Consider the following 55,546-nt stretch of genomic DNA (forward strand, 5'->3'; position numbering starts at 1 on the left):
CGGTGGAAGCGGCCAAGCTTGACTGCCCGACGCTTGCCGTGCAGGTGCTGGCCGGCCTTGAGCAGCCCGAAGGCGATTGGCACAGTTTTTCTCAGATCGTCGCCGACGCGTCATCAGCCTTCCCCCGTCCGGCCGACGCGGCCTGCGGTGAAGACCCGGCGACCATATTTTTTTCTTCCGGCACCACAGGGCACCCGAAGATGGTGCTGCACAATTTTAACTACCCCTTCGGGCACATCATGACCGGCTCCTACTGGCACGACATTGAGCCCGGAAATTTGCACCTGACCCTGGCCGACACGGGCTGGGCCAAGTCCACCTGGGGCAAGTTCTATGGGCAGTGGCTGGCCGGAGGAGTGGTTTTCGTCTGGGATTTTCGGGGCAAGTTCGAGCCAGCCAGGCTGCTTCGGGTCATCGCCGACCACAAAGTTACCAATTTCTGCGCGCCGCCCACGGTCTATCGGTTCCTGATCCGCGAGGATCTGGACGCCTACGATCTTTCCGCGCTGCGTCATTGCACCACTGCGGGCGAACTTTTGAACGACAGCGTGTTCGAGACCTGGGTGGAGAAAATGGGCATGCCCATCTACGAAGGCTACGGACAGACCGAGACCACTCTGCAGATCGCCACCTTCCCGTTCATGAAGCCCAAGGCCGGATCCATCGGCAAGCCCTGCCCGGGCTGGGACATCCGGCTCCTGGACGAAAACGACGAGCCCTGCCCCCCCGGCGTTGAAGGGGAAATCTGCATCGGCATCGAGCCCACGCGGCCCGTGGGCCTCTTCTCCTGCTATCTGCAGGACGAGGCCAAGACCGCGAGCGTCATGAACGGAGGCTATTACCGCACCGGCGACAAGGCCTGGATGGACGAGGACGGCTACTTCTGGTTCCTCGGGCGCATCGATGACCTGATCAAGAGCTCGGGCTACCGCATCGGCCCTTTCGAGGTCGAAAGCGCGCTCATCACCCACCCCGCCGTGGTCGAAGCTGCCGTGACCGGCGTGCCCGACCCCGACCGTGGCCAGGCCGTCAAAGCCTCCGTGACCCTGGCCGCAGGCTACGAGCCCTCGCCGGAACTGACCAAGGAATTGCAGAACCACGTCAAGAAAGTGACTGCGCCCTACAAATACCCGCGCATCATCGACTACGTGAAGGAACTGCCCAAGACCATCAGCGGCAAGATCAAGCGCGCCGAGATCCGGGCCCGGGACGAGGCATAAAGAAAGGGGAGAAGGGAAAAGCGGGGCCCTGCCCCGCACCCCGCAAGGGGCGCGCCCCTTGACCCGGGTAGGGGGGATCGTTTTGAGGCCATGCGTGATGCGTGGCCTTTTTTTATTCGGAGGGGCTGGCAGGATGTTTTTGCGTTGCGAGGGCGTTTACGGAAGTGCCGTTACGGAAGTGTCGTAATCGGTGGACTTGGCCTCGTGAGGAGGGCGTCGATCTGGAGGCTGACTGGCCTTTATTTTGCTCAGGGGACAGCATGGCGTTATTTTCAGTCAAATTTCAGTCCGGACGATTTCGGGTGTGGCCATGAAAACGTGGATTTTCTATCCGCCGCTCAAGGCCATGTCCGGAGGGTGCATGGTGCTTTTGCAGATCGCCCGGCAGTTGCACGTCCTGGGCAGGCTGGGCGGTATTCTGTACTGGGACGAACCGCCGGGCGGGGCCGAGTGCGCGGGGTTGCCCTGGGTGCGGGCCAGCACGGCGGACATGGCGACCGGGGACACCTACGTGGTTCCCGAAGGCTGGCCCAATGCCCTGGTGCCGGGTCTGAAGCGCGGCTGCCGGACCCTGGTCTACTGCCAGAACTGGTCCTATCTATTTCATGGCCTGGAGGCGGGCGTGCACTGGCGGGATCTGCCCGTGGAGTTTCTGGCCGTGTCCGATCCCGTGGCCTGGCACATGGAGCAGGTGCTGGGCAGGAGGCCGCAGGTCATCCGCCCGGCTCTGGACATGGCGCTTTTTCATCCTCCGGCGTCAAAACCCGGCGGGTTGATGCGTATCGGCTTCATGCCCCGCAAGAACAAGGCCCTGGCCGAGCAGATCCGGCGCATCTTCGAGGAGCGCAACCCGCGCGTAAAGGTGGAATGGGTACCCATCCACGGTCTGGACCGGCCCGGGGTGGCCGGGGTGCTGCGTTCCTGTCACGTTTTCCTGGTCACGGGTTTTCCCGAAGGCTGCCCGCTCCCGCCCCTTGAAGCCATGGCCTGCGGCTGTCTGTGCGTGGGTTTTACCGGCTTTGGCGGGTGGGATTATATGCGGCAGATAGAGCCGGATGGATATGCGCCGCATGGCTATGCGCCGCGCGATGTGCCGTGGGGCGGCAACGGCTGGTGGTCGGCGGACGGTGACGTGCTGGGCGCGGCGCTGGGCCTTGAGCGGGCGGTGCAAGCCTTGTCCCTGAATCTGGACATTCCCGCCCGAATGGCCCGGACGGTCGGCGCCTATGGCAGTGACGCCCAAAAATGCGAGATAGTGGCCGCGTTGTCGGAGTCTGCAAATAACGGGCATACAATCCGATGAACCGATCTGTCCGCAAGCAGCCCAGAATTCTGCTCATTTCGGCAAAGCATTATCTCATGGCCGAACTGATCTGTGGCTGTCAGGCCCGGGGTCTTGAGCATGCCCATCGCATGGCAACGATCTGCGCGAACATGAATCGCCTGTTCGGGACTCCGGCATGAATCTTTACACCGTGATTCTGCACTATGGGCCTGCTGCGCGCACGAAACAGCTGCACTGGCAATTGATGGAGAGCGACCCCGCGCGGCGGGACAGGATTCTGGTTTTCGACAACGCCAGCCCCGAACCGTATGAAAACGCCTGGCTGCGGGCCGAGGAAAATCTGTACTGGGCCGGGGCGTTGGAGCGGGTCATGGGGCTTTTGGCGGCCAAGGGCGCTTCCCATGTCTGGTTTCTGAACAACGATGCGACCTTTGTTTCAAAGCCTCCGCTCATCGAGCGAACGTGTCTGCGCCTGGCCCGGGCAGAGCGTCTGGTCGGGCCGATAGGCGTGTATTCCCCGGCAGTGACGGCCAATCCGTACCATCCGCAGATGGTGGAACGGCCTGGAGGGCAGTTCAGGCAGGTGCGTTACGTGGACGGGATCGCGCCGCTGGTCAGCGTCGAATTCTGGAAACGGGCAGGGGGCGTTGATTTCGCGGGCAACCCGTACGGCTACGGTGTGGATGTCTGGTTTTCAAGCCGGACGCAGGAGACTGGATTTGCCTGCGTGGTAGATCATCAGGTCGTCATCCGGCACAAGTATCATTCCACCGCCCGCGAGGTGGAGGGGTTCATGGCCCGGGCGGCCGAGGCGGAGGCGGGGTATCTCGCGGAAAGATTTGGTTCGGATTACCGTGAACACGTGAAATTGATGGCCGGAGATTTCCGGGAAATCGATTGAGGCAGGTCATTATGGGACAGTATAAAGTTGCGATCATCATTCCCGTGTTCAACCAGTGGGCGCTTACGGCGGGCTGCCTGCGCAGCCTGCGAGAGCACACGCCGGACGAGGATGTGCAGGTCATCGTGGTCGACAACGGTTCCACGGACGAGACTGCTGGGGCATGCGGGATGCTCGGACAAGAATTGTTTGGGGAGCGTTTTGAGCATTTGCGCCTAGATGAAAACATAAATTTCGGACCGGGTTGCAACCTGGGGGCGAGTCGGGCGGATGCGGATTTTCTGTTTTTTTTGAATAATGACACGCTGTTGACCACGGGATGGCTGCCGCCGTTGTTGCGGGCGTTCGAGGTCAGGCCGGAGCTTGGTGCGGTGGGGCCGTTATTGCTCTATCCGGACCAGGATCGTGTCCAGCATCTGGGCGTCACCTTCACACCCACCAATCACGTCACGCATTTGTATCACAATTTTCCAAGCACGCACCCGGTTGTTCGACGTGAACGGAATCTGCAGGCCATCACCGGCGCCGCCCTCATGATCCCTGCCGGAGTTTTTGGGCAAGCGGGAAGGTTTTGGGAAGAGTACCGCAACGGTTACGAAGATCTGGATTTGTGCTGGAAGATTCGTTCACTTGGGCTGACGTTGCGTTGCGAGCCAGAAAGTCGGGTATACCACCTTACCAGCCAGACTCCGGGGCGTTTTAACGCGGAGAGTCATAATTCACAGGTGCTTGCCCGCCGCTGCCACGGGGCGTTTTACCCGGACATGCATCTGTTTGCACATGCGGACGGATATGAACTCCGGCTCACCTCGACCCTTACAGCGAACATCGTGTGCGTTCGTTCCGAAGGCGAAACAAAAGATTTTGGGATGGAGCGCCTTTGGGCGGAAGTTATTGCGGAACCTTTGTGGGAGGCAGGGTACGAACGCCTGTTGGATTTTTTCTTTAAACAAGGGATGTGGGAAGCTGCCTTGGATGTTCTCCAGTTGCAGCAGAGCTATTTCTCGACGGAAAAAGTGGTCACGGGTTTGGCTCGGGTAGCTAGCAGACTGGGTGATGCGGAATTGTTGACAAACTGTCGCAACACCTTTGAACAATTGCGTGAGGAGGCGGCTTCCAAGGACATCCCGAGAAAATTTATGGCCCTACAGCGCTGGGCGGAGAAAACTCGTGACGAAGTGCTGCTGGAAGTTTGTAGACGATTGTCTGCTCATCACCAGGCCAGGGGTGTATAGATTCGCGTGTACTGTTATCGCTTCAGCAAACCCTTGTAGAGTTCCAGATAGCGGTGCACGCCCTTTGAAAGTCCGAAACGGGCAAAAGCGTCCTTACGGGCCGCTCGCCCCATGGCTTTTCTTTGGTCTGGGTTAGAGATCAGATATTCCAACGCTTCAAACCATTCTTTCGGGTCGTCGCCGACCAGCATCCCCGTTTTTCCATGCTCCACGCTTTCGCGGTAGGGCTCCAGGTCCGAGAAAATTCCTGTCCGGGCGTGGGCGGAGTATTCCAACCATTTGATATTGCTTTTGCAGCGGTTGAACGCGTTGTCTGCCAGGGGAGCAAGCCCGATGTCGAAATGGATTTTGCCAAGGGATTTAAGGAACGATGCGTAGCTGTCGTCGAATGGAATGACCCTGCCCAGTTTTGCTAGCCGCGTTCCGGCGCATCCCCAGAAAATAAATTCAGTCGCTTCCCCGAATTTTTCTTTGACCCGGAAGAGTGCGTCCTCGATGAACTTGAGGTCCTGGTCATGCGTTGGGCTGCCCATATACGCGATGACGGTTTTCATAGGGTCTGCTAAAGGAATGGCTGGCGTGACGGCCGCCTCGTCGATGAAGTTTGGAAGCGTTAACGTGTTCGGGTTGAATTCGAGAAGACGATCACGCAGGGCGTCAGTGCTCACCGTCACGACATCCACTTTGGGGATGAGTTGACGGATGAACGGAGCCGTCTTTTGAAAATTGTGGAAAAGGGGGTGTGTCGGTGGGACATCGAGCAGGAGATCATCAATCTCGAATACAACGGGCTTGCCAGAGGCAAGAATGATTTCGAGGAGCGGGGATGTTTCCTTGAGTGGAAAATAGCGTTGAACGACAATGAGGTCAGCCCATTCGGCAGGTTCCGCGTCAATCCGTGATTGTCCGTTGCAATCCTGAACAGCCCATCTGAAATCCAGATGCTCTCGAAGTTTTCGAAAAGGGGTCACAATTCGCAAATCAGCACAGGCGTAATGGGGGAGATCCAAGGAATAGACGGCGATTTTGATGCACTGGTTTGCGTTCATTTTTGGGATAAATCCGATGGAAGGTGAGGTGCCATCGTCGCGATCCGGGCTTTTTTCTGGAGCAGGCGCTTGGAGGGCGTTACCTGGATGATTGCGTCAAGGCATTGCTCCGCATCTGATATTCGACCCCATTTCACGTACAAGTCGGAAAGCTCTTCAGCGATGGAGAGTCTGCGAACGTCGTATGGATTGAAAGACAATGCCTGGTCAAAAAAATTTTCTGCGTCAGCATATTCGCCAGAAATTACCAAGGATCTGGCCTGGTCCCAGAAGTGGTTTGGATTCGAATCTTCGAGCCATTTCCCCCCTAGTTTTTTTTCGAACTCAAGGTGTCGCCGCAATCCGTCTTCAGCATAGATTTTGTCCAGATCGTGATCAATACTGGACAACCAGCGAGAGGCGAAAAGGCGGGCATTGTGCGCATGGTGATCGTGGCGGCCGGGAGTTTTGCTTTCGTGGTGGATGACGACGCTTTCAGGGGTGTACATCACCTTGTATCCCTTGCTTCTGGCTCGGAAACAGAAATCGAGATCTTCGAATCCGTTGATGAAGGATTCGTCAAATCCTCCGAGGGAAAGAAAGAGTTTTCGCGGAACCATCATGCATGCAGCGGTGACAGCCTTGAATTCACGTTGTTTATTGACAGCAGGATGAGAGGGGGCGAAGTTTCTGTAAATATGGTGAACTTTTATGGAGCTAAAAGCTACTCCTGAGTGTTGAACGGTGCTGTCAGGATAAAGAAGTTTGCAGCCGACAATCCCGATATTACGGTTAGAAGTTAGACATTTTGTCAAGCCATCGACCCAATTCGCGGTGACTTCAGTATCATTGTTAAGAAAGATGATGTGGTTTCCAAAAGATTGGCGCGCGCCTTGGTTACAAGCATAGGCAAAACCAAAATTTCGTTTATTTTTAATAACTTTGAGGTTTTGAAAATTTAGAACAGAAAGAAATTTTGCTGTTTCATCAGTTGAGTTGTTATCAATAACTAAAATTTCATGTTTATCAGGTAGATTTGATCTATTAAAAGATAGTATGCATTTTTTTGTATATGAATAATTATTGAATGCTGGGATGATGATAGAAAGATGCATTTTTTTAAATATTGAAATTTTCAAACATGTAGAAATATTGTTTTTTGCATTCTTCAACTATCTTTTCTGCTTTGTCTTTTTGTCCGAGATGAATAAGATTTTCGATAGCTTTAAGATTATGCTCCATCATTCTATAATCATTGAGATATTGGTGATAATATTTTTTCCGAATCGATAAGAATTCGGTGTGAGAGATATCCTGGCCTGAAAGAGATTTTTTGGACCACCAAAATAAGCCGGAAAAAAAAGGAATGTGGAGCATTTTCGAATGTCTACCAAGGCGGAGCCAGAATTCTTGATCTCCAAGGGCAACATAGTCTTCTGAGAAATATCCGACAGTGTCGTGAATTTTTCTTCTCCACATAGGATGTGGTCCGATGCAGTTGTCTTCAAGTAAAAATTTATATGAATATTCGTCCCACTTTTGAACCATGCCAGGAGTGTCAATGCCATGTTCGAAAGGAGTGTGCGGTAGGTGAGAGAGGTAGGTGTCTCCGTAAACCAAGTCGGCATCAGGGTTTTCGTCTAAAGCTTTGCTTAACGTTTCGTAGGCGGCAGGATTGAGGCGATCGTTAGTGCTGAAGGGCGTGACGTAGGGGGCGGTTGTTTTTTTGATTCCGATGTTCCATGCGGGGTAGATTCCGATGCGTTTATTAAGGCGGAGGTAGGATATGTTTTCATACTTTTTTTGATATGGGTGGACGATATCTTTTTCTTTTTGAGGCGATGCTGCATCGACAATAATAATTTCAAGATGCTTAAAGATGGTTTGTTTGATGAGTTCGTCTAAGCACTCTGCCATAAAATTAGCGGAGTTGTATGTTGAAATGATGACCGATATAATTTTTTTCATGATTTAGATCTATAAACTATATAGATTGTTTTATAGATTTTTTATTGTCTGAAAGTGTTTTGTACAAAATCTGATTATACAATTTTTGATATGAATTGGCCTGTAAAGGTAAGTTAAATGCTCTCAGTGCTGTCTCGCGAGACTTCAGCCTGATATTGCTCCCCATCTTTAGCTGCTCCATAAGCCATTGTATCCCCCTTGCCAGTTCCTTGTGGTTACCGACAGGAGCAAGGTATCCATTGTTCTTATGCTCAATCATGTCTGGTATCCCGCCCGAATTGAAGCCGACTACCGGAGTGCCGCAAGCCAGTGATTCTAGAACAACGTTGGGGAGGTTGTCTTCTAGTGATGGTATGACTGTGACGTCAACCATGCTGTAAATTAAAGCAAGTTCAGATTCTTTTTCAATGTAATCAAAAGAATAAGTACGAAAGTCTAAATTTTGTACGGCGTGGTGAGCATGTTGGCCAAAAGTTACAAGAGCAATATTATTATCGAGAGCAAGTGTTTTAAGGTATTCTAAGGCTCGGATTAGGTGGATAAAGCCTTTTCGTATATTGGTTACGGAGTCAGCGCCAAACAGTATAACAAATGCGTCGTTCGGGATCTGCAAAGAATTTCTGATTTGGGCCTGCGGGTAAGGCTTGAAGACATCCGTAGGTACGCCGTTGGGAATGATGTGAATAGGGAAAGAAGAGAGTAAAGAGCTGTTTTTTACGCAATTCGCCATCCATTGATTGAGGGCAACAACTGTGATGTCAAGTTGTTTGTAAACAGTCATTTTGGCTTTCCAGATCTGCCTGGATAGATCGTTATCCTGGATTGAGCCTAACTGCGGGCAACTTCCACATTGTTGTTTATATTTTTGGCACCCGGAAGCGTAATGGCATCCACCGGTTAAGGCGTTCATATCATGCAGAGTCCAGACAATTTTTTTGTCTTTGAGAAAATTAAGATTTTCAGCGAGGCCCAAAGTGCCTGATATCCAGTGCAGATTGATAATGTTAGCGTTTTTCACATCCGGGTTATTTTTGATGACAGTTGAGGCCCACGGAATTGAAAAAATCTCTAATCCCTGCGGTCTATGAGGATATTTGGATAAAATTTCATCGTTTTTAGCTTGGAAAACACGCCATTCTGGGGAAATAAATTTTTGATTGGATGTTAAATGAGGTGTGCGTGTTAGGAGCGAAGATCCTGGCCGCCATTTCGCCATGTTTTGAACTAAAAAGGTATTGTCAATATCTTGTGCGCGTAAACTTTCATGGAGTCGCAAGGCCGCAGTTCCGGCACCTCCGTAGTCTTGCATGCAAAATTGGGCAATATGGAGATGTTGAGTGGGTTGTTTTGTGTGGTTACAAGTTTTGAAATGATGAGATTTAAGTGTTGATATTTTCTCCGCAGCGCATGCTTGAATTTTAAAATCTTTATCCGTATGTTGTTTTATTAGGTCAAGGTCATTTAAATCTTTCTGTTCTCGTCTATTTGCTTTAAGTTTTTTAATCACATCGAGTGACGCGAATTTAATTCCTTCGAAGTAAAAGTGATTTTCTGGGTTAAAAATAATATCATCGAAAGAGTGCCCATAGTACTTTATTTCAGATAAATGGCTTTTAATTTTTTTTGTGTCTGTATATAGTACGGATTCGCGGTGTAAGTAGTCAATGTCGTTAGATTCTCTTATATTATATAGGGACAGAATAGAGCTGCCTGTAATGCATATTTCATCAGTATGTATGTCGTTTATGTGTGCCCATTTTTTAAAATAAATAAAATTACGATAAAAATTGGATGTGTATGAAAATTTTAAGTATTTAGACATGTTTAATGAATTATGATTTAGTAAGCTTGTTGATATTCGCCATGTTTCTGTATGTGAATCGGATGTGTGAACGGAGTGCTTTCCTATATTAAAAAAATCTCTTAACTCTTTTTTAATATATAATACTGTGTTTAAATCATTAGTTTCTATTAAAAAAAATCTTGTAAAATTTTTTTCTGTAAAACATTTTCTATATTGAATGTCTGCCCCTGCAAACTTGTTGTTTATATTGCCTATCCAATCCTCGTCTAAATAAGCTTGGATGATAAGGTTTCTGCCTTGAGATTTGTTAAGATCTATTTTTTTGTAATAAATTATATCAGCATATCGATTAATAATGTTCGCAGCTTCGCTTGTGTCAAAAGATTTAGTTGAAGGGTAAAGTATAATAGAATATACATTTTTTCTTTTTAATTTTAAATACTCAAGAGCCATATAATCAGAGAACCTTTGCTCTAACTTCCTTCCTTTGTGTGTGATGTGGTGGGCTTCTAAGGATTGGTAAGTATCGCAAGGTGTAAGGACATAGAAGGGGCATGCGCCTCCATGCAGTTCGTATTTATTATTTGTGAAATTCAAAGATGATTTATAAGTATATTCTGGAGCGTCGCTTTCGTTAATGTAGCTGTATCGAACCTTTTTGTTAAAATATATCGCTGAAGCTAGTCTATGTGATCCATCTATGACGTGATCCTTGTTATCAAGGAGTATCGGATATTTTTTAAAATCAAATTCATTGTCCGAGACAAGTTTTGATATGTCTATAAATGATTTTATATAGTCTTTAAGGCTATTTTTAATCGGTTTTATTTCTTTAATTCCATTCCAAGTAAATAGATGAGCTGCATAAAGTTTTTCGCCCCAAGTAGAATTTATTTTTTTATAATGAAAATATAAAAATGTTATTTTTGCTAAAATATCAAATCTGTCAAATTTAAAAATTTCTATTGCTTCGATAGGTGCTCTGGGGCGAATTAATTTTTTGTAAGAATTGATTTTATATCTAATAGAATCATTTGTTGTAATTGTTTTGGATTCAAAAGCTTTGTAATACGCATATGATTCTTCAAACCTATTTGTTTCTAGACATATATAAGAAATTAGTCTGAAAAAATTGGTGCTGAATGAATCGTATTTGTTTATATAGTTTAAAATAAATTCATACGCTTGATCGAATTTTTTCAGATTTATTAATTTGTATGTCAAAGATAAAGCTTTATTGTCATGCTCTATTGTGTTTTTTGGTTTTGATGAAAAAGATTTGCTGTGATTTGCGTCAGATATAAGTGGTTCGTGGTGTTTTTTTATCATATAGTTAGGATTAAAAGTTTGAGATGTTATTATTTGTTTTTTTTTATGTGAGATTTGAGCGGCTGTGAAGCTTTTCTGGTTGTTTTTACAATAAAGTTAAAATTATTCAATATGTATTGTGTTCTGATATTGTAATTTAGACTATAAAAGATTTGTCTTGGATAAATACTCAAGTCGGCCGTATCTCAGGTTTAATTTTTCTTAACGCTGAATCTGAGATTTTATTTGTGCAGAGTATCAAAATTCTTTTGGCGCGATTTTTTGGCATGTCATAGTCTATAATTTCGACATTTTTGAAGTACTTTGTTAGTTCATTTGTTAATATTGTTAGATTATAGTTTTCAGGTAAGGGATCTGGAATTGGTTTTAATTTCCCTAAACCCATAGGCATAAATTCAGTGATAAGTGAGTTACTTGTATGAGATGCAAGTTCTCTAGCGATGATAGGGAGTCTATACTCGTGAGTAAAGAACATATGATGTGTTAGTGCGAGTGCTAATGCTAGCTCTCCTCGTTTTTCGTGCCCATTTCCGACTTTGTCTACCATGATTTTGATTTTAATTCCTTTGTCTTTGTTTTGGATGTTTTTCAGAAATTTGCATGCTGCTGCGTCGTCTGGTTCGACGGATAAGACTTCGGCCCCATTAGTAGCCGCCATTATTGAAAAAACACCTGCATTTGAGCCAAGATCAATAACCGTTTTTGGATTTAGAATTTTTAAAAGACGAGAAATAACAAGCTTTCTCGGTTCATTTTTCCAGTTAATCGCTCTGCAATTATTAATATTAAAAGATTGAGAGATATTTTCGTCAGTATAGTATTCACTCCATGTAGTTTTTTTCCAATCAAATGTGAGTGTATTTGTAAAATTTTCGAGATGTTTTAATATATTTTCTCTTGTACCAGCGTACGCAATGTCTACTCCAGTAACTTTTTTCATAAGATTTATAGGTATTTTTCCGTCAAGAGCTTCTCTCATTAGTGGGTCAAATATTTCTCCTTGCGATCTCAATATTAAAGGGTACAGCATGCATTTGATAAATTCATTAAGGCCTATATACGGATAGTTGTTTGTTGGGATGAATGATCCGATGTCACACCATAGTGGTTTGCTATTTCTTTGGATAATAAAATTATTAGTGTGTCCGTCTATGCAACCGTACCCGTATTTTAATAGTGTTTGATTGAGTTTGATATACGCAAGGCAAGCTTCTTTAGATAGTGTTGTGGGCCAATATTTACTTTTTACATTATAGTTTTCAGTTTTTTGTCTGTATATTTCAATGAAACCATCAACTTTAATTTTTGATTTTGTTGTTTCAGGTATTAGATTTTCTGCATAAAGTGTTTCGAGTATTTTTTTATTTTTAAAATCTAATAAAATGTCTTTCGCACATGGCAAAAACGCTTTGTAAAATTTTTTTTTATATCTCCCTGTTCTGCAACTAGGATCAATAAATTTTATCCCTGGCCATTCAAGATCATTTATGTTTAACATGACATCGCCTTGTATATTTAAATATTTAATAAGTTAATTTAAATCAAAATATAGATTGAATATTTTTTGAGTACTTATTCGTAGTAATTTGCATTATAAATAATTTGTAATAATAATTTTCAATAGGTGCGAATGCGATAATTTGTAAAACATATTTAAAATTATGATACGAATTTATATTTATTTTAACATGAATGCATTCAGCATTTTGTTAAAATATTCTATCGTTTTCGCTAACCCTTCGTTTAAACGAACTTGCGGATCCCATCTATAACGTTCTTCAGCCAAAGTAATATTTGGCTTCCTTTGCTTCGGGTCGTCTGTAGGTAGCGGTTCAAACGAAATACATGACGAACTCCCTGTCATCTCAACAACCTGCTTCGCCAGTTCCAAAATCGTAAATTCCCCGGGATTTCCCATGTTCAGCGGTCCGCAAAATTCATGATCATTGCGCATGAACCGCAGCATCAGTTCCACCAGATCATCCACGTAACAAAACGACCGCGTCTGCGAGCCATCTCCGTAAATGGTGATGGGTTTGTCTTGCAGGGCCTGCATGATGAAATTTGAGACGACTCTTCCATCATTCGGATGCATTCGCGGGCCGTATGTGTTGAAAAGTCTTCCCACTTTGATGGGCAGGCCGTGTTGGCGGTGGTAGGCGAAGAATAGGGATTCAGCGCAGCGTTTGCCTTCGTCGTAGCAGGAGCGGTGGCCTATCGGGTTGACGTTGCCCCAGTAGGATTCCGGTTGCGGGTGGACGTCCGGATCGCCGTAGACTTCTGACGTCGAGGCCTGGAAGATCGGGATGCGCAGGCGTTTGGCCAGGCCTAGCATGTTGATGGCCCCGTGCACGCAGGTCTTGATGGTCTGCACCGGGTCGTGCTGGTAGTGAATGGGTGAGGCCGGGCAGGCCAGGTTGTAGATTTCGTCGACTTCCAGGTAGAGCGGAAAGGTCACGTCGTGGCGGATGAGCTCGAATCTGGGATTGGGCAGCAGGTGCTCGATGTTCTGGCGCGAGCTGGTGAAGAAGTTGTCCACGCAGATGACTTCGCAGCCTTCCAGCAGCAGACGTTCGCAGAGGTGTGATCCCAAAAAACCGGAACCGCCCGTGACAAGGACTCGTTTTCGTAAGTGCATATGTTTCCCGCCATCCTGGCAAGAGGTGTCAAAATCCTTTCAGCCCGAGGGCTTCCTGTAAACATTTAGCACTTGTCGTGCCAAGGGGTGGCGGCACAAAAGAAAGGTTTATATTTGCTGGAGATGCTGCGGTGGATTGTGGCAAATTTGGGAATTTTTACTCTTTCCCGAAATACTTTTCACGCATGATTGAAGCAAAATGTTTTGCGAGCTTTTCATATTCAGGAAGTCTGTTCCAGATTGATTCTGCCATCTCTTGGCGGTAGATATGGCTGAGTTGATTTCTGTCATTGATTGCCTGGATGAATAGTTCGTACATCGAATAATCACAGTAGCCAGCTTCCACGAATTCTTTTGCGACAGATTTTGGAGTCACGACATCAACGCCGTCTACATCGTAAAGAAACGCCTGGATTGTTTTCCACAGTAGTTCTATTGTAAATTCAAATTTTTGTATTTGGCCTGACTTGATATTGTCTGCAACAAGTTCTTGAAATAATGTTGGCTCGAGGGTCAGTGCATCGCTGAAGTTTGAGAGCGCGTCATCAAGGTTGTTCAATTTGCGCGCGAGCTTTGTTTCCATACGACAACCTCTTGCATGGCGATGTTCTTGAATTCTGGAGGTGCGGCGTCCATGTTCACGAGATCCACCCGGTGGGGAATGATGCTTTCTTCTAGCTCGGTCAGAAGGCGGTCACGGGTTTTGAGAAAGGTTTTCTCATCCAGTCCGCTGAAACCAATGTCGATGTCGGAACTGCGCCGCTCAGTCTTCCGTGCCCGAGAGCCAAACAAGAAAATGGTGCAATCGAGGTCCTTGGTGACCTTGAGCGCCAGCATTCGCATTTGGTTCAGGTAGTTATCCTGATATGAACGGGACGGATGCGTGGTCTTCATTCCTTCCCCTCATCCTCCCAACTGCTTGGTCGCGAACATTTTCATCTTCTTGGCTTCGACAAAATCCGCGTTGACGGCCAGGGCGCGGTCGGCGGCGGCGATGGCGTTTTTCCAGCGCTTCATGTCCAGGTAGACCCGGCCCAGGTTGAAGTAGATGATTTCGTCATGAGCCTGACGCTCCAGGGCCTGGATGTAGAATTTCTCGGCTTCTTCGAGTCTGCCGGATTTGCGCAGGGCCATGCCCAGCTTGTTGAAGATGTGGGCCGAGTCCGGGTTGTCCGCGTAGGCAGCCTTCAGGTATTCCAGCGCTTCGTCGTATTTTCCGAATTCAAGGAAGGTGTCCGCCACGGTGATTTTGAGTTCCGTGTCGGTTTTGGCCGCGTCGATGAGGCGTCCGCAGACCTGCTGGGCCTTGGCGATTTCGTCGGTTTGAAGAAGTTTTCTGGCCAGCTCCAGTTGCTTGAGCCGGTATTCCGCCAGTGCGGCCAGGTGCGAGTTGGCTTCGTCGGCAAGATTTTCCTGCAAAAAGGTCAAGAGAGCGTAGAGGCTGGCAAGAAGTTCCCGCTCTTCGCCGGGCTTGTAGCTGATCTGGAGAGGGTAGATTTTTTTGAGCTCGCGGTCGTTGGCGAGGTGGTAGGCGGCCTTGTCCAGGGACTCGGTGAAGGACTGCATTTCGTGCTTCATGAGTTGGCCCTTGAGGATGAACCCGACCGCTTCGTGCAGATTGGCCACGGCGGCAAGGAGCTTGCCCTGTTTGAGCAGCATGTTGACTTCTCCAAGCTGTTTCTTGGCCTTGAGAATCTCTGCCGACATGGGCGCTCCTTGCGCGACGTGCGCGATTTAGTTGTTTATTGGACCTGACCGGTTTCTACCATGCGCCTGAACCGGGCGAAAAAGTACTGGCTGTCGTGCGGTCCGGGACCGGCTTCAGGGTGATGCTGCACGCTGAAGATGGGTTTCGTCTTGTGGCGGAAACCCTCCAAGGTCTGATCATTCAGATTGAGGTGAGTCAGTTCCAGGAAGTCCAAGTTGGAAATGTCTACGCAAAAACCGTGGTTTTGTGAAGAAATTTCGATCTTTCGGGTAATGTCGTCACGTACCGGATGATTGATCCCGTGATGGCCGAATTTGAGTTTGAAACTGGTTCCGCCCAGGGCAATTCCGAGGAGCTGATGTCCAAGGCAGATGCCACCCACGGGATACAGCTCGCAGAGTTCCCTGATGATGGCGATGGCCTCGGTCAGCGTGGCCGGATCGCCGGGGCCGTTGGACAGGAAGATGCCGTTCGGCGCCAATTTCTTGACGAGGTGGACCGGGAAGGTCGGCGGCACGACCAGGATGGTCAGGTTTTCCGCCGCCAGCAGGCGCAGGATGTTCCATTTGATGCCGTAATCGTAAACGATCACGCGCAGGCTGCCTTCGGAATTCTCGGGCCAAAGCGGCAGGTCCCCGTCCATTGTCGCGGGCACGGGCCCTGTTCCATCCCAATAATATGGTTCCTTGGGAGCCACGAAATCGACCAGGTTTGCGCCTTCCATGGAGGGCAGGGCCGCCGCCTTGGCGACAAGCTCCTCCGGGGTCAGGTCGGCCGTGGAGATGATCCCGCGCATGGCGCCATGAATGCGCAGGTGGCGGGTCAGCGCGCGGGTGTCGATCCCTTCCAGGCCCATGATGCCGTGGCGTTTCAGATAGTCCGGAAGACTCTCCTTGGAGCGCCAGTTCGAGGGCTCCTTGCAGCATTCCTTGACGATGAGCGCCGGGCAATGGATGCGCGAGGATTCGACGTCCTCAAGGTTCACGCCGTAGTTGCCTATGAGCGGGTAGGTCATGCAGACCATTTGTCCGTAATAGGACGGATCGGTCAGGATTTCCTGATAGCCGGACATGCCGGTGTTGAAGATGACTTCGCCGCCGGCTTCGCCGGGGCCGGTGAAGGACTGACCCGCAAACCAGGTTCCGTCCTCAAGGGCCAGAATAGCTTTCATGTATGATGTTCTCCTCTCATGAGTGCAATGACTGTTGGCAGATCTTCTGGGCGGTCCACGCCGTGGCTTTTGTGCCGCGTCAGGGACACGTGGATGGGGATGCCAGCTTCGAGCAGCCGCAGCTGTTCCAGTTTTTCCAGTTTCTCCAAATGACTCTCGCCCAAAGCGCTGAATTTTTCAAGGATGTGCATGCGCAGTCCGTAGATGCCGATATGTCCTATATATTCCGGAGTGTTGTCGCGTCCAAAAGGGACCTTGGCCCGGGAGAAATAGAGCGCCCGGCCGTCCGCCGCGCGTACTATCTTGACCCGATCTGCGGATGCGGCCTCCTCGGGACTTATTATGTGCCCCAAGGTGGTGACCTGCGCGAGCGGGTCGTCGAAGGGTCGGATCAGTTCGGCCAGCATTTCAGGATTCAGGGCCGGCTCGTCGCCCTGGACATTGACGATGACGCTGTCCGGGGCCGCGTCAAGGAGGCGCGCGGCTTCAAGCACACGGTCCGTGCCGCTGGCGTGGTCCGGGCTGGTCATGAGCGCGGTCATGCCCAGTTCCAGGGCCGCGTTGAAAATGCGCTCGTCGTCCGTGGCCAGCGCCACGGTGTCTATCTGCGGACACAGGCTCGCGCGTTGCATGACGTGCCAGAACATCGGTTTGCCATGGATAATGGTCAGGGGTTTGCCCGGAAAGCGGGAGCTTTCGTACCTGGCCGGGATGATTGCGATAACCTCAGGCATGGGGACTCCGGTGAAGATAGGGGCGGATGAGTTCGATCGATGCGGCCGTTGCACCCTGTCTGGCGCGTACATAATTCAGGGCCGCCTCTCGCACTTCACTGCGCGGCGGGGCGGGGGTGAGCAGGAAGCGGGTGATTTCAGGGATGGATTCGGATTTGAAAACCAGGCTGCCGAATATTTCATCGCCCACCCAGTCGAAGTTGCGGGTGTGCGGACCGACGCACGGCAACACGCCCTGGGCCAGGGGTTCAAGGAAGTTCTGGCCCCCCAGCCGCGCCAGGCTGCCGCCCACGAAGGCGCGCCGCGCCAGGGCATAGGCCGGGTTCATTTCGCCGAATTTGTCCCAGAGCACAACGCTCCCCGGCTGCGCCTGGCCGTCCAGCGTGCTGCGCAGGGCGAAAGGTATTTCGCCTCGGGCGAGCAGCCCTTGCCATGCGGGGATGCGGTGCATGTGCCGGGGGAAGAGGCCGATGACGCACTGCTTATCGCCTTCGCGCAACTGCCGGATCAGCTCCAGCACCAGCGTTTCTTCCTGTTCGCGCACGGAGCCGAGCGCGATGAAATTGCGTTCCCGGGGGATGAGTCCGGCCAGGGGATTGCCTTCGCGGGCCATGAGCGGCGTGCTCATGGCCCGGTCGAACTTGATGTTGCCGGTGACAGCTGTGCATTGGGCCCCGAAGATCAGTCCGAAGCGTTGCGCGTCGGCCGGGGCCATGGCTCCGATGCGCTGCGGCGCCCAGCGGCGCAGCAGGGGTCCAAGGAACAGGTAGCCGGCCAGGGATTTGGCCGTCATGCGCGCGTTGACCACCACCACGGGCACGCCCCTGGCCGCGCAGGCCATGAGCAGGCCAGGCCAGATTTCCGTTTCGAGGAGCACCACCACCCGTGGCCGTGCCCTGTCCAGCATTCGGCCCATGAGCAGCGGCAGGTCGAGGGGCAGCATGCGGGTTTGCAGGTCCGGCGAGTCCATCCTGCCGAGGACTTCAAGCCCCTGGCTGGTGCAGGTCGTGGCCAGGACCGGGACGCCCCGCAGGTGCTCAAGAAGGCCGGCTACCAGGGCGCATTCCCCGGCCGAGGCCCCTTGTATCCAGATTTCGCAGGGGGCGGGGGCGCCGATTCCAAGCCGCTGCTTCCAGCCCTGGCGCATTCTGGCCGAGAGAAAGGTGAGCGGCCCGGCCAGGCACCAGAGCAGGGTGTAGAGCGTCCCGAAGAGCAGGCCTGACGCCTGGGCAAGGCGCGGCTTCACGGTTTTTTGCGCAGTCCGAGTTCGATGAGCCGGGTCAGAAGCTGCTCGAACGACAGGCCCACGGCCAGGGCTTCCTGAGGCAGGAGGCTGGTGGCGGTCATGCCGGGCAGGGTGTTGACCTCAAGCAGGTACGGCGTCCCGTCCGTCGCGACCATGAAATCCGAGCGGCTGTAATCGGCCAGCCCGAGGGCGTCGTGGGCGGCGCGGGCCATGGACTGCAGCTTCTCGGTCAGTTCGGCCGAAATCGGTGCCGGGCAGATCTCTTCCGTGGCCCCGGCCACGTACTTGCTTTCGTAGTCGAAGAATTCTCCGCTTTTGGGGCGGATGAGAATGGGCGGCAGGACGCAGCCTTCGAGCACTCCGCAGGTCAGCTCCTGACCCTTGACGAGCTCCTCGGCCAAAAGATCCTGTCCGGCGATTTCAGGCTGGGCAAGATAGCACTCGAGTTCTTCCTCGGTCCCGACAATGCCGACGCCAAGGCTTGAACCGCCGGTGTTCGGCTTGACCACCAGCGGGAAGGGCAGCAGGGGGCGCCACTCGGTCACATGGCTGGCCGGCACGAACTCCCAGGCCGGGGTGGACAATCCGGCGGCTTCGAAGATCTGCTTGGACACGGCCTTGTTCAGGGCCAGGAGCGATGCTCGGGAGTCCGAGCCCTGGTAGGGCATGCCGATGCGCTCCAGCAGGCACTGGATCAGGCCGTCTTCGCCGGGGGAGCCGTGCAGGTTGATGAAGGCAAATTCATGGCCTGATGCCGCTTCGTAGAGATCACGCAGGTCGCGGACCGGGTCGAAGAGGGTGACGTGGTGACCCATCGCCAGGAGGCCTTTTTCGATCTGTCTGGCGCCGCTTAGGGCTACTTCTCGTTCACCGGACCAGCCCCCGGCGATCAAAAGGATATTCATGAATATTTTCTCCCAAAAAGGTGCTGAATAATTGTTCGAGTTCGCGCCCCTGATTGAAGGCGCGGGTGATCCATTCCCGGCTGCGTTCGGTGTGTCCGTAACGGTCGAAGAGGTCCGCGAAGCGCTCCTCCAGACCGACGATGGCGTCGTGCTTGACCCGTTTGTCCGCGTAAATGATGGCCAGGGGCAGAAAGTGCCTTTCAAGGTCGAGGGCTCCCGGCCAGTGGACATGGTGCATGACCCCCTGGGCGATGCGCGGATTGCGGATCAGATCCATGACCCAGGCCGCGCCGATCTGGCTGTGATTGCCGCCGTGCTCGATGGAGTAGGTCTTGCCCAGATCGTGCAGAAGGCCTGCCGCACGCACCGATTGCACGAAGTCGTCTTGGCCGAGTCCGTCCGGATTGCCAAGCCCCTTTCTCACCGCGAATTCGGCCAGGGTCGTGGCCACGTCCGCCACCAGGGTGCTGTGGACTTTTATGTGTTCCAGCATGGCATACGTGTCCCACCATCCCCGGCAGTCCTCGTCGCTTGGGATGCGTCCCCGCGATGCGGAGGGGATGAGGGTCAAGGGGATCTCAAGTTGATTCATTTTAAGGCCTTTGGGACCTGTCGGCGCGGGAAGAGTTCATTGACACAAAACACCCAGGGATTTAGCAACAGCGTTGACAAAAAGCAAAGCGGGAGATGTGTGCCATGTGCCTAGCGATTCCAATGGAAGTGCTCAAGATTGAGGGACAAAGTGCCGAAGTTCAGGTTGGCGGGACGAGGCATGTGGTTCGTCTGGATGTGATTTCCGAATTTCCGGAAGTGGGCGACTACGTCATCGTCCATGCCGGCTTCGCCCTGACCCGCCTGGATCGGGAGGAAGCCATCGCCACCCTGAAACTTTTCGAGGAAGGGCTGAACATTGAACTTGTTTGACAATTTCAAGGATCCCCAGCTGTGCAAGACTCTGCTGGCTCGAATCCACGCCGAACTGGACGGGGAACTCAGGTTCATGGAGGTGTGCGGAACGCATACGGTTTCCATTTTTCGCAGCGGGGTGCGCTCCCTGCTCTCCGAAAAGGTTGTGCACCTCTCGGGCCCCGGCTGTCCGGTTTGCGTGACCCATGACAGCGAAGTGGCGGCCTTCCTCGAACTGGCAGGCAAGAACGCCATCATCACCACTTTCGGCGACCTGATGCGCGTGCCCGGCCCGGACAAGAAGACGCTGAAGAGCGTCCAGGCCGAAGGGGCCCGCGTCAAGGTCGTCTACTCTCCGTTTGACGCCCTGAAGATCGCCCAGGACAATCCGAACGACAAGGTCGTCTTTCTGGGCGTGGGCTTTGAGACCACGGCTCCGGCCATCGCCGCCACGGTCAAGGTGGCCCGTGAGCAGGGCATCTCCAATTTTTCCGTGCTCTGTTTCCACAAGCTCGTCCCCCCGGCCCTGGACGCCCTGGTCGGGGACCCGGAGCTTCAGGTGCAGGCCTTTTTGCTGCCGGGACACGTTTCGGCCATCATCGGCGTGGAGCCCTACCGTTTCCTCGCCGGGAAACATGGCTTGCCAGCCGTGGTGGCGGGGTTCGAACCCGTTGACATTCTGCAGGCGCTCTACATGTTTGTGACCATGCGCAACGAGGGCAAGATCGAGGTCGTCAACGCCTACACCCGCGTTGTCTCCGACGAGGGCAACCCCAAGGCCATGTCCGTCATGAACGAGATTTTTTCGCCCTGCGATGCCCTGTGGCGGGGCATCGGCCTCATCCCCGGCAGCGGGCTCGAGATTCGTGACGAATTCGCGGGCTATGACGCCATGCGCGTTTTCGACATGCAGTTGCACGACGTCCCGGAAATCAAGGGCTGTCGTTGCGGCGACGTGCTCAAGGGCAAGATGTCTCCGGACAAGTGTCCTCTTTTCGGCAAGGCCTGCACTCCGGCCTCGCCGGTGGGTCCGTGCATGGTCTCCACCGAAGGGTCTTGTGCCGCCTATTACAAATACAGAATCTAGAAGACTGTCGAAAATTGATTCTGGACTGCGTTGTTCGCCGTTTTTTGAGGGCTTATGGAGTCGGCTACACATCGCCCTCCAAAAACGGTCACCGCAAAAAAAGTCGCGAAAGAATCTGAGTGTCGTTCCCGCGAAGGCGGGAATCCATTCTTAAGTAGTTAAAAGATGGATCCCCTTCTTCAAGGGGATGACTCGGCGAGAAGCAGAAAAGTACTCCCGCCAGTGCCTCAAGGCTCGTTGTCGGCATGGCCCTCGGCCTCGTCGGCTGTCTGACTGAGTCAGGCATCGTTTGTTGAATCGTTGTCCGGCGTGCTGCCCGGTTTTTTCGTCCGGCACACAACGATTCAACTCTTCGAGGCCAATGAAGGAGTTCCGGCGGGGACGAGGGCCATGCCGACAACGAGCCGCGTACCGTGTGTCTCATGCCGCGTGCCGTATGCCGCGTGTCTCCTGCCCATAAATTTTGAATCTTCAGTTGTTTTTTTTATTCGGATCAGTGGTTGAAAACGCGTCATGCAAGGGGGAAGCGAGTGGAAAGGGTTCTTCTTGATTACGGCAGTGGCGGCAAGGCTTCGCACCGGCTCATCGGTGAGCTTTTTCTCAAATATCTGGGCAACGAGATTCTTGACCGTCTCGATGACGCGGCCTTTCTGCATGTCAGTAGCCCCATCTCCATGAGCACCGACACGTTCACCGTGGACCCCATCTTTTTCCCCGGCGGCGACATCGGATCCCTGGCCGTGCACGGCACTGTCAATGACGTGGCCATGCTCGGCGCGCGTCCGAAATACATGACCTGCGGATTCATCATCGAAGAAGGGCTGCCCATGGCCGATCTGGAACGCATTGTCGAGTCCATGGGAAATGCCGCCCGCGAGGCTGGAGTCCTGGTGGTTTCGGGCGACACCAAGGTCGTGCCCAAGGGCACGGTGGACAAAATTTTCATCAACACCACGGGCATCGGCGAAATCTTCGTGGCCGAGGCCCCGAACGGGCACCGGGCAGCGCCCGGAGATGCGATCCTGATCAGCGGTTTCATGGGCGACCATGGCCTCGCGATCCTGTCCAAACGCGAGGGACTGACCTTCGAGGCCCCCGTGCTTTCGGACTGCGCCTCGCTCAATCACCTCATCGTGCGTCTGCTTGAGGCCATCCCCGAGGTGCATGTGCTGCGCGACCCCACCCGAGGCGGTCTGGCCACGACCCTCAACGAAATTGCCGGACAGTCGGGCGTGGAGTGCCGGATTTTCGAGTCGCAGATCCCGGTTCGTCCGGAGGTCAGCGGTGGGTGCTCCTTTTTGGGCCTTGATCCGCTGTATCTGGCCAATGAGGGCAAGTTTATCTGCATCCTGCCCCAGGAACACGCCGAGGCGGCCCTGGCCATCATGCGCTCCGACCCGCTCGGCGCGGACGCGGTGCAGATCGGCAACGTCCGGGGCGAACACCCCGGCAAGGTCGTGCTGGAAACGCCCCTCGGCGGAACCCGGCTCATGGATATGCTCGAAGGCGAACAGCTGCCGCGCATCTGCTGATATGAACGCTTTCCCGGCCTACGTGGCCATCGACTTCGAAACGGCGGATTCGCGTCGCGACAGCGCCTGCGCCGTGGGCCTGACCAAGGTCCGCGGCGGCGAGATCGTGGACAGGCTCTACGGCCTGATCCGCCCGCCGCGTTCGCGCTTTTCGCCGTTTTGCGTGAACGTGCACGGCATTCACTGGTCCGACGTCAAGGACGCTCCGCCTTTCCGGGAATTCTGGATCGAGCACGCCCAGTTTCTGGAGGATGCGGATTTTCTGGCCGCGCACAACGCCAGCTTCGATCGCTCGGTGCTCGGCGCGTGTTGCACCATGGCCGGTTTGCCCGCCCCAACCCTGCCTTTTGTTTGTACCGTGGATCTGGCCCGCAACCAGTGGAACCTGCGCCCGACCAAATTGCCGGACGTGTGCCGCTATTTGGGGCTTAATCTCAATCATCATCATGCCGGGTCCGACGCCGAGGCCTGCGCCCGCATCGTCATGGCTGCCGTGGCGCAGAATCCCCGCTGTCTGGCTTCTTTCGGATTATAGGAGAACACATGTCTTTGTCCCAGGCCCAGATGCGGGCCCATATCTTCCTGATCATCCTCGATAAATTTTCCGGCAGCGCCGAGCGACGTCAGGAAGCCCTGGCCGAATACTTCATGGTGACCATGCCCAATGTCCCGGAGGACGCAGCGCGCCGTCTGGCGGAACTGATCCCGGATCTCATGCCCGAACTGTATTCCAAATGGATCGGCGAGTTTGCCGAGCGCCTTTTCGAGACGGTGCCTGACGAACAGTTGCAGCACCTGTGCGACGGCACTGTGGAAAACAACGCGGCCCTGGGCCTGGTTTTTCTCATGTTCATGGAATCGGAGCGCATGGAGACGCAGACCGAGGACGATCTGCGGGAATACGCACGCAAGCATTCCGGCGCGGACGACATGGGCGATCTGGTGGCGGAATATTTGCGCGGAAAAGTCGCGGCCCTGCGGGCGGATGTAGGCGGGAAGAAAGTACAATAGAAGGCTGATGGATGTTGGCTGGTCGGAGGGCGGTGCGTGGCGGTTGGCCCGCACAGGGGCCGCCGAAACTCCTTCGCGGGCCTCGTAGAGTTGAATCATCGCTGCTGTCGGACACACACCGATTTTCAAGCGGTCTGCGCTGATTCAACAAACGATGCCTGGCTCAGTCAGACAGTCGGCGCCCCCTGTGCGGGCCAACCGCCACACCCCGCGCTGAATGCCTGATTAGGAGTGTTCTTCAATAGCTGTGTAGGCGTCCGGGATAAGTCAACGCCTTGCTCCCTGCCTCGATGTCATTCCCGCGAAGGCGGGAATCCATGTATTTGGTTGCACGGGAAGCAAGATGGATTTCCGCCTTCGCAGGAATGACGCGTAGATTCGCGGTTCTCTCTTCACCGTCAGCGTCAACCGCGAATGAATGCCTTTCGGCCGCGCCTCTCCGCGCAACAATACGGAAAGAAACACCAGCCCGAAATCAAAAAGCCCGCCCAGGCGAACCTGGACGGGCTTCTTTCATTCAAAGAGCCAAGATTTAGGCGAAAGCCTTTTCGAACTTGGGCACTACGTCCTTTTTGCGGGACATGACCTTGGGCAGCCATGCCTTTCCGTCCACAGGCTTGACGCCGAAGGCCTTCTCGACCACGGCGGCGTCGTCGGAGGCGATCAGGATCTCGGAGCCTTCCTTCATGATGTCGGTCAGCAGCAGGAATATGGAGTGGTTGCCCTTCTCGGCCTTCAGTGCGGCGATGTCGGCGGCCAGGTCACCCTTGACGGCGTCGAGGATGGACAGGTCGACCACTTCCAGCTGGCCGATGCCAACCTTGGTGCCGTTCATGTTGAAGTCCTTGTAGTCGCGCAGAACCAGCTCGCGGGCCGGGGTGCCTTCAACGGCGGACTTGACCTTGAACATTTCCATGCCCAGGGCGGCCAGGTCGGCGATACCGGCGATCTTGCCCAGTTCGGCGGCAGCTTCCTTGTCGGCCGGGGTGCAGGTCGGGGACTTGAAGATGACGGTGTCGCTCAGGATGGCGCAGAGCATGATGCCGGCGATGTTCTTGGGAACTTCGATGCCGTGGAACTTGTACATGGCGGTCAGGACGGTGGCGGTACAGCCAACGGGCCAGATCCAGCATTCCAGGGGGCTGGAGGTGGTCAGATCACCCAGCTTGTGGTGATCGACGATGCCCAGGACTTCAGCCTGCTTGATGTCGTCAGGCAGCTGAGCCAGGTCGGAGGTGTCGACCAGAAAAACTTTTTCACCGGCATATTCGGTCTTCACGGCAGGAGCGGCAACGCCGAACTTGTCGAGGATGAACTTGGTCTCGGGGGCCAGTTCGCCCTGGGCGGTCGGGGTGCAGGCTACGCCGAGCTTGCTCTTCAGGTCGGCCAGCGCGATGGCGCTGCAAACGGTATCGGAATCGGGATTCTTGTGACCAAAAACATAAACGGACATGGTATTCCTCCTACAAGGGTTTATTGGCGAACAAAGACATTGTGCGAAATATCACAATTATTCGCGGCTGCCAAGAGAGAACATTGGAGGTCACAGGCCAAGGATGACGCCAAGGATCACGCTGACGGCGACCAAAGCGTAGGCCTTGCGTATACGCAGGGCGAGAATGGCACCGGCGCAGGCAGCGATCCAGAGCATGGTCCAGGTCGGTTGCGGGCCGCCTGAAATCCAGGGTTGAAGTGCTTTCAAACCGACCAGAAGGGGCACCAGGCAGAGCGCGAGGACCGAAAAATTGAGCAGCAGGATTTCGACCAGGGCCCTGCCGGTAAGCCGGTGCGGTGCGAAGGCGTTTATGTTGCCCTTGCGGTTCCAGGTCAAAAGTTGGTTGTAGCCGGCATTCTGCCGTGTGCGGTAGAGTTGTTCGATCCACGCTCCAAGGTAGGCCAGGGGCAGGGTCGCGATGACGACAAGCACGGTGGTGCGCATGTCGGCATCCGGCAGGCAGGCCAGAATGGTCAGGGTGCCGATCAGGGAGAGAAGGGCCTGGGGCGGGATGTAGGTTCCGGCTGGAAACAGATCGAGCCAGAGCAGCTCGAAAAAAATGCCCGCGCTCAAGGCCGGCTGGAGTTTGAAGGTCAGTCCCGCCCAGAGCAGGGCGGCGAAAAGCGGACGATGAACAAAGCCGAGGTCAATGGCGACCCGGGTCAGGGACAGGAGGGCAAAAAAAAACTTCCTCCGGCCAGCAGGATGAGATCGTGAGTGTCGATCATGCCGATTTGATTCGAGAAGTATTCATCACAGGTTAATCTTGGTCGTTGCCGAAGGCACGCAGCGGAAATCGATCTCCACGCCGTGCTCCTTGAAATATTTCAGACAGGAGCGGTCTTCCGCTCCCAGGGCGATGTGTTCGCACACCTGCTCCTTGCCCGGTCCGTAATGCAGATTGCCGATGTTGACCAGGGAAAAGGACAGCCCGGCCATGTGCGCGGCCTTGGCATCGGCGCAGTCGGAAAAGAGGATCAGGACATGCTGATCCGGATCGTTCTTGCGTACGTTGCGCAGCATCGAAGCGACCTCCGAGACTTGGCAGCACAAAAAGGAGATGCCGCTTGGCACTGCCAGGCTCATGATTTCCTGCCGCAATTCGTCGGCGGCGAGGTCGTCGTTGGCGACCAGCAGGGTCTTGGCCCTGATGTGCGGAAGCCAGGCCTCGATGATCTGGCCATGCACAAGGCGGTTGTCGATGCGGAACCAGATCACGGCTAAGCCTCGGTGATTTTGCGGGTCAATACTTCGCCGGCGACAACGATGCCTTGAATGGCCGCGTTCTTGGCGTCCTGGGCGAGTTTGGACAGATCCTGGGTGCGCATGCCCAGAACCCTGAGCAGCATGGGCAGGTTCGCCCCGGACAGGACGTCGACCTTGCCCGGCTGAAGCAGAGACAGGCTGATGTTGGACGGCGTGCCGCCGAACATGTCGGTCAGGATGATGACGCCGTCACCCGTTTCCATCTGCTTGACGGTGTACTTGAGGTCCGAAAGCAGGGCGCTCATTTCCACGGTTCCTTCCACGGCTATGTGGGCACACTGTTCCTGCGGCCCTAAAATCGTCTGGGCCGCTTCAAGCAGATATTTGCCAAACTGGCCATGGGTCACCACGATCACTCCAACCATTACTCCTCCAGATTATCCAAGACTGAAATGCCGATGTTCGACAGATACGTTGAAGCCCTGTTCGCCCAGATGTGCCAGAACGGCCTCGGTCACGGCCACGGACCTGTGGCGGCCGCCCGTGCATCCGAAAGCCATGGTCAGGCGGTAACGCCCTTCCAGCGCATAAAGCGGCAGGGTGAAATCAAGAAATTCCAAAAGCCGACGCAGGTATTCGCGCCCGGGGTTGCTGTCCAGCACGTACCGGGCGATGGCTTCGTCTTTTCCGGACATGGGGCGCAGGGCCTCGTCGAAATAGGGGTTGGGCAGGAAGCGCAGGTCCGTAACCATGTCCGCCTCGGCCGGGGCCCCGTACTTGAAGCCAAAAGAGATGAGATGCACGCGCATGCCCTGGCTGCGGGAAGAGAGACTCTCCCACTTGTCCTGAATGACCCTTCTTAGATCGTGCACCGAATAATGCGACGTGTCGATGACCAGATCAGCCTGGGCGCGGATGGGTTCCAGTATTTCCCGTTCCCGCTCCAGCGCCCCCTCCAGCCCCAAGTTGCCCGAGGCCAGGGGATGCGGACGGCGGGTGGTGGCGTATCTGCGCAGCAGGATCTGGTTGGAGGAATCCGTGAAGAGAATGGTCGGCCGCACGGAAAACTTCTGGACATCAAGCAGCACTTCCTTCCACTGACCCACAAAGTCGGGTTGGCGCAGATCCATGCCCATGGCCAGCCCGGGGTAGTCCTTGGCGGAGGAGTTGAAGAACAGTTCGATGAGCGCCGGAGCCATGCGCGCCGGAAGTCCGTCCACGCAGAAAAAGCCCATGTCTTCAAAGACCTTGAGCGCCGTGCTTTTGCCTGAACCGGACATGCCGGAGACAATGACCACGTTTTTCTGTTCAGGTTGAGGCTGCATGGGGATACTCCGAATGCGTTCGTGCTAGACGGTCTGCAGCAGATGCCACAGTCCTTCCTGACCGGGGGAATTGGCAAAGGCCTGGCGGAACGATCCGTCTTTGAGCAGGCGGGAAACCGTGGCCAGGAGTTTCAAATGCAGGCCAACCACGTTTGAAGGAGCCAGCACCGTGAAAAAGATGCTGGCCGGCTTGTGGTCCAGGCTGGCAAAATCCACGCCTTCGTGGCTGCGGCCGACAATGACCAGAACCTGATCGATGCTGTCCAGCTTGCCATGAGGGATGGCGATGCCGTCTCCGATGCCGGTGGTCCCGAGCATTTCCCGGTCCATGAGGACCTGGGTCACGCGCTTGGGGTCAAGATCGGGGTATTTGGTCGACAGCGTCGAAACGAGTTCGGCCAGGACCTCGGTTTTGGTCCTGGCCGAGAGGTCGGAGATGATCAAATCCTTGTCCAGGTATTCAGCAAGCTTCATTCCCTATACCCCGGGGTCGATCAAACCGAAATCGCCGGTTTTGCGTCGGTAAATGACATTGATCCTTTCGCTTTCGGCGTTGAGGAATACGAGGAATTCGTTGTCCGAGCTTTCAAGCTGCAGCGCTGCTTCTTCAACGATCATGGGCTTGGGCGAGAAGTCATCGGTTTTTTGGATGACGGGCTTGCGCCTGGTGTCCGCGTCGTCGTCAAAACTCGCGGCGTCCATGCGGGGGCTGTCGCTGCCGCCCTTGCGTCGGCTCTTGTCCTTATCGCGGGTCTTGCGCATCTGGGCTTCAAGCTTGTCCCAGACGAGGTCGACGGTGGAGTACATGTCCTCGCTGTCTTCGCGGGCGGAGATATGCACGTTCTTTCCAGTCAGCACTATATCGGCGACATGCCGGAATTTCTCCACTTCGAGATTGACCTGCAGCTCAGCGTCGGGGGTGCCGGCCATGAATTTGGCGAGCTTGCCGAAGCGGTCCTTGGCGTATTTGCGCAGATGGTCGGAAGGATCGAAGTTTTTGAAATTGAAGGTAATCCTCATGGAAGCCTCCTCGATTGTTGAGGGTCAGCCCTTTTTGCCGTCCGAAAGGGGCGGCCCAAAGGGCGGGATATCAAAAAACCTGTTTTCGCTTTGATGAGGAATCGATCCCCAGCACCGCGCGATATTTGGCCACTGTTCGCCGGGCGATGTTCACATCCAGCCGTTCCTTCAGCACCGAAGCGATTTTTTCATCGCTGTAGGGGTGCTTCGGGTCTTCCTCGCTGACCATTTTCTTTATGATGGCCTTGACCGATTCGGATCCGACCTGGGTTCCATCATCCATTTCCAGCGCGGAATTGAAGAAAAATTTCAGTTCCATGATGCCGTGCGGGGTGGCCACGTATTTGTTCGTGGTGATCCGGCTGACCGTGGACTCGTGCATTTCGATGTCATCGGCTACATCCTTGAGGATGAGCGGTTTGAGCTTGGTCACCCCGTGTTCAAAAAAGCCCCGCTGAAACCTGACAATGCTTTCAACCACTTTATATAATGTTCTTTGCCTTTGGTGCAAGCTCTTCATGAGCCACATGGCGGAGCGCATCTTGTCGTGCAGATATTCACGGTCCGGGCCTTTGACGGCCAGGTGCATGTCGTCCATGTAGTACGGGCTGAGCTGCAACTTGGGCAGGCCGTCGTCGTTCATGACGATGACGAAATCCCCTTCGTATTCGTACACGAAAACATCCGGGCTGACATATATGGTGCTCTCGCTGCCGTAACTGGCGCCCGGCATGGGGTCCAGGGACTGGATTATGTCCAGATAGGCCTTGAGATCCTCCATCTGGATCTTGAACTTGCGCAGGAGCGGTTTGTAGCGGCGCTTTTCGATGTCTTCGAGATGTTCCCCCACCAGGGAGATCAGGATGGGATCGTCCTGGCCCAGCATTTCCAGCTGGATGAGCAGGCATTCCCGAGGAGAGCGCGCGGCCACGCCCACGGGATCGAAGCGCTGCAGACGATGCAGCATGGACTCCACCAGGGCCAGGGGAGAGAGCGTCTCGGAGGCGATGTCCTCGGCGGTGCTCATCAGGTAGCCCTGGGAATCGAGGTTGCCGATGATGGCCTCGCCGATCATCTCCTCTTCTTCGGTGATGTTGGACAGACAGAGCTGCCACAGCAGATGACCATCCAGGGAAGGCTTGCCCGAGAGCCTGGCCTCGTAGGACATCATCTCCTCAAGGGCCTCGGTCTCCTTGAACTGCACTTGCTTGGCGGTGCTTGAAAAATCGCCGAGGTAGTTTTCCCAGTCCGCGTTGCGCATCAGCTCCGCGTCTTCGTAGGAAGTTTCCGGGCGTGTTTCTGCCGGAGCCTGGATTTCGTGCTCTTCTGAAATTTCCTTGACCCCCTCCTCAAGCATGGGGTTCTCAAGCAACTCCTGCTGAACGGCTTCGAGAAGCTCGAATCTGGAGAGCTGAAGCAGCTTGATGGCCTGCTGCAGCTGCGGTGTCATGACCAGCTGCTGCGTCAGCTTGAGGTTTTGTCGGAGTTCAAGGCCCATAATTGATTTGGTTTCACCGTGTCAGAGGATTGCAGGCTAAAAAACTACCCAGTAACGAATCTGCCATAAAGCTTAGGTCCTGGCAATCCTTGGAAAATCGTGTCCGCTAGAGGCTGAATCCTTCACCGAGGTAAACCTTGCGCGCACCCGGGTCGGCGACGATCTCTTCCGGGCTGCCGTTCAGGATGATGCGGCCGTCGTGGACAAGGTACGCACGGTCGCAGATCTGGAGCGTTTCGCGAACATTGTGGTCGGAGATGAGCACGCCGATGTTCTTGTCGCGAAGGTCCCGGATGATGGCCTGGATGTCGTCCACGGCCAGGGGATCGATGCCGGCGAAGGGTTCGTCCAGGAGGATGAATTTTGGATTCTGGATCAGGGCGCGGGCAATTTCCAGCCTGCGGCGTTCTCCGCCGGACAGAAAGGCGGCCAGCTGTCCTTCAAGGCGGGTGATCCCCAGTTCATCGAGCAGCCTGTCCGCCGTGTGCTTTTGCTCGTCGCGTGAGAATCCCGAATATTCGAGAATCAGTTGCAGGTTCTGACGCACGGTCAGTTTGCGAAAGATTGAGCTTTCCTGCGGCAGGTAGCTCATGCCCGCGCGGGCCCTTTTGTGCAGGGGCCAGCGGGTTATGTCCTGGCCGTCCAGGAGGACCTGTCCCCGCGTGGGCCGCACGATGCCCGCGAGCATGTAGAAGGTGGTCGTCTTGCCTGCCCCGTTGGGCCCCAGGACGCCAACCACTTCGCCCTGGCTCACGTCAAGCTCGATGTCGTGCACGACATCCCTGGCTCCGTAACGCTTGGCCAGATTCTGACCGGTCAGGGTGGTCACTGCCCAAGCCCCTGGTTGCCGGCGGGAGTGTTGAAGATGGCCTCGACCCGTCCCTTGCCGCCCAGGACCTCGCTGCGGTTTTCCTTGATGTAGAGCTTTATGACCTCGCCTTGGATCTTGTTGGCGCCTTCCATGAGCATGGGGCTGTCTTCCATGGTCAGTAGGTCCTTGTCGGCTTCGTAGGTGGCCTTTCCGCAGGTGCCGGTGCGGCCCTTGTCCGCTTTTATGCGCACGTTGCCCTTGGCGATGATTTTCTTGATGGCTCCCTGCTCGTCAGGCACGCTCTGGGTGGCGTTCTTGGCGCCATCCTTTTTTTCCAGCAGCACGGTCAGCGTGTCGGACCAGAGCTGGATGTCCTGACGAATGACATACACGGAGCCGGTGAAAATCACTTGGTCCCCTTTCTGGGTGTAGGTCATGGTGTCGGAAGTGATCTTGACCGGGACGGTCTCGGCCGCCCAGAGAGGCGTCGCACAGGCGAGGAAGAGAAGAATTATGAGTGAACGCATTTGGTAACCCGCTTGTCAGTTCATGATGACCTGGACGTTGCCTTGGGCCAGGAAGTCCCCTGTGTCCAGAAAATATGTCAGGGTGTCCGAGCGGCCCTGCATGGATTCGCCAGTCAGTTCAACCGTGCCGCCGAGCACGAGTGTGCGGTTTTGTCCTGTGTAGTCAAGGGTCTCGGAGCGCATCTCGTATTGGCCCTGGGTGCCGTTGACCCCATCCCACATTCTGGCCCGGTCCTCTTTTTGCCAGACCTGCCCCCTGGGCGCCCGAACTTCGATGGGTTCCCCGCCTTCTTCGCCCCAATAGACGATGATCGGGGCGGCGAGCGTCAGTTCATCGCCGTTTTCGGAGTAGTCGGCGCCGGTGGCGCTCAGGTTCCAGAGCTTCTTGCCGTCCTTGCCCTGGCTCAGGTTTACGCCTTTGAGGCTCAGGTCCACATCCAGATTCCGGATCGACGGATTGTCCAGACGCTCGGGCCAGAGCAGGCGTTTGCCGAGCATCGCGATTCCGGCCAGAACGACAAGGGCCAAAAGCCCGACCAACAGTCGCTTCATTCCCGGACCCAGTCCTGCCAAAGGGCTTCGAGTTTGCCCTGGGCGCGCAGGATGAAATCTATGGCTTCGCGCACGGCACCCTGGCCTCCCATGGATCTGGTGGTCCAGGCCGCGAGTTTCAATATCTCGGGGCGGGCGTTGGGGACGGCGATGGGCAGCCCGACCAGGGACATAGGCGCCGCATCGACCCAGTCGTCACCGACATAGGCCATCTGCGCCAAGGGGATGCCCGTCTCTTCGGAAATCCGGCGCAGGATCGGGGCCTTGCGGTGATGGCCGGGATAGTAATGGCTGATGCCAAGCTCCGTGACCCGCCTGCGCACTGCCGGGGAATCAAGGCCGGTGATGACCGCGAATTCGATGCCGGCCTGCGGGGCCATCTTGATGGCCAGTCCGTCCTGGACGTTGAAGCGTTTCATCACGCAGCCTGATTCGTCATAATAGAGGCCGCCGTCGGTGAGCACCCCGTCCACGTCCAGGATGATCAGACGCACGTCCCGGGCGAGGAGTTCAGCATTCATTTGGGATGCTCCAGATGGCCGCCAGCTCCGAGAGAAGGGTGCGTGCCTTGGCCAGGGGCCAGGAATTGGGGCCGTCGCAGAGGGCCTTGTCCGGGTCCGGATGGATCTCCATGAAGAGGCCCTGGCAGCCGCAGGCCACGGCAGCCCGGGCCAGCGGCGGCACGAACTCGCGCTGGCCGCCGGAGGACGTGCCCTGTCCGCCGGGCAGTTGCACGGAGTGGGTGGCGTCGAAGATCACGGGGCAGCCGAACTGCTTCATGATGACCAGGGAGCGAAAATCCACGACCAGATTGTTGTAGCCGAACATGGATCCGCGCTCGGTCAGCCAGATGCGCTCGAATCCTTCGGAGCGGATTTTTTCCACCGGTCCCTGCATGTCCCAGGGTGCCATGAACTGTCCTTTCTTGATGTTCACGATGCGCTCGGTGCGCGCGGCGGCGAGCAGCAGATCGGTCTGGCGGCAAAGGAAGGCAGGAATCTGAAGCACGTCGGCCACCTCGGCCACCAGGGATGCCTGGCGCGGCTCGTGGATGTCCGTGATCACGGGCAGCCCGGTGCGGCTCTTGATCTGGGCCAGCCAATCGAGCCCCATGTCCAGCCCTGGTCCGCGGAAGCTCGCTCCGGCCGTGCGGTTGGCCTTGTCATAGGAACTCTTGAAGATGAGCGGCAGATTCAGATCGCGCGCGATGGCCTGCAATTCGACGGCCACGGTCATGGCCATGTCCAGGCTTTCGAGCACGCAGGGTCCGGCGATGAGAAAGGGGCGGCCGGCGACCAGGGTGGAGCAGTCAATCATGTTGTTACTCGGCTTTCTTGTTGGCCACGGCCGCGCGAATGAATTCGCGGAACAGCGGATGTGGCTGCATGGGGGTGGAGGTGAATTCCGGATGGAACTGGCAACCCAGGAACCACGGATGATCCTTGATTTCCACTATTTCAACCAGGCTCTTGTCCGGGGACAGGCCGCTGATGGTCAGCCCTGCTTCCTCGAAACGGCTCTGGTAGGCGCTGTTGAATTCGTAGCGGTGGCGATGACGTTCCGAAACCTCGACCGCGCCGTAGGCTTCAAAGGCGCGGGTGTCTTTCTCGATCACGCAGGGGTAGGCGCCAAGACGCATGGTTCCGCCTTTTTCACTCGTCATGTCGCGGCGTTGCACGCACTTCTTGCGGAAATCGAACCACTCCTTCATCAGATAGATGACCGGATCCGGAGTGGTCAGGTCGAACTCCTCGGAGTTGGCCTTGGTCAGGCCCATGACGCTTCTGGCGTACTCGATGACCGCGCACTGCATGCCAAGGCAGATGCCGAAGAAGGGGGTCCTGTTTTCGCGGGCATGGGTGATGGCCGCGATCTTGCCTTCTACGCCGCGGATGCCGAAGCCGCCGGGAACGAGGATGCCGTCGGCCTCGGCGAGGGTCTCGGCCACGTTTTCGGCGGTGATTTCCTCGGAATTGACGTACAGGAAGCGGATGGCCGCGTTGTTGGCCACGCCGCCATGGGTCAGGGCCTCATGCAGGCTCTTGTAGGCTTCCTTCAAGTCCACGTACTTGCCGACGATGGCAATGGTGACCTCTGACGTTGGATGGTGCAGGTTGTAGACGAGATTCTTCCATTCCTGCAGGTCCGGATTCTTGGCGGCCAGTCGCAGGAGAATGGCGATTTTCTGGTCAACACCTTCATTATAAAGGGTCAGGGGCAGTTCGTAGATGTGGTTTACGTCTATGGCGGTGAAGACCGCGTCCTGGTCCACGTTGCAGAACAATGAAATTTTGCGTTTGATGTCGTCGCCAAGGTCCACTTCGGAGCGGCAGAGGATGATGTCCGGCTGGATGCCAAGGCTGCGCAGTTCCTTGACGGAATGCTGGGTGGGCTTGGTTTTGAGCTCGCCGGCGGTCTTGATGTAGGGCACCAGCGTGAGGTGGATGTAGAGGACGTTGTCCTTGCCGAGGTCGGCCCGCAACTGGCGGATGGCTTCCAGGAAGGGCAGGCCCTCGATGTCGCCCACGGTGCCGCCAATCTCGACCAGGGTCACGTCCAGGTCGTCGCTGGCCAGGCTCAGGATGGACGACTTGATCTCGTCGGTGATGTGCGGGATGACTTGGACCGTGCCGCCCAGGTAGTCGCCGCGACGTTCCTTGGTGATGACGGTATTGTAGATGCGCCCGGACGTGTAGTTGTTGCGCTGACTCAAGTGGGTGCCGAGGTAGCGCTCGTAGTGCCCAAGGTCCAGATCCGTTTCGGCTCCGTCGTCGGTGACGTAGACTTCGCCGTGCTGGAAGGGGTTCATGGTGCCCGGGTCGACGTTGATGTACGGGTCAAGCTTCTGGATGGATACCCGAAGCCCCCGCGCTTTTAGAAGAGCCGCGATGGATGCGGCGGCCAGTCCTTTACCCAGAGAGGACAATACCCCGCCGGTCACAAAAATGAATTTGGTGTTCATCGCTGCCTCGCTCACCTGAATATTTCTTCGGTCTGAATCCGCGCTTGGCGCGGCCAGACATGGTCCACAAAACAAATGGGCCACCTGTCGGCAGCCCGAAAATTGACATCCGTATGTCCGCTGGAACATTTGGCAGCGGACTTCCTGCTTGTCAAGCGGCCCCTGGTGTCCTGCAAACACCTTGGGTTCAATAGCAGAAAGAACGCCGAGTGCAAACAGTCGGAAAGGGCGATTTTCAGGCTTGCGCCTGTTTTGCTTGGACTGTAATGGGCTTGGGTACTTAATCAAACAGCTCGGCTACGGCCGATTTTGGAGGGGTGATGGCTCAGGTCAAAACATTGGTAATTACCGGCTACGGTACGAATTGCGAGCGGGAATGCGCCTTTGCGGCGGATCAGGCTGGTTCGGACCAGACCACCATCGCTTATTTTTCCGATCTGACGGCGGACAAGATCACCTTGACCGACTACAATTTTCTGATCCTGCCCGGAGGTTTTCTCGACGGCGACGATCTCGGCTCGGCCCAGGCCGCAGCGTTGCGCTGGCGGCACATGCTGACCAAGAGCGGCAAGTCCCTCATGGAGGAGCTTAAGCGCTTCCTTGACGCGGGCGGCCTCATCCTTGGCATCTGCAACGGCTTTCAGTTGCTGGTCAAGCTGGGTCTTCTTCCCGCTCTTGATGGCGCCTACTTCACCCGCCAGGTCTCGCTCAGCCACAACGATTCGGCCAAGTACGAGGACCGCTGGGTGACGCTGAAGATCAACGCGGAGTCTCCCTGCGTTTTCACCAAGGGGCTCGATTATCTTTACGTCCCCGTCCGTCACGGCGAGGGCAAGCTCGTTCCTGGTGACGACACGACCCTCTCCCGCCTGCAGGAGCAGAATCTCATCGCCCTGCAATACGTGGATCCGCAGACCCGGGAAGTGACCCAGGAGTATCCGGCCAATCCCAATGGCTCGCCGCTTGGCATCGCCGGACTGACCGATCCTTCCGGCCGAATCCTCGGGCTCATGCCTCACCCCGAGGCCTACAATCATCCCACCAACCATCCGCGCTGGACCAGGGGTGAGACTTCCACTCTGGGCACGGAACTGCTCAAGGGCGGGATCGAATATCTGAAGGCCAGATAGGACGGTTTGAAAACGTGTCCAAAGAGGATGCAAAGATCATTGACAGCGCCCCCATGACTTTCTACTGTGCGCCTTCCCCGACGCCGGGCCCGGATGACCTGCTGGCCTGGGAGCCCTACATGCACGAGGCGCTGAAGCTTGCGCATCTGGCGGAAGGGCGGGGTGACGTGCCCGTGGGCGCGGTGGTCATCGATGGCAGCGGCCAGATTCTGGGCCGGGGCGAGAACAGAACGATATTTGAAAACGATCCCACGGCCCACGCCGAAATCCTGGCCTTGCGAGAGGCCTGCGCCAAGGTGGGGAATCATCGTCTGACCGACGCCGTGCTGGTGGTGACCCTTGAACCCTGCATCATGTGCCTGGGAGCGGTCATCCAGGCCCGCCTGGCCGGAGTGGTCTACGCCGCCGCAGACCCCAAGGCCGGATGTCTGGTCAGCCGCATGGACGGCACGGCGCTGCCCTGGAGCAACCACCATTTCTGGTCTCTGGGCGGGGTTCTGGAACAGGAATGCAGCGCAAAACTGAGCGGCTTTTTCAAACAGCGCCGCCAGGAAAAGAAAATTTCAAAAAACCTCGCGGAGAGGTAGCGAAGTCCGGCCGTAACGCGCTCGACTCGAAATCGAGTTACCGGCTAATCCCCGGTACGTGGGTTCGAATCCCACCCTCTCCGCCATTTCATACTCCAGCACAAACCCCGGTTTTCCTAAATCCAAGGAAAACCGGGGTTTATTCGTTTTGAGAGACGCTTAAGGACTATTGCTTGACCATGGGCTGATCGCAGCACACGAGTTCTCCCGCACCGCCTTCCTGCACGAGCACGACGGCACCACACGCTTCACATTTGTAAACTTCACCTTTTTCCGAAGACATAGAATTCTCCTTGTTGAATGTTGTGGTGGATTATGATTTTTCACAAGGGGCATGCCGGTTGGGCGTTGCGAACGCTTATGAGTGAGCGGCTTGAATCAGTGATGAATACGAAGAGGGGGAGCGAACGCCGTGGCTCAGCAACCGGGGACCAATCCTGCATCTGTGATGATTCTACGGAATGTTGCGAATTGGTAAGACCATAACAGTGTGTTGGTTTTTGTGCAATAGCTCGGCCTTGAATGTGCGGGCGTTCTATCTTTTGTGCTTTTTCCCTGTACTTGCGGGGGCTAAGGCCAGATTCGTCCTGCCTTTCGACCCTGCTTTAATCGGTGCCCAGAACGGGGAATTTGCCCTGTGTTGGCGCTTCGTAAAAAAGTTGATCGGCCCTGGGCTTTGCAGCACAGGACCGATTAGATGAGGAAATGAGCCGGTCATCCGGCCAAGGCCTGAAGGGGTAGGCCGTTAGTAGGTCTGCTGGCCGGAGTTCGGGTTGACGCGGATTTCCACGCGGCGGTTCATCTGGCGGCCTCCGGGATTGTCGTTAGAGGCAACGGGCCGGGATTCCCCGTAGCCCACGGCGCTGATCCGGGCCGGACTTACTCCGCGTTCCGTGAGCAGGCGCTGCACGCTCCAGGCGCGTCGTTCGGACAGTCCCTGGTTGTAGGCGTCGGAGCCGGTGCTGTCGGTGTGGCCTTCAACCACGATGGTTGTCTGCGGGTACTTGACGAGAATCTGGGCGATGCGTTCGATTTCGTTGTACAGACCGGGCAAAACCACATCGGAGTCCACGTCGAAGGTCACATCCCCCTTGAGGGTCAGGGCCAGGAGGTCGCCCTCGCGCCGGATCGCCACCTCTTCGGACTGAGCCAGGGCCTGCCGCATTTCGGCTTCCTGGTTGTCCATCATGCGCCCGGCTCCTGCCCCGGCCAGACCACCGATGGTTGCTCCGGCAGCGGCACCGATGGCCGCGCCCTTGGCGTCACGGCCGATGATACCTCCCAATACCGCGCCTGCGACAGCGCCTCCGCCCGCACCGTACACGGCGCCCTTGGTGGTCTTGGATTGCTGGTCCATGGTGGCGCAGCCGGTCGCTGCGAACACGACAATCAATGCGATCATAAAGATTTTTTTCATGGTGATGCCATCCTTTGAGGCTGATGTTTTTGACTGATTTTTAAATATAAATCTGTTCCCATGCACCGTCAACATTTGCACGGGCAACGCGATGCCCGCGTATCCGAAACATAACGTAAACAGCACGCCATGTCATGCGGCCCGGACTGAAAATAAGGGGTTTTGGCCGTAAAGTAGGATGTCTCTTCCCATGGATTGGGCACTGTGGTAAAATGCGAAGAATTGCAAGAGCTTCTGTAGATGGAAGCGTCTGGTCGCCCCGTCTTTGCGCAGTTCGTGCAGTCTCGTTTCGGATTCGTTCAGGGTCTTTGCCAGCAAGTCCGTCGGGGGTGTCCGGCCGGAAGCGATGCCCCGCATGCTCTCCACCGTGATGGCCGCAAGCTCGCGCAGTTCCCGGTCCATGATGATCTCGTAGCCCTGTCCCTGTTCACTGTTCAGAGCCTGGAGCATGGTCTGCAAATGTGCGTGGCATTTTTCAAGCGTGCGGACCTTGAGGCCCAAAAGGTCGGTGTCCTCGTGGTACATCCGTCGCTCATGGCGCAGCACCTTCTGAAAGAGAGCGCGGTCTTCCCTGATATCCGTCTGGAACTGGTCCAGAAGGTTGGGGGCGAGCCCGGACTGCATGGCCAGGAAGGCGTTCATGATGGCTTCGTAATGCCTGGCGCAGTCTCCGAAGCGCATCATGAGCCGGGCCTTGAGGGCGGTGCCAGCGCGAACCGGCCACAGGGCGATGCTGACTACGAAGGCCGCAGCCACGCCCACGCCGATCTCCACCACGCGGAGCATGCCGAAGACGATGCGGTCGTCCTGGTCGTACCCGGCCAGGACGACGATGCACACGGTGATGGCCGCCATGCGGTATCTGGCGTTGTATCTGGTCATGTAGGCGCAGAACGCCACCGAGAGGAACAGGGCCAGAACGGTCATGGGCTGCGTCTGGGGAAAGAGCAGGATGGCCGCCAGTCCGATTGCCGCTCCGACGGCCGTTCCGGAGAAGCGGTACAGGCACATCTGGACGGAGTCCGCGACATAGACCTGCATGACGATGACGGCGGACAACGTCGCCCAGTACCCGAATTTCAGGTCGAGCAGGTGCGCCACGCCATAAGCCAGCACAGCGGCGATACCGGTTTTCAGGCCATGGCGGATCATGGCCGGATGGGAATCCGGATCGATGAACGGCATGGCCGGTTTTTCCGGATGCGCCCGGGGCGTTGGGCTCAGGTCAGAGGAATTATCGGCGTTCGTGCTCATGCGTGTTTTCTCCAAGCCAGGATCGAAGCCATGGCGTCATTCCCATTCCTTTCGTCCATCCCGCCCGGAAAGTCCATTTCGTCCATTTCTGCCCAGCCCGGCGCCTTGGGCCAGCCAGAACCGATTTGCGCATTGCCGCTCCCTGCATTATGCTCATGGGCTTACGTATCCCTTCCACTTCAGCAAAAGCGTGACCCCATTGACCTCACTCACCCCGGAACAACTCGCCAAGGCAGACGCCGTCATCGCCGAACATCGCGACATCCCTGGCTCCCTCATCACGGTCCTGCGGCTTTGTCAGGATATCGCCGGATATTTTCCGCTCGAACTCATCCGGCATATCGCAGACGGGATGGAACTGCCCGTGTCCAAGGTTTATGGAGTCGTCTCCTTCTATTCGATTTTTTCCCTCAAGCCAAAGGGCCGCCACACGGTGCGTGTCTGCACCGGAACGGCCTGCTATGTGCGGGGAGTGCGAGAGGTTCTGGACCGGGTCGAGCACCGCTTCGGGGGCAAGGCCGGGGGCACCTGCGAGGGCGGCCGTTTCAGCCTTGAGCCCGTGCGCTGTCTGGGCGCCTGCGGCCTGGCGCCGGTCATGGTCGTGGACCGCGACACCCACGGTGGAGTCACGCCCGATTCGGCCTGCGCCATTCTGGAGGAATACAAATGACCCCGACCATGAAGCTTGACCGAGCGGGTCTGACGGCGTTGCGAAACCGGGAGCGGGAACTCCTGGACACGGCCGCCCCGCGCATCTTCTGCTGCAGCGGCACGGGCTGCCACGCCACGGGCTCCCTTCCGCTCATCGAGACCCTGCGCGAGGAAGCCGCGCGGCAGGGCGACGGCGTGCAGGTCATCGAGACGGGCTGTAACGGCTTCTGCGCCTTGGGGCCGGTGGTCGTCATGCAGCCCGGCGGCATCCTGTACTGCAAGGTGCGCGTGGAGGACGCGGCCGACGTGGTCGCCTCGGCCGGGGGCGAACCCGTTGAGCGCCTGCTGTACCGGGACCCGAAGGGCACGGCCGTGGCCTCCATGGACGAGATCCCCTTCTTCGCCCTGCAGCGCCCCTGGACCCTGCGCAACAAGGGCCGCATCGATCCCGAGAACATCGGCCATGCCATCGCCCGAGAAGGCTACCAGGGGCTGGCCAAGGCCCTTTTCGACATGGCCCCGGCAGGCATCGTCGAGGAGATGCGCGCCTCCGGCCTGCGCGGACGCGGCGGGGCGGGTTTTCCCACGGGCCTGAAATGGAAGTTCGCGGCCGCCTCGCCCGGCGACGTCAAGTACGTGCTCTGCAACGCCGACGAAGGCGATCCGGGCGCGTTCATGGACCGCTCCATCCTCGAGTCCGACCCGCACGCGGTGCTCGAAGGCATGCTCATCGCGGCCGTGGCCATCGGCTCCCGCCAGGGCTACATCTACTGCCGTTCCGAATATCCCCTGGCCATCAAACGCCTGACCATCGCCATCGGCCAGGCCCGGGAACTGGGCCTCTTGGGGGAAAACATCCTGGGCAGCGATTTTTCCTTTGATCTTGAAATCTACCAGGGCGCGGGCGCCTTTGTCTGCGGCGAGGAGACGGCGCTCATGCGCTCCATCGAGGGAAAGCGCGGCATGCCCGTCCCCCGGCCGCCGTTTCCGGCGCAGAAGGGCCTGTGGGGCAAGCCGACCATCCTCAACAACGTCGAGACCCTGGCCAATGTCGGCCGCATCATCCGTCTTGGCGGGGCGCACTACGCGAGCGTCGGCACCGAGGGCAGCAAGGGCACGAAGGTTTTTGCCCTGTCCGGCGACGTGAACAACATCGGGCTGGTCGAGGTGGACATGGGCACGCCCCTGTCCGTGCTGGTCAACGACATCGGCGGCGGGGTGCCGGGCAAGCGCTCATGCAAGGCCGTGCAGCTCGGCGGGCCGTCGGGCGGAAGCATCCCGGCGCACCTGCTGGACACGCCCGTGGACTACGAGGCCATCAGTCAGGCCGGGGCCATCATGGGCTCGGGCGGGGTCATCGTCATGGACGACCGCACCTGCATGGTCGACATGGCCCGCTTCTTCATGGACTTCATCCAGGACGAATCCTGCGGCAAATGCACGCCGTGTCGGGAGGGGACCAGGCGGCAGCTCGAAATTCTGACCCGCATCTGCGAGGGCAAGGGCGCTCCCGGTGACCTGCGCACCCTCGAAGACCTGGCCGCGGTCATCACCGACGCCTCCCTGTGCGGGTTGGGCCAGACCGCGTCCAACCCGATCCTCTCGGCCCTGCGCCACTTCCGGGACGAGTTCGAGGCGCACATCAACGAAAGGCGCTGCCCGGCCAAACGCTGCGTGGCCCTGCTCAAGTTCGAGGTCCGCGAGGATCTGTGCCGCAAGTGCGGACTGTGCCACAAGGCCTGCCCGGCCGGGGCCGTGATCTGGGCCAAGAAGCAGGTCGCGCGCATCGACCGGGAAAAATGCGTGCGATGCCTGGCGTGTTTCCAGGCCTGTCCCTTTGACTGCATCGAATGACGGGAGCGCCATGGAACTGACCATCAACGACATCACCTGCACTTTCGCCCCCGGCCAGACCATTCTGGAGGTGGCCACGGCGCACGGCATATTCATACCGACCCTGTGCCACCTGCCGAATTGCACGCCCACCGGTGCCTGCCGCATCTGCGTGGTGGAGGTTTGGGGCGCGCGCACCCTGGTCGCGTCCTGTGCGGCTCCGGCGACCGAGGGCATGATTGTCGGCACCGAAACCGAACGGGTTCTGCGCGCCCGCAAGACCATCCTGCGCCTCATGCTCGACTCCGGAAACCATGACTGCCTGCTCTGTCCGGCGGCGGGAGACTGCGTTTTGCAAAGCCTCGCGTTCCGCTACGGGGTCGGCACCGGCACCTTCGAGCGGCCCAAACCGCGCCATCGTCCCGAGACCGGCAATCCGTTCATTGTTCGCGATTTTTCCAAGTGCATCCTGTGTGGTCGTTGCGTGCAGGCCTGCAACGAGGTGCAGGTCAACGAGGCCATCGATTACGGATATCGCGGGGCCGCCACCAAGATCGTGGCCGGTTGCGACTCCACCCTGGCCGAGTCGGACTGCGTTTTTTGCGGCGAATGCCTGCAGGTCTGTCCGGTGGGGGCGCTGAGCATTCATGATGCGCGCGGCAAGGCCCGCCTGTGCGAGACGCGTCCGGTACGTACCACCTGCCCGTATTGCGGCGTGGGCTGTCAGATGGACGTGCATGTCAAGGACGGGCGCATCCAGCATGTGCTGGGCGCCGTGGACGGGCACAACGAAGGCAGCCTCTGCGTGAAGGGCCGTTTTGCCCTGGATTTCACCGCGCATCCCGAGCGCCTGAGGACTCCGCTGATCCGCCGCGACGGCGTGCTTGTTCCGGCCAGTTGGGACGAGGCGCTTGATCTGGTGGCTTCGCGCCTTTTGGCCCTGCGCGAGGAGCATGGGCCGCGCAGCCTGGGTTTTCTGGCCTCGGCCCGCTGCACCAACGAGGAAAACTACCTGTTCCAGAAGCTGGCGCGCTGCATGGGCACCAACAACGTGGATCACTGCGCGCGGCTGTGCCATGCCTCATCCCTGGAGGCGCTGGTGCAGGCCTTCGGCAGCGCTTCGCCGACCAATGTCATGGCCGATGTGGTCAACGCCGAGGTGATCCTGGTCACCGGCTCCAACACCACCGAAACGCATCCCGTGTTCTCAAGTCGCATCAAGCGCGCCGCCCGCGCAGGCGCAACGCTCGTGGTCGTGGACCCGCGCGCTGTCGGCCTGACCCGCCACGCCGATCTCTGGCTGCGGCCCAGGCCCGGAACCGACATCGCCTGGATCAACGGCCTCATGCACGTCATCCTGCGCGAGGGTCTGGAGAACCGGGACTTCATAGATCGCCGGACCGAAGGGTTCGAGGAGCTGCGCGAGGCCCTGGCCGTCTATACTCCGGCATATGTGCAGGCCGCGACCGGAATTCCGGCCGCCGACCTTGAGCGGGCGGCGCGTCTATATGCCCGGGCGGGGGCGGCGACGATCCTGTATTGCATGGGCATCACCCAGCACACCTGCGGTACGGACACGGTGTTGGCCCTGGCCAATCTGGCCATGCTCTGCGGTCAGGTGGGGCGGCCGGGTGCGGGGATCAATCCGCTGCGGGGGCAGAACAACGTGCAGGGTTCCTGTGACATGGGCGGGTTGCCGGGCGTTTTGCCCGGGTACGGGCGGGTGGACGATGATGCGGCTCTGGGACGGATTGAAAGCCTGTGGAAGATGTCCCTCTCCAGGACTCCGGGCCTGACCGCCACGGAGATGATGGCCACGCCGCAGGTCAGGGGCATGTACATCATGGGTGAGAATCCCATGGTCTCGGACGCGGACGTGGCGCATGTGCGCAGGAGACTGGATGAACTCGATTTTCTGGTCGTGCAGGACATTTTTCTGACCGAGACCGCGCGGCTTGCCGATGTGGTCCTGCCGGCCGCGTCCGCCCTCGAAAAGGACGGCACTTTCACCAACACCGACCGCCGTGTGCAGCGTGTGCGCGCGGCCGTGCCGTGCCCGGGAGAGGCGCTCCCGGACTGGCGCATCCTGAATCTTCTGGGCCCGCGCCTGGGCGTGCCCATGGGCTATGATCGTCCCGAGGAGATCATGCGCGAGATCGCCCTGGCCGCCCCCATCTACGCAGGCATCGATTACCGGCGCATCAGGTGGGAGGGGATCGTCTGGCCCTGCCCGGACCAGACCCATCCCGGCACCCCCATCCTGCACCGTGAGGCTTTTCCCCGAGGCAGGGGACGTTTTATCCCAACGCATCCGCAAGCCCCGGCGGAGATGCCGGACGCGGACTACCCCTTTGTACTCAGCACCGGCAGAGTGCTTGAGCATTACCACACCGGCACCATGACCCGCAAAAGCGAGGGACTGAATCGGATCATGCCCTCGTGCCCGGTCGAGATTCACCCCGAGGACGCCGCGCGTCTGGACATAGCGTCCGGCCAGCAGGTCCGGGTGGCTTCGAGGCGCGGCGAGATCACGGTCACGGCCAGGGTCACCGGCCGCGTCACGCCGGGCATGGTCTTCATTCCCTTTCATTTCGCCGAGGCGGCGGCCAACGAACTGACCAACTCCGCCTGTGATGCCGCCGCCAGGATTCCGGAGTTCAAGGTCTGTGCGGTGAGGGTCTGGCCTGCATGAGGCCGCGCTTCATTCGATGCTCACAAGCCAGGCATGAAATTCCCGCTTCGTCTTGAATCCAACGCCCACGGCTCCCTTGTGCAGGTAAAGGCAGTAGGCCCAGTCCGGTGAGTAGGCGCTGCTGGTCGAGGACCAGTAGGCCTCCTGCGGGTTCTCGAAGGGATGTCCGGCGGGCAGGGCCGGGTCGTGCCGCTCGGCGTCGACGAGGGACTCCAGCTCCCGGATGTTCGGCAGGCGCCAGCGCAGATCGCTCGCGCGGTGCCTCCTGGCCGCCTCCAGCGCCTCCTCCCACGTACACACCCCGCACAGGTCCGCCGAGCTCGTCCACAGCAGCCCCGTCAGCAGGTCGCGCACGCCCGCGTCCTCCGGCGCAAAGCGCGGTTCGGGCCACGCCGCGCCTTTGAGCAGCTCCGCGTCCTGCCCCGTCCCCTCGTAGTCCACGACATTTCCGGCCACGTTATGGCACGTCAGCTGCCCGGTCCGCGCCAGGAGCGGGCTTTCCCCGCGCACGGGCCAGACCATGGCGTCGCGTGTCTTGTCGCCGTAGAACATGCGCCCGCCCTCCAGGTGCACGTGCCAGGCGTAGCCCGGCGCGCGGCTGGCCGTGGTCGAAGTCCAGTACCAGGTCTGGCTGACCGTGAACGGATGCTGCGCAGGCAGGGCGGGGCGATGGTGGTTGTAGCTGATCAGGCTTGAAAGTTCCCGCCGATTGGGCAGACGCCAGTCGGCATGGCCGAAGGCGTGTTCCTCGTTCATCCGGGCCACGGCCGAGAGCGCCTCGGGCCAGGACATGGGGAAGTCACCGAGGCTTGCAGTGCGGGGCCAGACAAGGCCCGTCAGGAGGTCTTGCGCCAGGTCGTTTTCCAGCAGCTCGAACCTTGGTTCAGGCCAGGCAAGTCCAGTGCGAAACTCTCCGTCCTGACCGCTGCCTGCGCAGTCCACGGGACGCCCTTCGGCGTTGAAACACAGGGTCTGGCTGGTGCCCAGAATATGACGGATGGGATGGGAAGCCATGCCGGGCCTACTCTGCGCAGTCCACGCACAGCGTGGCTTCGGGCATGATCAGAAGGCGGCCGGGGGCGATGTCCTCACCGCATTCGGCGCAAATCCCGAAAGAGTCGTCGTCAATTCTGTCCAGGGCCCGTTCGAGACGCATCAGCGTGCGCTTCGAATCGCTCAGGCGCTGGCCGCTTATGGCCTGGTTGGCCATGGAATCCATGCGTGACAGCCGTCCTATGGGTTGATCCAGGGACACGGGCCTTGAGGTTTCCTCCAGTTGGGCGATGGTGATCCGGAGCTCTTGCATGCGCTTTTCGATGCGCGTCTTGATTTCACGGCGCTGTTCAGGGGTCATTTTTGGTCCTTGAAAAGGTTGGGCGGCCCCTCTTCTCCCTTGGAGAGGACGCACGAAGTGAACGCGTAGTATAGAAGCCAAAGCGACGCAGGGTCAATGTGTACGGAGAAATACGGGCATGAAGCATGGATCCCCGCCTTCGCGGGGATGACATCCAGGTAGTGGGAATGTTTCGAGATTTTTTTCCCACGTCGGCATTCGTAAACAACATGCCTGTCAGCACCCCGTCATCCCCGCGAAGGCGGGGAATTCATGGCCGAGAGCGCCCCGTAGGCCCGGCTTCCTTCCGTCATCCCCGCGAAGGCGGGGATCCATGCCTTTGATTGAGGAGCACGACCACTTCACTTCCTGATCGCGCAATGCATGAACGGGCCGCACCCACCTGTGTGCGACCCGTTCATGTATCGTTTTCAAGCCGTTTTCTATCCGGGCGTGCGGAAGTAGATCATGGACTGGGCGCTCATCTTCTTCACGATCTCCTTGCCCTCGGCCTCCAGTTCCATCTTCAGGATCTCCTTTTCTCCGAAACGGATGGCGTCGGTCAGGCAGACCTCCGCGCAGACCGGCTTTTCGCCCATGTGCACCCGGTCCCAGCACAGGTCGCACTTGTGGGCCTTGTTTCTGGCCGCGTCGAACTGGATGACCCCGTACGGGCAGGCCTCGATGCAGGCGCGGCTGCCGGTGCATTTGTCGGCCAGGATGCGCACGATGCCGGTCTGCTCATCCTTGACGATGGCTTCGGCCTTGCAGGCCTTGATGCACGCGGCGTTTTTGCAGTGCTGGCAGGGCATGACCCAAGACCGGATGGCTATCTCGGGATAGGTTCCCTGCCGATCGCTCTCGACGCGCAGATAATAGGGCATCATGCCGGGCACGGCCGAAGCGTGATCGACCAGGCCGTGGTAGTTGCGGCAGGCCGCCACGCAGGTCTTGCAACCGATGCAGCGGTCCAGATCAATGGCGAGACTGAGTTGTTTCATGGCTTGCCTCCTTCATCGTTCCACGGTGACGCGGGTGGACACGTGCGATTCCCCGCCGACAAGGTCCTGCCAGTCGAGCGTCATGCCCGAATCAGGAATGAGGACGTTGTCGCTGACTCCTTCGCCAAGCACCGCCACCCGGCCGACGGTGGCGCCGAAGCCGTGGTGCAGACCCAGGCAATCGGGGCGGATGCGTTCGGTGCACTTGGCCCGGACTTTGATCCGGCCGGTGCGGGAGCGCAGGGTGACTACAGCCCCGTCCTCGATGCCGAGCTTCTTGGCGGTAGCCGTGTTGATGAGCAGCGGATTTTCCATCAGTCCGCCGACAGGGTCGCGCAGCTGCGGATTGTTGTGGGTCCACTGGCCCGAGCCCTGGTGGAAGATGGTCCGGTAGGAGATCAGGATGAAGGGGAATTCTCCTGTGTCGGCCTTGTATTCAGGGGCCAGACCCACGCGTGGCAAGGCCTGGTGCACGTCCTCCAGATCCTCCCAATAGAGATGGACCTTCTTGCTCGGTGTGCCGAAGCCGTCGCGCTCATATTTCCGGAAGCCGATGGTCCCGGGCGACCAGAGACCGCCCATGGCCTGTAGCTTGTCCACCGACAGGCCAAGGCCCTCCAGCTGAATGTCGTAGTATTCCAGGTCGTCCTTGAAAGCGAAGTATTCCGGGCACAGACGTTTGCCGAGTTCGATGAAGACCTCGTTGGAATGCCTGCATTCGCCGGGCGCGTCGACCACCGGCTGACGCAGGGCAATGCCGTGGCCGAAGTTGTACCACCAGGGCATGTACAGGAGTTCCCAGCGCTCGAAGTAGCTTTTGTCCGGGAGCACATAGTCGGCGTATCTGGTCGTTTCGGAGAGCATGATTTCGTAGCTGACCAGCATCTCAAGCTGATACTGGCCCTTGGCGTCGAGCATGGTCACGGCCTTGCGCCATTCCTCCTGCCCCATTTCGGTCAGGGCCGGGTTGCATTCGGCCGTGACCAGCACCTTTAGGTCACCGTTCTTGATGGCCTGGGCCTCGTACCAGGTCGGTTCCATGATGAACGAGTATTTGCCAAACTTGTCCTTGTCCGGGCCGGTGCGGTGCCACCCCATGTCCCCAAGGCTCGGGCCGGCGGGTGCAGGCAGGACCGGGGAGAGCGGTGTCACGTCGGGCAGGGGCTGGCCGCCGGGGTTGTCGATGTTGCCGGTCACGGCCAGGAAGTTGGTCCAGGCGTGCCCGAAATCCAGGGCCTGGCCGAGCATGATGCCCTTGAAGCTGTCCACGCCCACGGACGGGGCCGAGGCACACATTTCGGCCAGTTTGACGATGTCCTTGGCCGGAACGTCGCAGATTTCGCTCATGGCCTCGGGAGTCTTGTCCGCGAGGTAGTCCCTGAATTTGTCGAAATCACCCTCGCGAATCCAGTTTTCCACGAACGTTTTGTCGTAAAGCCCGTTCATGACGATGTGATGGGTCATGCCGATGAACAGGGCCGTGTCTCCGGAAGGCCTGATGGGAATCCACCAGTCGGCCTTGGCCGCGTCGGCCGTGAAGATGGGGTCGACGACCACGAGGATGGCCCCGCGATCCCTGGCGTTCAGGATGTCGCGAGGTACTGCGGCGTCATCGAGGCAACCCATGGCGTGGCGGCCGGCGAGAATGATGACCCCGCCCTTGGGCACGGAGGCGAAGTTCGGGGGAATGTGGTGGTTGGGCACGCCGCCCATGGTCTTGATGCAGGCCACGATCTTGGCCGAGTCGCAGTGGGGCAGGGCGGTGTTGATGAAGCCTCCGTAGGCATCCAGGAAGCGCCACTTCGGGTCTGTTATGGAGTGGGGAAAAAAGCTGGCCGTGAGCTTGTGCGCTTCGCCCCGGTCGCGCAGCTCCATGAGCTTTCTGGTGATGGCATGCAACGCCTCTTCCCAGGAGCAGGGTTCGAACTTGCCCTCGCCGCGCTTGCCGACCCGCTTCAAGGGGCGGGTCAGGCGGTCGGGGCTGTACTCCAGCGAGACTCCGGCCATGCCCTTGACGCAGGCCTTGCCCCTGGCCCTGGGGTTGCCCCGAATTTCCCTGAGCACGCCGTCCTCCACCCTGGCCAGGATGGCGCACTCGGCCTTGCACTGATAACACACGGTGGGAATCCATTTACTGTTCATGTTTTTCCTCCTTCGTGTTTGGCCCGGTAATCGGATCGGGCCTGTCCGTTGTCGGCGTCGTGGTGAGCGTGCACGTGTCTTTCACCTCCGTGACCAGCACCCGCGCGCCAAAGAAATGGTGCAGGGAAAGAATGGCAAGTCCTGCCGCCATGATCCAGAGTCCGGCAAGATACGTGGTCATGCTCCAAGGCTTGGCGCACATGCAGAGCGTGGCCAGGAGGCAGATCCCGACCCCCGCGATGTCGGGTTTGTCCATGCGCAGGTTGAACCAGGAACGCCCGCAGCCTTCGTCCGGGGCCGGGCACTCGAACCAGACGCGGTTCCAGATCACGGTGAAAAGTACGGCCAGGACCGCGCCCCAGGCCATGTGCAGGGGCAGGAGCAGGTTGGAGGCGGGCAGGGGCAGGATGGCCGGTATGGCTGCGGTCGCGGCGGCCGGCGGATGGTCGGCGTCGAGAATCTGCATGAGCACGGCCGAGAGGGATACGGCCAGACCGAGCTTGACGGGGATGGCAAGGCTCGTGCCGCCAAACATCGCCTCCCCCGCCGCGACGCCCAGCAGTCCGCCCACGGTGGAGATGAAATGGCCCACGATGACAGACTTGGGCCGCGCCACCCTCAGGTAGGTGCAGGTCGCGCCTATGAAGCAGGTCGCGGCCAGGGGCGGATAGAGCACTCCGACGCCCGTGGCGTCGCGGATCAGGGCAATGAGCGCCAGAAAAAGGCCTGCTCCCGTCGATCCCCACAGAATTCGCGACAGGGAGATGACGCCGGGGCGATACAGGTCGCGCCGGAATTCCCGCCTGTTCGGCAATACCAGCCGGATTTCGATCATGGCAGTCTCCATCGATTTGTCGAGGACGTATATCCATGGCCATACGATGATTATTCGCCGGACGTAAAGGAGGCGCAAAAAATTTCGAAAAAGTGGAGTTCGGGCGGGATTTCAGCGAGTTCGAGGTCTTTTTGGGTACAGTGAAGGCAGGCGGATCAAGAAAGCCGCCCCGTATGGTCATGGGCGGCTTTGGTTCTCGTGCGAGGTTTCGAATCGGATTGGTGCGGGCTAAGCAGTATGACAGGCCGAAACTCGGTCTTTTGAAATTTCGTCCTTCACGATCAGGAACAGGAATGTTTCATGCCGCCTTGTGGGCTCTCCTGCGGGCCGAGGCTTGCGCCATTTCCAGGCCCACTCCGTACCTGCTCGAATACAAGCCGTCCTGGGGCGCGCACCAGCGGACCATGCCCACGCAGTAGGTTTCGCCGATTCGCCGTGCGGTTTCGTCCCCGGGGCGGAAGAGGATTTTCACAGGTTCTCCCTTGGTCAGCGGATGATCCATTTCGATCATGAGGCCGGTGTCGCTGTAGTTGACGACGCGGGACTCGAACGGGCCTTTGGCCGACGCGTACAGTTCGACTCGGCAACGTTCCAGGCTGGCCTTGCGCAGTGATCTTCTTTTGTTGATCATGACAATTCCTCCCAAAAAAATCTGGAAAACGTCTTACAGTTAAGTCAGGCTCCGGGCCTTGTCCATATACCCATGACAAAAGAATCATATCCGTCCGTTCATGGCCTGCATGATTCTGACCACGGCCAGCTCCTTGGCTTTGGCCTCGACGTCCACAGTCATGGTCCGGCCCAGCCAGCATCGGGGAAAGTCGGCCTCGTCGATGTAGTCCGAGTGGGGTTTGGGATTGCCCTGCCAGCCTTCGCGCGGAGAGGATATGTGGACGTAGGGTTCCCGGCCGCGCCAGGTCGCCGCCGCGAGATCGGTGGCTTCGCATTCGTCCAGGCCGTCGGGGTTGCAGCGGTGGTGATGCACGTCATGGATCAGCGGCAGCCCCAGCTCCATGCACATGGGCAAAAGGTCGGTCACGGTGTAGCTCGCGTCGTCGTTCTCTACGGAGAGTCGCGTGGCCACATTTTCGGGCAGTCGCTTGAACACTTCGGCGAAGCGGGCCAGGGCGGCGGGCTTGTCGCCGTAGGTGCCGCCGCCGTGGATGTTGATGACGTCCGCCCCGACCAGTTCGGCCAGAAAGGCGTGATATTCCAGTTCGCGCACGGAGTTCTCGACCACGTGGGCATGGGGGGAGGACAGGACCACGAACTGGTCCGGATGAAAGCTCAGGCGGATGTCGTGCTCCTCCGAGAACGCCCTGGTGGCGGACAGACGGGCGGAGATTGTTTCGGCCTGGGGCAGATCCTCAAGCCTGTAGCCCACCTCGGGGTGGGTCATGCGCGGGAACAGTGGCGACATGATGCGAAATGCCCCAATGCCAAGCCGTTGCGCCGTCTGCACGGCCAGGAGCAGGTTGTCCGCGTTGTGCAGGCAGATGTCCGAGACCTTGTCCAGGGCATTCTTGCGCTCCATGGCGGACAGAACCTTGGCGGTGGTTGTGCGGAAGGAAATTCTCTCGGCCAGGAAAAGGCAACACAGTCCAAAACGCATGGCGGTCCTTGCGGGGAAAAAGGGTTATCTGACCAGTGGCAGCTCGGCCCAGGACGTGGTGTAGCAGGGGGAACGCCGCTCCTGGCGCATGTGCCAGCTCTTTTTGCCCAGGCCCGAGGCGGCCAGGGTCAGGGAGCCCCGGCCGTGGACGGTGTTGATCCGGTCCATGACCCGCATGAGGGCGTCGCGGCGGGTTTTTTCCTCGCCGTGAGGCTCCAGGAAGGAGAGCTGACGGTTGCCCGCCGGGGAAAGGTCCAGGAGGATCACTCCCGTCTTCTGGTATTTGTAACCCGGCTTGTGGATGTCGCGCAGAATTTCCAGCGCCGGGCCATGCAGGTCGAGGGTGTTGGCCGTGGGCGCGGGCAGGGCGCGGCATCGGCTGGCCGTGTGCTGGGGCTCCGGCTGGAAGCGGTTGGTTTCAAGAAAGACCTGCACGGCCCCGGCCACAAGGCCCTTGCGGCGCAGTTTCTCCGCAGCCCGTTGCACGTAGGCCGAGACCGCTTCCTCCAGACTCGCCAGACTTTCGATGCGCGTGCCGAAAGAGCGCGAGCAGACCAGTGATCTGGCCGGGGGCGGGGTGTCCTCCAGGGCGATGCACGGAATCTGGCGCAGTTCCAGCGCGGTGCGCAGGCCGGTCACGGTCAGTTGACGGCGGATCCAGTCGTCGGCCTGACCTTTCAGGTCGAGGGCCGTGTGTACTCCGTGATCGCGAAGGCGGTGCGCGCTTTTGCGGCCGATGCCCCAGATGTCGCCCGCAGCCAGACCGCCAAGGACCGTGTCGATATCCGCCTCGTCCTCCAGCAATCGCACGCCGTCACCATCTTGCTTTTTGGCCAGCCGGTTGGCGATTTTGGCCAGGGTCTTGGTCCGGGCCAGGCCGACGCAGACGGGGATGCCGGTCCATTCCCGCACCGTGCGGCGGATCTCGCGGGCCGTGTCCAGCAGGGAAGGGGTGCCAAGGCCCCGCAGCAGCAGGAAGCATTCGTCGATGGAATAGACTTCCGTCTCGTCGGCAAAACGAGCCAGAGTCTGCATGACCCGCGCGGACATGTCGCCGTAGAGGGCGTAGTTGGACGAGAAGACGTGCACGCCGTTGCGGGTGAAAAACGTCTCCCGCTTGTAGGCCGGTTCGCCCATGACGATGCCCAGGGCCTTGGCCTCGTGGGAGCGGGCGATGACGCAGCCGTCGTTGTTGGAGAGCACGACCACGGGCTTCCCTTCCAGTCGGGGGGCGAAGACCCGCTCGCAGGATACGTAGAAGTTGTTGCAGTCGACCATGAGGTAGAAGTCGCGCATCTAGAGCTTCCGGACCACGCCCGAGACCACGCCCCAAACGTGCAGTTCCTGTTCCTCGGTCACGGCGATGGGCTTGTAGCGGGGGTTTTCCGGGGCGAGCATGGTCCGGCCGTCTTTCATGACCAGACGCTTGACCGTCAGTTCCCCGTCCAGCACCGCGACCACGATTCTGCCGTGGGCGGGCTGCTCGGAGCGGTCTACGACCAGGACATCGCCGTCGGTTATGCCCGCTCCGGTCATGGAGTCTCCACTGACCTTGACCATGAATGTGGCGGCGGGGTTACGGATCAGATATGTGTTCAGGTCGAGGGCTGTTTCAATATAATCGTCGGCCGGGGACGGAAATCCGGCCGAAATGCGATCCAGATAGAGGGGCGTGCCCTGGCTTGGCTCAGCGACGGCGCGGCCCAGGACTTCGAGTCGGCCCGGGTCCAGGGGACGGGGATTGGGGAGGTTTGACATGCATGAACCATTGCCTCCCGTCTTGGCTTCCGTCAACGCCGGGGTTAGTACTGTCACCGATAAATAAAAACACGAATGGGGAATCCATGCCTAGCTGGGCCCCTGGGAGAATACATGATTATCACCGCATGCACCCTCGATTGCCCTGACGCCTGTTCCCTGCTGGCCGAAAACGGGGAAAATGGCCTGCGTCTGCGCGGCAATCCGGATCACCCCTTCACGCAGGGTTTTGTCTGTCCCAAGCTCGATGTGCATCGCAGGCGTCTGGCCAGCCCGCATCGCCTGCGCTCTCCCCGGCTCAAGGTCGGCGGACGCTGGCAGGACATTGGCTGGGATGAGGCCCTTGGATTGTGCGCCGAGAAAATCGCCTTGTACCGGGACGAGCCCCGCTCCATTCTGCATGTGCGCGGTTCGGGCAACCGGGGCGTGGTCAAGGCGCTCTCGAATCTCTTTTTTCGCAAGCTGGGAGCCTCCGGTCTGCATGGGTCGTTGTGCGACGAGGCCGGGATAGAGGCCTGCATGAAGGATTTCGGCTGCCTGCGCACCAACGATGTCCCCGACATCCTGAATACGTCAGCGCTCATCAACTGGGGCCGCGATCTGGCCCGGGGCTCCGTGCACATGGCGGCCATGGTCCGCGCCCTGCGCAAGAAGGGCGTGCCCGTGGTGACCATCGCGCCGGGAGAGGATACGGCGCAGGGTTTTACGGATCATTTCGTGCGCGTAAGGCCCGGAACGGACCGCTTCCTGGCCGCGGCCGTGCTGCGCGAGGTGCTGCTCCGCAAGGGGATCGCGCCGGAGGTGGCGGCCGGCTGCCATGATCCGGCGGGCTTTGAAGGCCTGCTGGCCGAAGCTGGGCCAAGGCTTTTGGAATGGTGCGGGGCGCGACCCGAGGATGTGGCGCTGCTGGCGGATCATTACGCCGGGCCTGCGCCCGTGGCGACACTTCTGGGCTGGGGGCTGCAACGTTATCGTTTCGGCGGCCAGAACGTGCGCTTCATCAACGCGCTGGCCATGCTCTCCGGGCAGGTGGGCAGAAGCGGCGGCGGGGCTTATTTTGGGCTGAGTTCCATGGCCAATCTCGCTCTGCCCTGGAAGGCGGAGACGGCCTATGGCCGGACCCTGCTCATGCCCGATCTGGCCCGGGAGCTCCGCCGCGCCGACCCGCCCGTGCGCATGGCCTGGGTGGAATGCATCAATCCGGCCAACCAGTTCCCGGAAGCCGAAGAGGTGGCCCGGGCCCTCGATGGGCTCGATTTCGTCGTGGTGGCCGACGCTTTCATGACCGACACGGCCGAGGTCGCGGACCTGATCCTGCCTGTTGCGCTCATGCTCGAACAGGAGGATATCGTCGGCTCCTTTTTGCATGAATATGTGCAGTGGAGCGGCAAGGCCGTTGAGCCGCCGGAGGGTGTGCGTACGGATTATGGGATCCTGTCCGAGCTGGGCGCAAGGCTTTTCCCTCCCGTAATCCTGCCCGAGCCCGAGGAAGCCTTGCGCCAGGCGCTCGATTCCCCATCCCTTGAGACCAGCCTGGAAGAACTGCGCCGCACGGGATACGTCCGCTCAACCCATCCGGCCGTGGCCTTTGAGGATCTGCGTTTCGGGCACGAGGACGGCCTCTACCGCCTGCCTCCGCGTCTGGACCCGCCGGTGGCGGCGCCGCAAGAGTACTCGTTGCAGCTTCTGACGCTGATCAACCGTCGCTTTGTCCATTCCCAGATTCCGCCCGACGACCAGGACGAAAGCCCGGAGGTGACGGTGCATCCACGCACCCTGGAGCGCCTTGGCGTCACGCCCGGGGCGGGTTGGCTGGTCACGGAACTGGGGCGGCTTGAAGTGCTGTTCGCGGCGGACGAGTCCATGCATCCGGACTGCGTGGTCTACCGGCGTGGGCCGTGGGGCAAACTGGGCGGAGGGGTGAACCGCATCATCGGGTTCGTGGAGACGGACATGGGAGGGGCTGGTGCGTACTATGAACAGCGCTGCCGCCTGGAGCAGCGGGATCAGTAGCGGCCGTTTTTGACCGTGGTCACGTAGAGATCATAATCGGGATCGTTTTCGACGTTGACGCCCGGGTAGGACGGTTCGCTCCATTCGAAGCGATCATTCCTCCAGACAACGAGGGTGCGCCGCGCCTTGAATGCCGCATCCACATAGACCACTTCCAGGGTGTCTCGCGTGTCGTAGGCGGAGG

At 57.8% G+C, this 55,546-nt stretch carries 57 protein-coding genes and 1 tRNA gene (2 of these 58 only partly in view); 17 read left to right on the forward strand and 41 right to left on the reverse strand.

Annotated elements, in window-relative coordinates:
• The 5 genes from BMZ40_RS08035 to BMZ40_RS08050 all read left to right on the forward strand — a co-directional run.
• Nucleotides 1–1,220 carry the 3' portion of an AMP-binding protein gene (locus BMZ40_RS08035; RefSeq protein ID WP_092373877.1) on the forward strand. It extends 421 nt beyond the left edge of the window, so only the last 1,220 of its 1,641 coding nucleotides appear in the window; the start codon falls outside the window, past its left edge; its stop codon occupies nt 1,218–1,220.
• Between the two features lie 310 nt (nt 1,221–1,530).
• A complete protein-coding gene (locus tag BMZ40_RS08040) occupies nt 1,531–2,523 on the forward strand; it encodes a glycosyltransferase family protein (RefSeq protein WP_245751062.1) in 993 nt (330 codons plus the stop codon).
• On the forward strand, nt 2,520–2,684 hold the full coding sequence (locus tag BMZ40_RS19565) for a hypothetical protein (RefSeq protein WP_177193079.1): 165 nt from the start codon (nt 2,520–2,522) through the stop codon (nt 2,682–2,684). The genes BMZ40_RS08040 and BMZ40_RS19565 overlap by 4 nt, the downstream gene beginning before the upstream one ends.
• Nucleotides 2,681–3,406, forward strand: coding sequence for a glycosyltransferase family protein (locus BMZ40_RS08045; protein WP_092373879.1), 726 nt, complete (start codon nt 2,681–2,683; stop codon nt 3,404–3,406). Before BMZ40_RS19565 ends, BMZ40_RS08045 begins: the two co-directional genes overlap by 4 nt.
• An 11-nt stretch (nt 3,407–3,417) precedes the next feature.
• Complete coding sequence (locus BMZ40_RS08050) at nt 3,418–4,641, forward strand: glycosyltransferase family 2 protein (RefSeq protein ID WP_143075574.1); 1,224 nt, start codon at nt 3,418–3,420, stop codon at nt 4,639–4,641.
• A gap of 14 nt (nt 4,642–4,655) precedes the next feature.
• Here BMZ40_RS08050 and BMZ40_RS08055 read toward each other — a convergent pair whose 3' ends face one another.
• The 14 genes from BMZ40_RS08055 to BMZ40_RS08120 form a co-directional block, all read right to left on the reverse strand.
• Nucleotides 4,656–5,690: a glycosyltransferase family protein gene (locus tag BMZ40_RS08055; RefSeq protein ID WP_092373883.1), complete on the reverse strand. Its 1,035-nt coding sequence runs from the start codon at nt 5,688–5,690 to the stop codon at nt 4,656–4,658.
• Nucleotides 5,687–6,841, reverse strand: a complete 1,155-nt coding sequence (locus BMZ40_RS08060) for a glycosyltransferase family 2 protein (protein ID WP_177193080.1) — start codon at nt 6,839–6,841, stop codon at nt 5,687–5,689. The genes BMZ40_RS08055 and BMZ40_RS08060 overlap by 4 nt, the downstream gene beginning before the upstream one ends.
• The gene (locus BMZ40_RS08065; RefSeq protein WP_092373887.1) at nt 6,789–7,637 is read right to left on the reverse strand and encodes a glycosyltransferase; all 849 of its coding nucleotides are present in this window, start codon (nt 7,635–7,637) and stop codon (nt 6,789–6,791) included. Before BMZ40_RS08065 ends, BMZ40_RS08060 begins: the two co-directional genes overlap by 53 nt.
• 16 nt (nt 7,638–7,653) lie before the next feature.
• On the reverse strand, nt 7,654–10,770 hold the full coding sequence (locus BMZ40_RS08070; RefSeq protein ID WP_092373889.1) for a glycosyltransferase family 4 protein: 3,117 nt from the start codon (nt 10,768–10,770) through the stop codon (nt 7,654–7,656).
• A gap of 169 nt (nt 10,771–10,939) precedes the next feature.
• Nucleotides 10,940–12,268: a hypothetical protein gene (locus tag BMZ40_RS08075; RefSeq protein ID WP_092373891.1), complete on the reverse strand. Its 1,329-nt coding sequence runs from the start codon at nt 12,266–12,268 to the stop codon at nt 10,940–10,942.
• 180 nt (nt 12,269–12,448) lie between these two features.
• Nucleotides 12,449–13,408: a UDP-glucuronic acid decarboxylase family protein gene (locus BMZ40_RS08080; protein ID WP_092373893.1), complete on the reverse strand. Its 960-nt coding sequence runs from the start codon at nt 13,406–13,408 to the stop codon at nt 12,449–12,451.
• A gap of 157 nt (nt 13,409–13,565) precedes the next feature.
• Nucleotides 13,566–13,991: an HI0074 family nucleotidyltransferase substrate-binding subunit gene (locus BMZ40_RS08085; RefSeq protein WP_092373895.1), complete on the reverse strand. Its 426-nt coding sequence runs from the start codon at nt 13,989–13,991 to the stop codon at nt 13,566–13,568.
• Entirely contained in the window at nt 13,964–14,302 is a 339-nt protein-coding gene (locus tag BMZ40_RS08090) for a nucleotidyltransferase family protein (RefSeq protein WP_092373897.1), read from the reverse strand. The genes BMZ40_RS08085 and BMZ40_RS08090 overlap by 28 nt, the downstream gene beginning before the upstream one ends.
• A 9-nt stretch (nt 14,303–14,311) precedes the next feature.
• Nucleotides 14,312–15,115, reverse strand: a complete 804-nt coding sequence (locus BMZ40_RS08095) for a tetratricopeptide repeat protein (protein ID WP_092373899.1) — start codon at nt 15,113–15,115, stop codon at nt 14,312–14,314.
• Between the two features lie 35 nt (nt 15,116–15,150).
• Entirely contained in the window at nt 15,151–16,287 is a 1,137-nt protein-coding gene (gene carA, locus BMZ40_RS08100; protein ID WP_092373901.1) for a glutamine-hydrolyzing carbamoyl-phosphate synthase small subunit, read from the reverse strand.
• Nucleotides 16,284–17,021: a 3-deoxy-manno-octulosonate cytidylyltransferase gene (kdsB, locus tag BMZ40_RS08105; RefSeq protein WP_092373903.1), complete on the reverse strand. Its 738-nt coding sequence runs from the start codon at nt 17,019–17,021 to the stop codon at nt 16,284–16,286. Before kdsB ends, carA begins: the two co-directional genes overlap by 4 nt.
• On the reverse strand, nt 17,014–18,267 hold the full coding sequence (locus tag BMZ40_RS08110) for a 3-deoxy-D-manno-octulosonic acid transferase (protein WP_092373905.1): 1,254 nt from the start codon (nt 18,265–18,267) through the stop codon (nt 17,014–17,016). Before BMZ40_RS08110 ends, kdsB begins: the two co-directional genes overlap by 8 nt.
• Complete coding sequence (locus BMZ40_RS08115; protein ID WP_092373907.1) at nt 18,264–19,172, reverse strand: D-alanine--D-alanine ligase family protein; 909 nt, start codon at nt 19,170–19,172, stop codon at nt 18,264–18,266. The genes BMZ40_RS08110 and BMZ40_RS08115 overlap by 4 nt, the downstream gene beginning before the upstream one ends.
• Nucleotides 19,135–19,764 (reverse strand): HD domain-containing protein, encoded by a 630-nt coding sequence (locus tag BMZ40_RS08120; protein WP_092373909.1) that lies wholly within the window; start codon nt 19,762–19,764, stop codon nt 19,135–19,137. Before BMZ40_RS08120 ends, BMZ40_RS08115 begins: the two co-directional genes overlap by 38 nt.
• A gap of 104 nt (nt 19,765–19,868) precedes the next feature.
• On the opposite strand from BMZ40_RS08120, the gene BMZ40_RS08125 reads away from it, so the two are divergent.
• The 5 genes from BMZ40_RS08125 to BMZ40_RS08145 all read left to right on the forward strand — a co-directional run bounded on the left by BMZ40_RS08125 (nt 19,869) and on the right by BMZ40_RS08145 (nt 23,708).
• Nucleotides 19,869–20,096, forward strand: coding sequence for a HypC/HybG/HupF family hydrogenase formation chaperone (locus tag BMZ40_RS08125; RefSeq protein WP_092193816.1), 228 nt, complete (start codon nt 19,869–19,871; stop codon nt 20,094–20,096).
• Complete coding sequence (gene hypD / locus BMZ40_RS08130) at nt 20,083–21,165, forward strand: hydrogenase formation protein HypD (RefSeq protein WP_092373911.1); 1,083 nt, start codon at nt 20,083–20,085, stop codon at nt 21,163–21,165. The genes BMZ40_RS08125 and hypD overlap by 14 nt, the downstream gene beginning before the upstream one ends.
• Nucleotides 21,166–21,695: 530 nt before the next feature.
• The gene (hypE, locus tag BMZ40_RS08135; protein ID WP_092373913.1) at nt 21,696–22,697 is read left to right on the forward strand and encodes a hydrogenase expression/formation protein HypE; all 1,002 of its coding nucleotides are present in this window, start codon (nt 21,696–21,698) and stop codon (nt 22,695–22,697) included.
• Between the two features lies 1 nt (nt 22,698).
• On the forward strand, nt 22,699–23,232 hold the full coding sequence (locus tag BMZ40_RS08140; protein WP_092373915.1) for a 3'-5' exonuclease: 534 nt from the start codon (nt 22,699–22,701) through the stop codon (nt 23,230–23,232).
• Between the two features lie 8 nt (nt 23,233–23,240).
• Nucleotides 23,241–23,708 (forward strand): hypothetical protein, encoded by a 468-nt coding sequence (locus BMZ40_RS08145; protein WP_092373917.1) that lies wholly within the window; start codon nt 23,241–23,243, stop codon nt 23,706–23,708.
• A gap of 532 nt (nt 23,709–24,240) precedes the next feature.
• Here the strand turns inward: BMZ40_RS08145 and BMZ40_RS08150 are convergent.
• The 14 genes from BMZ40_RS08150 to BMZ40_RS08215 form a co-directional block, all read right to left on the reverse strand.
• Nucleotides 24,241–25,161, reverse strand: a complete 921-nt coding sequence (locus BMZ40_RS08150) for a manganese-dependent inorganic pyrophosphatase (RefSeq protein WP_092373919.1) — start codon at nt 25,159–25,161, stop codon at nt 24,241–24,243.
• A 90-nt stretch (nt 25,162–25,251) separates the two neighbouring features.
• Nucleotides 25,252–25,776, reverse strand: coding sequence for a hypothetical protein (locus BMZ40_RS08155; protein WP_092373921.1), 525 nt, complete (start codon nt 25,774–25,776; stop codon nt 25,252–25,254).
• 180 nt (nt 25,777–25,956) lie between these two features.
• Entirely contained in the window at nt 25,957–26,421 is a 465-nt protein-coding gene (locus tag BMZ40_RS08160; protein WP_092373923.1) for a PTS sugar transporter subunit IIB, read from the reverse strand.
• Nucleotides 26,422–26,423: 2 nt separating this feature from the next.
• On the reverse strand, nt 26,424–26,834 hold the full coding sequence (locus BMZ40_RS08165; RefSeq protein ID WP_092194609.1) for a PTS sugar transporter subunit IIA: 411 nt from the start codon (nt 26,832–26,834) through the stop codon (nt 26,424–26,426).
• Between the two features lie 12 nt (nt 26,835–26,846).
• On the reverse strand, nt 26,847–27,734 hold the full coding sequence (gene rapZ, locus BMZ40_RS08170) for an RNase adapter RapZ (RefSeq protein WP_092373925.1): 888 nt from the start codon (nt 27,732–27,734) through the stop codon (nt 26,847–26,849).
• Between the two features lie 24 nt (nt 27,735–27,758).
• The gene (locus BMZ40_RS08175) at nt 27,759–28,208 is read right to left on the reverse strand and encodes a PTS sugar transporter subunit IIA (RefSeq protein ID WP_092373927.1); all 450 of its coding nucleotides are present in this window, start codon (nt 28,206–28,208) and stop codon (nt 27,759–27,761) included.
• 3 nt (nt 28,209–28,211) lie between these two features.
• Nucleotides 28,212–28,754 (reverse strand): ribosome hibernation-promoting factor, HPF/YfiA family, encoded by a 543-nt coding sequence (gene hpf, locus BMZ40_RS08180; RefSeq protein ID WP_092373929.1) that lies wholly within the window; start codon nt 28,752–28,754, stop codon nt 28,212–28,214.
• A gap of 70 nt (nt 28,755–28,824) precedes the next feature.
• Nucleotides 28,825–30,252 carry an RNA polymerase factor sigma-54 gene (gene rpoN, locus BMZ40_RS08185; RefSeq protein ID WP_092373931.1) on the reverse strand — a complete coding sequence of 476 codons (1,428 nt, stop codon included), beginning with the start codon at nt 30,250–30,252 and terminating at the stop codon, nt 28,825–28,827.
• Nucleotides 30,253–30,358: 106 nt separating this feature from the next.
• Nucleotides 30,359–31,081 carry an LPS export ABC transporter ATP-binding protein gene (gene lptB, locus BMZ40_RS08190; RefSeq protein WP_092373933.1) on the reverse strand — a complete coding sequence of 241 codons (723 nt, stop codon included), beginning with the start codon at nt 31,079–31,081 and terminating at the stop codon, nt 30,359–30,361.
• A complete protein-coding gene (locus BMZ40_RS08195; protein ID WP_092373935.1) occupies nt 31,078–31,590 on the reverse strand; it encodes an LptA/OstA family protein in 513 nt (170 codons plus the stop codon). Before BMZ40_RS08195 ends, lptB begins: the two co-directional genes overlap by 4 nt.
• A gap of 15 nt (nt 31,591–31,605) precedes the next feature.
• Nucleotides 31,606–32,142 (reverse strand): LPS export ABC transporter periplasmic protein LptC, encoded by a 537-nt coding sequence (gene lptC, locus BMZ40_RS08200; protein ID WP_092373937.1) that lies wholly within the window; start codon nt 32,140–32,142, stop codon nt 31,606–31,608.
• On the reverse strand, nt 32,139–32,663 hold the full coding sequence (locus BMZ40_RS08205; protein ID WP_092373939.1) for a KdsC family phosphatase: 525 nt from the start codon (nt 32,661–32,663) through the stop codon (nt 32,139–32,141). The genes lptC and BMZ40_RS08205 overlap by 4 nt, the downstream gene beginning before the upstream one ends.
• Nucleotides 32,653–33,459, reverse strand: a complete 807-nt coding sequence (gene kdsA / locus BMZ40_RS08210) for a 3-deoxy-8-phosphooctulonate synthase (protein ID WP_092373941.1) — start codon at nt 33,457–33,459, stop codon at nt 32,653–32,655. The genes BMZ40_RS08205 and kdsA overlap by 11 nt, the downstream gene beginning before the upstream one ends.
• A gap of 4 nt (nt 33,460–33,463) precedes the next feature.
• Nucleotides 33,464–35,104 (reverse strand): CTP synthase, encoded by a 1,641-nt coding sequence (locus BMZ40_RS08215; RefSeq protein WP_092373943.1) that lies wholly within the window; start codon nt 35,102–35,104, stop codon nt 33,464–33,466.
• Between the two features lie 320 nt (nt 35,105–35,424).
• On the opposite strand from BMZ40_RS08215, the gene BMZ40_RS08220 reads away from it, so the two are divergent.
• The 3 genes from BMZ40_RS08220 to BMZ40_RS08230 all read left to right on the forward strand — a co-directional run bounded on the left by BMZ40_RS08220 (nt 35,425) and on the right by BMZ40_RS08230 (nt 36,907).
• Nucleotides 35,425–36,234: a phosphoribosylformylglycinamidine synthase subunit PurQ gene (locus tag BMZ40_RS08220; protein WP_092373945.1), complete on the forward strand. Its 810-nt coding sequence runs from the start codon at nt 35,425–35,427 to the stop codon at nt 36,232–36,234.
• A 14-nt stretch (nt 36,235–36,248) separates the two neighbouring features.
• A complete protein-coding gene (gene tadA, locus BMZ40_RS08225; RefSeq protein ID WP_092373947.1) occupies nt 36,249–36,821 on the forward strand; it encodes a tRNA adenosine(34) deaminase TadA in 573 nt (190 codons plus the stop codon).
• Nucleotides 36,812–36,907: transfer RNA gene (locus tag BMZ40_RS08230), tRNA-Ser, on the forward strand. The genes tadA and BMZ40_RS08230 overlap by 10 nt, the downstream gene beginning before the upstream one ends.
• Nucleotides 36,908–36,987: 80 nt before the next feature.
• On the opposite strand, the gene BMZ40_RS08235 is transcribed toward BMZ40_RS08230, so the two are convergent.
• The 3 genes from BMZ40_RS08235 to BMZ40_RS08245 all read right to left on the reverse strand — a co-directional run bounded on the left by BMZ40_RS08235 (nt 36,988) and on the right by BMZ40_RS08245 (nt 39,492).
• Nucleotides 36,988–37,104 carry a desulfoferrodoxin FeS4 iron-binding domain-containing protein gene (locus tag BMZ40_RS08235; protein WP_092373949.1) on the reverse strand — a complete coding sequence of 39 codons (117 nt, stop codon included), beginning with the start codon at nt 37,102–37,104 and terminating at the stop codon, nt 36,988–36,990.
• Between the two features lie 462 nt (nt 37,105–37,566).
• Nucleotides 37,567–38,238, reverse strand: coding sequence for a YiaD family glycine zipper/OmpA-like lipoprotein (locus tag BMZ40_RS08240; protein WP_092373951.1), 672 nt, complete (start codon nt 38,236–38,238; stop codon nt 37,567–37,569).
• 132 nt (nt 38,239–38,370) lie between these two features.
• Complete coding sequence (locus BMZ40_RS08245; protein ID WP_245751063.1) at nt 38,371–39,492, reverse strand: FUSC family protein; 1,122 nt, start codon at nt 39,490–39,492, stop codon at nt 38,371–38,373.
• 190 nt (nt 39,493–39,682) lie between these two features.
• Between BMZ40_RS08245 and BMZ40_RS08250 the strand changes: the two genes are divergently transcribed.
• Genes BMZ40_RS08250 through fdhF form a run of 3 tightly spaced genes read left to right on the forward strand, consistent with a single transcriptional unit; the run spans nt 39,683 to nt 44,668 of the window.
• Nucleotides 39,683–40,162, forward strand: coding sequence for an NADH-quinone oxidoreductase subunit NuoE family protein (locus tag BMZ40_RS08250; protein WP_092374096.1), 480 nt, complete (start codon nt 39,683–39,685; stop codon nt 40,160–40,162).
• Nucleotides 40,159–41,997, forward strand: a complete 1,839-nt coding sequence (gene nuoF, locus BMZ40_RS08255) for an NADH-quinone oxidoreductase subunit NuoF (protein WP_092373953.1) — start codon at nt 40,159–40,161, stop codon at nt 41,995–41,997. The genes BMZ40_RS08250 and nuoF overlap by 4 nt, the downstream gene beginning before the upstream one ends.
• Nucleotides 41,998–42,007: 10 nt before the next feature.
• Entirely contained in the window at nt 42,008–44,668 is a 2,661-nt protein-coding gene (fdhF, locus tag BMZ40_RS08260) for a formate dehydrogenase subunit alpha (protein WP_092373955.1), read from the forward strand.
• Between the two features lie 9 nt (nt 44,669–44,677).
• Here the strand turns inward: fdhF and BMZ40_RS08265 are convergent, their stop codons facing one another.
• The 9 genes from BMZ40_RS08265 to BMZ40_RS08305 form a co-directional block, all read right to left on the reverse strand.
• Complete coding sequence (locus BMZ40_RS08265) at nt 44,678–45,682, reverse strand: Lcl C-terminal domain-containing protein (RefSeq protein ID WP_092373957.1); 1,005 nt, start codon at nt 45,680–45,682, stop codon at nt 44,678–44,680.
• Between the two features lie 7 nt (nt 45,683–45,689).
• Nucleotides 45,690–46,022, reverse strand: coding sequence for a TraR/DksA family transcriptional regulator (locus tag BMZ40_RS08270; protein WP_092373959.1), 333 nt, complete (start codon nt 46,020–46,022; stop codon nt 45,690–45,692).
• A gap of 422 nt (nt 46,023–46,444) precedes the next feature.
• Complete coding sequence (locus BMZ40_RS08275; RefSeq protein ID WP_092373961.1) at nt 46,445–47,002, reverse strand: 4Fe-4S dicluster domain-containing protein; 558 nt, start codon at nt 47,000–47,002, stop codon at nt 46,445–46,447.
• Nucleotides 47,003–47,014: 12 nt separating this feature from the next.
• A complete protein-coding gene (locus tag BMZ40_RS08280) occupies nt 47,015–49,144 on the reverse strand; it encodes a molybdopterin-containing oxidoreductase family protein (protein ID WP_092373963.1) in 2,130 nt (709 codons plus the stop codon).
• Nucleotides 49,134–49,979 (reverse strand): HPP family protein, encoded by an 846-nt coding sequence (locus tag BMZ40_RS08285; RefSeq protein ID WP_092373965.1) that lies wholly within the window; start codon nt 49,977–49,979, stop codon nt 49,134–49,136. The genes BMZ40_RS08280 and BMZ40_RS08285 overlap by 11 nt, the downstream gene beginning before the upstream one ends.
• Before the next feature lie 298 nt (nt 49,980–50,277).
• Nucleotides 50,278–50,610, reverse strand: coding sequence for a PilZ domain-containing protein (locus BMZ40_RS08290; RefSeq protein ID WP_092373967.1), 333 nt, complete (start codon nt 50,608–50,610; stop codon nt 50,278–50,280).
• 84 nt (nt 50,611–50,694) lie between these two features.
• Nucleotides 50,695–51,591 (reverse strand): UV DNA damage repair endonuclease UvsE, encoded by an 897-nt coding sequence (gene uvsE / locus BMZ40_RS08295; RefSeq protein WP_092373969.1) that lies wholly within the window; start codon nt 51,589–51,591, stop codon nt 50,695–50,697.
• 24 nt (nt 51,592–51,615) lie between these two features.
• Nucleotides 51,616–52,887, reverse strand: coding sequence for a Y-family DNA polymerase (locus BMZ40_RS08300; RefSeq protein WP_092373971.1), 1,272 nt, complete (start codon nt 52,885–52,887; stop codon nt 51,616–51,618).
• The gene (locus BMZ40_RS08305) at nt 52,888–53,349 is read right to left on the reverse strand and encodes a LexA family protein (protein ID WP_092373973.1); all 462 of its coding nucleotides are present in this window, start codon (nt 53,347–53,349) and stop codon (nt 52,888–52,890) included.
• Between the two features lie 114 nt (nt 53,350–53,463).
• On the opposite strand from BMZ40_RS08305, the gene BMZ40_RS08310 reads away from it, so the two are divergent.
• Nucleotides 53,464–55,362: a molybdopterin-dependent oxidoreductase gene (locus BMZ40_RS08310; RefSeq protein ID WP_177193081.1), complete on the forward strand. Its 1,899-nt coding sequence runs from the start codon at nt 53,464–53,466 to the stop codon at nt 55,360–55,362.
• Here the strand turns inward: BMZ40_RS08310 and BMZ40_RS08315 are convergent.
• A protein-coding gene (locus BMZ40_RS08315; RefSeq protein ID WP_092373977.1) for a hypothetical protein crosses the window boundary here: on the reverse strand, nt 55,356–55,546 show its 3' portion. 79 nt of this gene lie beyond the right edge of the window; 191 of the gene's 270 nt are visible here — the last part of the coding sequence; the start codon falls outside the window, past its right edge; it ends in the stop codon at nt 55,356–55,358. The genes BMZ40_RS08310 and BMZ40_RS08315 overlap by 7 nt on opposite strands.

This window comes from Desulfomicrobium apsheronum (assembly GCF_900114115.1).
Lineage (GTDB): Bacteria > Desulfobacterota > Desulfovibrionia > Desulfovibrionales > Desulfomicrobiaceae > Desulfomicrobium > Desulfomicrobium apsheronum.

Excerpts from the sequence above, each read along its gene's own strand:
- BMZ40_RS08055 (WP_092373883.1), bottom strand. The coding sequence starts at position 5,690 with ATGAACGCAAACCAGTGCATCAAAATCGCCGTCTATTCCTTGGATCTC.
- hpf (WP_092373929.1), bottom strand. The coding sequence starts at position 28,754 with ATGAGGATTACCTTCAATTTCAAAAACTTCGATCCTTCCGACCATCTG.
- BMZ40_RS08050 (WP_143075574.1), top strand. The coding sequence starts at position 3,418 with ATGGGACAGTATAAAGTTGCGATCATCATTCCCGTGTTCAACCAGTGG.
- BMZ40_RS08305 (WP_092373973.1), bottom strand. The coding sequence starts at position 53,349 with ATGTCAAACCTCCCCAATCCCCGTCCCCTGGACCCGGGCCGACTCGAA.
- BMZ40_RS08245 (WP_245751063.1), bottom strand. The coding sequence starts at position 39,492 with ATGAGCACGAACGCCGATAATTCCTCTGACCTGAGCCCAACGCCCCGG.
- BMZ40_RS08310 (WP_177193081.1), top strand. The coding sequence starts at position 53,464 with ATGATTATCACCGCATGCACCCTCGATTGCCCTGACGCCTGTTCCCTG.
- BMZ40_RS08280 (WP_092373963.1), bottom strand. The coding sequence starts at position 49,144 with ATGAACAGTAAATGGATTCCCACCGTGTGTTATCAGTGCAAGGCCGAG.
- BMZ40_RS08265 (WP_092373957.1), bottom strand. The coding sequence starts at position 45,682 with ATGGCTTCCCATCCCATCCGTCATATTCTGGGCACCAGCCAGACCCTG.
- carA (WP_092373901.1), bottom strand. The coding sequence starts at position 16,287 with ATGAAAGCTATTCTGGCCCTTGAGGACGGAACCTGGTTTGCGGGTCAG.
- BMZ40_RS08070 (WP_092373889.1), bottom strand. The coding sequence starts at position 10,770 with ATGATAAAAAAACACCACGAACCACTTATATCTGACGCAAATCACAGC.
- BMZ40_RS08075 (WP_092373891.1), bottom strand. The coding sequence starts at position 12,268 with ATGTTAAACATAAATGATCTTGAATGGCCAGGGATAAAATTTATTGAT.
- BMZ40_RS08140 (WP_092373915.1), top strand. The coding sequence starts at position 22,699 with ATGAACGCTTTCCCGGCCTACGTGGCCATCGACTTCGAAACGGCGGAT.
- BMZ40_RS08275 (WP_092373961.1), bottom strand. The coding sequence starts at position 47,002 with ATGAAACAACTCAGTCTCGCCATTGATCTGGACCGCTGCATCGGTTGC.
- BMZ40_RS08120 (WP_092373909.1), bottom strand. The coding sequence starts at position 19,764 with ATGAATCAACTTGAGATCCCCTTGACCCTCATCCCCTCCGCATCGCGG.
- BMZ40_RS08270 (WP_092373959.1), bottom strand. The coding sequence starts at position 46,022 with ATGACCCCTGAACAGCGCCGTGAAATCAAGACGCGCATCGAAAAGCGC.
- BMZ40_RS08240 (WP_092373951.1), bottom strand. The coding sequence starts at position 38,238 with ATGAAAAAAATCTTTATGATCGCATTGATTGTCGTGTTCGCAGCGACC.
- BMZ40_RS08090 (WP_092373897.1), bottom strand. The coding sequence starts at position 14,302 with ATGAAGACCACGCATCCGTCCCGTTCATATCAGGATAACTACCTGAAC.
- fdhF (WP_092373955.1), top strand. The coding sequence starts at position 42,008 with ATGGAACTGACCATCAACGACATCACCTGCACTTTCGCCCCCGGCCAG.
- BMZ40_RS08165 (WP_092194609.1), bottom strand. The coding sequence starts at position 26,834 with ATGGTTGGAGTGATCGTGGTGACCCATGGCCAGTTTGGCAAATATCTG.
- rpoN (WP_092373931.1), bottom strand. The coding sequence starts at position 30,252 with ATGGGCCTTGAACTCCGACAAAACCTCAAGCTGACGCAGCAGCTGGTC.
- BMZ40_RS08040 (WP_245751062.1), top strand. The coding sequence starts at position 1,531 with ATGAAAACGTGGATTTTCTATCCGCCGCTCAAGGCCATGTCCGGAGGG.
- BMZ40_RS08045 (WP_092373879.1), top strand. The coding sequence starts at position 2,681 with ATGAATCTTTACACCGTGATTCTGCACTATGGGCCTGCTGCGCGCACG.
- BMZ40_RS08215 (WP_092373943.1), bottom strand. The coding sequence starts at position 35,104 with ATGAACACCAAATTCATTTTTGTGACCGGCGGGGTATTGTCCTCTCTG.
- BMZ40_RS08290 (WP_092373967.1), bottom strand. The coding sequence starts at position 50,610 with ATGATCAACAAAAGAAGATCACTGCGCAAGGCCAGCCTGGAACGTTGC.
- BMZ40_RS08220 (WP_092373945.1), top strand. The coding sequence starts at position 35,425 with ATGGCTCAGGTCAAAACATTGGTAATTACCGGCTACGGTACGAATTGC.
- kdsB (WP_092373903.1), bottom strand. The coding sequence starts at position 17,021 with ATGCCTGAGGTTATCGCAATCATCCCGGCCAGGTACGAAAGCTCCCGC.
- BMZ40_RS08065 (WP_092373887.1), bottom strand. The coding sequence starts at position 7,637 with ATGAAAAAAATTATATCGGTCATCATTTCAACATACAACTCCGCTAAT.
- BMZ40_RS08300 (WP_092373971.1), bottom strand. The coding sequence starts at position 52,887 with ATGCGCGACTTCTACCTCATGGTCGACTGCAACAACTTCTACGTATCC.
- BMZ40_RS08175 (WP_092373927.1), bottom strand. The coding sequence starts at position 28,208 with ATGAAGCTTGCTGAATACCTGGACAAGGATTTGATCATCTCCGACCTC.
- kdsA (WP_092373941.1), bottom strand. The coding sequence starts at position 33,459 with ATGATTGACTGCTCCACCCTGGTCGCCGGCCGCCCCTTTCTCATCGCC.
- BMZ40_RS08080 (WP_092373893.1), bottom strand. The coding sequence starts at position 13,408 with ATGCACTTACGAAAACGAGTCCTTGTCACGGGCGGTTCCGGTTTTTTG.
- BMZ40_RS08205 (WP_092373939.1), bottom strand. The coding sequence starts at position 32,663 with ATGAATGCTGAACTCCTCGCCCGGGACGTGCGTCTGATCATCCTGGAC.
- BMZ40_RS08285 (WP_092373965.1), bottom strand. The coding sequence starts at position 49,979 with ATGATCGAAATCCGGCTGGTATTGCCGAACAGGCGGGAATTCCGGCGC.
- rapZ (WP_092373925.1), bottom strand. The coding sequence starts at position 27,734 with ATGCAGCCTCAACCTGAACAGAAAAACGTGGTCATTGTCTCCGGCATG.
- BMZ40_RS08195 (WP_092373935.1), bottom strand. The coding sequence starts at position 31,590 with ATGCGTTCACTCATAATTCTTCTCTTCCTCGCCTGTGCGACGCCTCTC.
- BMZ40_RS19565 (WP_177193079.1), top strand. The coding sequence starts at position 2,520 with ATGAACCGATCTGTCCGCAAGCAGCCCAGAATTCTGCTCATTTCGGCA.
- BMZ40_RS08145 (WP_092373917.1), top strand. The coding sequence starts at position 23,241 with ATGTCTTTGTCCCAGGCCCAGATGCGGGCCCATATCTTCCTGATCATC.
- BMZ40_RS08095 (WP_092373899.1), bottom strand. The coding sequence starts at position 15,115 with ATGTCGGCAGAGATTCTCAAGGCCAAGAAACAGCTTGGAGAAGTCAAC.
- nuoF (WP_092373953.1), top strand. The coding sequence starts at position 40,159 with ATGACCCCGACCATGAAGCTTGACCGAGCGGGTCTGACGGCGTTGCGA.
- lptC (WP_092373937.1), bottom strand. The coding sequence starts at position 32,142 with ATGAAGCGACTGTTGGTCGGGCTTTTGGCCCTTGTCGTTCTGGCCGGA.
- BMZ40_RS08150 (WP_092373919.1), bottom strand. The coding sequence starts at position 25,161 with ATGTCCGTTTATGTTTTTGGTCACAAGAATCCCGATTCCGATACCGTT.
- uvsE (WP_092373969.1), bottom strand. The coding sequence starts at position 51,591 with ATGCGTTTTGGACTGTGTTGCCTTTTCCTGGCCGAGAGAATTTCCTTC.
- BMZ40_RS08125 (WP_092193816.1), top strand. The coding sequence starts at position 19,869 with ATGTGCCTAGCGATTCCAATGGAAGTGCTCAAGATTGAGGGACAAAGT.
- BMZ40_RS08115 (WP_092373907.1), bottom strand. The coding sequence starts at position 19,172 with ATGAATATCCTTTTGATCGCCGGGGGCTGGTCCGGTGAACGAGAAGTA.
- BMZ40_RS08235 (WP_092373949.1), bottom strand. The coding sequence starts at position 37,104 with ATGTCTTCGGAAAAAGGTGAAGTTTACAAATGTGAAGCGTGTGGTGCC.
- BMZ40_RS08085 (WP_092373895.1), bottom strand. The coding sequence starts at position 13,991 with ATGGAAACAAAGCTCGCGCGCAAATTGAACAACCTTGATGACGCGCTC.